Genomic DNA, 46590 nt, shown 5'->3' with positions numbered 1-46590 from the left:
GTCCTTCTCCGCCCCACCCGACAACGGGGGACGACCCCACCCCACCGGAGGGTCCGCCCTCCCGACACACACCCGCGTCCTGAGCAGGCTCGTCGCCAGGGCACGCCGGCGTCGGAACCGGCTCGGGACGGGGGGTGGGGAGCATGGTCGTCACGGCGCGGCGCCGCCTCCGCGAGCTACGGGCGGTCCTGCGGGTCACGCTGGCGGTGGTCGCCACCCTGCTGCTCGGCGCGCGGCCCCACCACGGATCCGACCCCGTCGCGCCCGTGACGACGGCACGCTCGCTGGTCGTCCTGGTGCACGGCTTCGGCGCCGGTCCCGATTGCTTCGACGAGCTCGCCCGCGCGCTGGCCGGCCCGGGCGTCGCCGTCGTCCGCCACCGCTACTGCTGGACCGCGGGCATCGAGGAGCTCGCCGCTCGGCTCGCCGGCGACGTCGCGGGCCTGGCGCGACGCACCGGGGCCCGCTCGGTGACGCTGGTCGGGCACAGCCTCGGCGGGGTGGTCGTCGCCGCGAGCCTCGCCGACCGGCGCCTCGCCGGCACCGTGACGGGCGTGGTCACCCTGGGCACCCCGCTCGGCGGCACCGGCTGGGCCCGCCTCTTCCCGGTCGGGGCGCTGCGTGACCTGCGCCCCGGCGCGCCGGTCCTGCGCTCGCTCACCCCGCCGACCGTGCGGTGGACGACGATCGCCTCCCGCGCCGATGCCGTCGTCGCGGTGCACCGGGCGACGCGCGACGGCGCCGAGACCGTGGTCGTCGACCGCGTCGGACACTGCGGGCTCCTCCGCGACGCCGGCGTCGTCGCCCGCGTCGCGGCCCTCTGCGGCCGACCTGCCCGACCTGCCCGACCCGCCCGCCGCCGCGGACTAGGGTCGCCGGGGTGCCCGAGACGAGCCGGTCGCTCGCCGCGCAGTACCGGCGCTTCGCGGACGCCGAGGGGACGTCACCCCTCCAGGCGCGGCTCGCCACCGCGATCAGCCGGTCCGCCGACGCCCTGCGCGCCGTCGAGACCGCACCCGCCGGGCGCCGGCAGCCCGCCCTCGTCCTCGCCGCGCTGCACGACCTCGCCCTCGCCGGGAAGGCCCCGGCCCTCGAGGACGCCGCCGTCGACACGCTCGTGCACCGTGCCGACGAGATCGCGGCGATCGCCGCGCGCCGTCGGCACCGGCCCGACGAGGCGGGACGCCACACCGTGCTCCACCCCGCCGTGGCCGAGGCGGCGCACCGGACGGGCGCGGACGCGATCGGGTTGATCGACCTCGGCCGCCCCGCCGGGCTGAACCTCGCCGTCGACCGCGTCGGCGTCCGCTACGACGACGGGGCGACGCGGGGCGATCCCGCGTCCCCGGTGCAGCGGGGAGCGACGGTCGTGGGCGACCGGCCCGTCCCGGCACGCCCGGTCCCCGACGTCGTCGCCCGCATCGCCGTCGACCGGGAGCCGCTCGACGTCACCGGCGCCGACGACGCGCGCTGGCTGCGCGCCTGCCTCGCCCCGGACCCGACGGACCGGCGCCGCGACCTCGACGCCGAGATCGCCCTGACCGCCGGCCTGCGCCCTCGCTACCGGCGCGGCGACCCCGTCGACGGGCTCCCCGAGGCCCTCGCCCACGTGCCGGGCGACGCCCTGCCCGTCGTCACCACCACCTGGGCGCTGTCACGGCTGAGCACCGCCCGCCGGCAGCGCTTCGCCGACGTCCTCGGGGCCGCGGACCGCCCCGTCGCCTGGGTGTCCGTCGAGGGCGTCGGGGTGGCGCCGGGGGTCCCGACGCTCGGCGACCGTCCGGCGTCCGGGCACAGCATCATCGGCCTGGCGCTCCCCGGCCGACCGCCGGACGCCCTCGGCCGCTGCTGGTCCCGCGGCCGTCTCCTGTCCTGGTTCGGCTGACCCGGCCTCAGACCAGCGCGCGGTCCGTCGGGCCGATCGGGCGCGGCAGCACGTCGCGGCCCGTGAGGTAGGCGTCGACCCCCGCGGCGGCGGAGCGGCCCTCGGCGATGGCCCAGACGATGAGCGACTGCCCGCGCCCGGCGTCCCCGGCGGCGAAGACACCGGTGACCGTGGACTGGTAGTCGTCGCCGCGGCGCACGTTGCCGCGGTCGTCGTACTCGACGCCCAGGCTGTCGAGCAGGCCCTCCTTCTGCGGGCCGAGGAAGCCCATCGCGAGGAAGACCAGGTCCGCGGGGATCTCCCGCTCGCTGCCCTCGACCGGCACGAACTTCCCGTCGACGCGCTCGACGTCGACGAGGCGCAGCGCCCGCAGGTTGCCGTGCTCGTCGCCGAGGAACTCGTCGGTGTTCACCGAGAACAGCCGCTCGCCGCCCTCCTCGTGGGCCGAGGAGATCCGGAAGATCATCGGGTAGGTCGGCCACGGGTTCGCGTTCGGCCGCTCGTGCGGCGGGATCGGCATGATCTCGAGCTGCGTCACCGACTTCGCACCCTGGCGATGGGCGGTGCCCACGCAGTCGGCGCCGGTGTCGCCGCCGCCGATGACGACGACGTCGCGACCCTCGGCGTCGATGAAGGAGCGCTCGTAGTCGCCCTGCTGCACCTTGTTCGACGGCGGCAGGTACTCCATCGCCTGGTGGATGCCGTGCAGCTCGCGACCCGTGATCGGCAGGTCGCGCCAGGCCGTCGCGCCGACGGAGAGCACGACGGCGTCGTGGTCCGCGCGCAGCTTCTCGACCGAGAGGTCGGTGGCCGCGGGGCCGCCGACCTCGACGCCCGCGAAGAAGCGCGTCCCCTCGGCCACCATCTGCTCGAGGCGGCGGTCGAGACGCTTCTTCTCCATCTTGAACTCGGGGATGCCGTAGCGCAGCAGCCCCCCGATGCGGTCGGCACGCTCGTAGACGGTGACGTCGTGCCCGGCGCGGGTGAGCTGCTGGGCGGCGGCCAGTCCCGCCGGCCCCGAGCCCACCACCGCCACGGACCGACCGGTCTTCGCCTCCGGGGGCTGGGGCTTCACGAAGCCCTCGTCCCACGCGCGGTCGATGATCTCGATCTCGACCTGCTTGATGGTCACCGGGTCGGAGTTGATGCCGAGCACGCACGCCGACTCGCACGGGGCCGGGCACAGCGTCCCGGTGAACTCCGGGAAGTTGTTGGTCGCGTGGAGGCGCTCGATGGCCTCGGCCCAGTCGTCACGCCAGACCAGGTCGTTCCACTCGGGGATCATGTTCCCCAGCGGGCAGCCCTGGTGGCAGAACGGGATGCCGCAGTCCATGCAGCGCCCCGCCTGCTTGCGCAGCGTGGTCGGGTTGAGCTCCTCGTAGACCTCGTGCCAGTCCTTGATGCGGATGTCGACCGGCCGCCGGCGCGGGAGCTCTCGGCCGGTGGTCATGAATCCCCGGGGGTCAGCCACGAGCCGCCTCCATGATCGCTTCGTTGACGTCGCGGCCGTCGCGCTCGGCGTCGGCCGTGGCCTCCAGGACCCGCTTGAAGTCGACCGGCATCACCTTCGTGAAGCGCGCGATCGCGGCGTCCCAGTCGGTCAGCAGGTCGTGGGCCACGGCGGAGTCGGTGGCGGCGTAGTGCTTCTCGACGAGCGACCGCAGCTCGTCGACGTCCTCGGGGCCGACGACCTCGAGCTCCACCATCTGGTGGTTGACCCGGATCTCCTGCATGTCGAGCACGTAGGCGATCCCGCCGGACATGCCCGCGGCGAAGTTGCGCCCGGTCGGGCCCAGGATCACCGCACGGCCTCCGGTCATGTACTCGCAGCCGTGGTCGCCGACGCCCTCGACGACCGCGACCGCGCCGGAGTTGCGCACGCAGAAGCGCTCGCCGACCTTGCCGCGCAGGTACGCCTCGCCGGCGGTCGCTCCGTAGAGGATGACGTTGCCGGCGACGATGTGCTGCTCGGCCACGAACGGCGCCTGGGGGTGCGGGCGCACCGAGAGCCGCCCGCCCGAGAGGCCCTTGCCGAAGTAGTCGTTGGTGTCGCCGATCAGCCGCATCGTCACGCCGCGCGGCAGGAACGCGCCGAACGACTGCCCGCCCGAGCCGGTGAACGTGATGTCGATGGTGTCGTCGGGCAGGCCCGCACCGCCCCAGCGACGGGTGACCTCCGAACCGAGCATCGTGCCGACGGTGCGGTTGACGTTGCGCACCGGCAGCTCGAGCCGCACCGGGGTGCCGTCCGCGATCGCGCCCTCGGCGAGCTGGATCAGGGTGTGGTCGAGCGCCTTCTCCAGGCCGTGGTCCTGCGGCTTGGTCTGGTGCAGGGCCTGGTCGCCGAAGTTGTCCGGGACGTCCGGGCGGTGCAGCACCGTCGAGAGGTCGAGGCCCTCGGCCTTCCAGTGCGACTCGGCGGCGCGCGTGTCGAGCACCTCGGTGTGCCCGATGGCCTCCTCGATCGACCGGAAGCCGAGCGCCGCCAGGTGCTCGCGCACCTCCTGGGCGATGAACTCCATGAACGCGACGACGTACTCGGCCTTGCCGTCGAACTTCTGCCGCAGGACCGGGTTCTGGGTCGCGACGCCGACCGGACAGGTGTCGAGGTGGCAGACGCGCATCATGATGCAGCCCGAGACCACGAGCGGCGCCGTCGCGAAGCCGAACTCCTCGGCGCCCAGCAGCGCGGCGATGATGACGTCGCGGCCGGTCTTCAGCTGCCCGTCGGTCTGCACGACGATCCGGTCGCGCAGCCCGTTGGCCAGCAGCGTCTGCTGGGTCTCGGCGAGGCCGAGCTCCCAGGGACCGCCCGCGTGCTTGATCGAGCTCAGCGGCGAGGCGCCGGTGCCGCCGTCGTGCCCGGAGATCAGGACGACGTCGGCGTGCGCCTTGGACACGCCCGCCGCGACCGTGCCGACGCCGACCTGCGAGACGAGCTTGACGTGCACGCGCGCCCGCGGGTTGGCGTTCTTGAGGTCGTGGATGAGCTGGGCGATGTCCTCGATCGAGTAGATGTCGTGGTGCGGCGGCGGCGAGATGAGGCCGACCCCGGGCGTGGAGTACCGGGTCTTCGCGATCCACGGGTAGACCTTGTGCCCGGGCAGCTGCCCGCCCTCGCCGGGCTTGGCGCCCTGCGCGATCTTGATCTGGATGTCGTCGGAGTTGACCAGGTACTCGCTGGTCACCCCGAAGCGCCCGGACGCGACCTGCTTGACCGCCGAGCGCCGCGAGTCGCCGCTCGGGTCGCGGGTGAAGCGGTCCGGGTCCTCGCCGCCCTCGCCCGTGTTGGAGCGGCCGCCGAGGCGGTTCATGGCGATGGCCAGGACCTCGTGCATCTCCTGGGAGATCGACCCGTAGGAGATGGCGCCGGTGTTGAACCGCTTGACGATCTCGGAGACCGGCTCGACCTCGTCGATCGGGACGGGGGTGCGCTCACCGTCCCGGAACCCGAAGAGCCCGCGCAGCGTCAGCAGCCGCGAGCTCTGCTCGTCGACGGCGCTCGTGTACTCCTTGAACGTGTCGTAGTTCTGCGTGCGCGTGGAGTGCTGCAGCTTGAACACGGTGTGCGGGTTGAAGACGTGCAGCTCGCCCTCGCGGCGCCACTGGTACTCGCCGCCGACCATGAGCTCGCGGTGGTCGGGCCGCACGCCGTCGGCGGGCCAGGCCTGGTGGTGACGGACCGCGACCTCCTCGGCGAGGACGTCGTAACCGACGCCGCCCAGCCGCGAGGTGGTGCCGGCGAAGCAGTCCTCGACGATCTCGGGCCCGAGGCCGATCGCCTCGAACACCTGCGCGCCCATGTAGGACGCGACGGTCGAGATGCCCATCTTGCTCATCACCTTGCGCACGCCCTTGGCCAGCGCCTCGACCACGTTGCGGGTCGCGGTGCCGGAGGTGACGCCGGTGATGACGCCGCGGTCGATGAGGTCGTCGACCGTGTCGAGCGCGAGGTACGGGTTCACCGCGCTGGCGCCGTAGCCCAGCAGCAACGAGACATGGTGGGTCTCGCGGACGTCGCCGGCCTCGACGACGAGGTCGACGCGGGTGCGCGTCTTCTCCCGCACGAGGTGGTGGTGCACCGCGCCGGTGAGCAGCAGCGACGGGATCGGCGCGTGCTCGGCGTCGGAGTGCCGGTCGCTCAGGATGATCACGCGGGCGCCGTCCGCGACGGCGCGGGAGACCTCCTCGCGGATCTCGGTCAGCCGGGCGCGCAGCGCGTCCCCGCCGCCGGCGACGTCGTAGAGCCCGGAGACGAGGTACGGCGCGAAGCCCGGCATGTCGCCGTCGTCGTTGATCCCGGCGATCTGGGCGAGCTCGTCGTCGTCGATCACGGGCAGGGGCAGCACGACGCGACGGCACGACGCCGGCGAGGCGTCGAGCAGGTTGGTCTCCGACCCGAGCTGCACCTGGAGCGAGGTGACGAGCTCCTCGCGGTACGCGTCCAGCGGCGGGTTGGTCACCTGGGCGAACAGCTGGACGAAGTAGTCGAACAGCACCCGGCTGCGCGACGAGAACGGCGCGAGCGGCGCGTCGTTGCCCATCGAGCCGGTCGCCTCGGCCCCGCTCTGGGCCATGGGGCGCAGGAGCAGCGAGACCTCCTCGCCCGTGTAGCCGAAGGTCTGCTGGCGGCGCACCAGCACCTGGCGGTCGAACTTGTCGCGCTCGCGCGAGGGCAGGTCCGCGAGCTCGACCATCCCGGCGTGCAGCCACTCGTCGTACGGGTGCTCGGCGGCGAGCTCACCCTTGATCTCGTCGTCGTCCACGATGCGGCGCCCGACGGTGTCGACGAGGAACATGCGGCCGGGCTCGAGACGGCCCTTGCGCACCACCGTCGCGGGGTCGATGTCCAGCACGCCGACCTCGGAGCCGAGCACGACCAGGCCGTCCTCGGTGACCCAGTAGCGCGCCGGGCGCAGGCCGTTGCGGTCGAGCACCGCGCCGATCACCGAGCCGTCGGTGAAGGCGGCGAGCGCCGGACCGTCCCAGGCCTCCATCAGCGTCGAGTGGTAGCGGTAGAACGCGCGCCGGGACTCGTCCATCTCGGCGTGGTTCTCCCACGCCTCGGGGATCATCATCAGCACCGCGTGCGGCAGCGTGCGCCCGCCGAGGTGCAGCAGCTCGAGCACCTCGTCGAACGTCGCCGAGTCGCTGGCGTCGGGCGTGACGATCGGGAAGAGGCGGTCGAGCTCGGCCTCGCCGAACGCGCCGGTCGCGAGCATCGACTCGCGGGCGGCCATCCAGTTGCGGTTGCCCCGCAGCGTGTTGATCTCGCCGTTGTGGGCGAGGTAGCGGTACGGGTGCGCCAGGCTCCACGCCGGGAACGTGTTCGTGGAGAAGCGGCTGTGCACCAGCGCGATCGAGCTGGTGGTGCGCTCGTCGGCGAGGTCGGCGAAGAACGGCTCGACCTGCTCCTCGGCGAGCATGCCCTTGTAGACGACGGTGCGCCCGGACAGGCTCGGGAAGTAGGTCTCGAGCCCCGCCGCGCGGGTCTCGTGCTCGACGCGCTTGCGCAGCGCGAACGCCCGCCGCTCCAGGGTCATGACGATGCCCGCGTCGTCGTCGCCCGCGTTCGGGGTGTCGACGACGTGGTCGACCTCGGGCGGCAGGCCGACGAAGAGCTGGCGGAACCGGGGCATGGCCGCGCGAGCGGCGTTGCCGATGCCGGCGCCGTCGGGGTCGACGGGCAGCTCGCGCCACGCGAGGACGTGCAGGCCCTCCTCCGACGCGATGCGGGCGACGATCTCCTCGACATCGGTCGCGTCGGCGTCGGTGGGCAGGAAGGCGTTGCCCACGGCGTAGCGCCCCGGCTCGGGCAGCTCGACGCCGGCCTCGGCCAGCACGGGACGGTAGAGGCCGTCGGGGACCTGGATGAGGATGCCGGCGCCGTCGCCGGTGTCGGGCTCGGCCCCGCGCGCGCCGCGGTGCTCGAGGTTCAGCAGGGCGGTCAGACCGCGGCTGACGGTGCGGTGGTCACGGCGTCCGGCGATGTCGGCGACGAACGAGACGCCGCAGGCATCGTGCTCGTACGCCGGGTCGTAGAGGCCCTCGCGCTGACGATGGTTGCCCACGTGCGCCCTCCGATCTCTCGCGTCCGTGCAGGTGGTGGTCCGCCGGGGTCCGGCGTGGTCCGGCGGGGGTGGTCGTGGGGTCCGGGGAGCGTGCTCACCCGGGAGACGGCCCTGGGCACACCGGTCGTGGTGTCCGTGGTGGACGACCGGAGGGGCAATCTGACGTTAACCTCCCCGGCCGGGCGAGCGCACCGTGTCGACCAGGTCCGAAAGAGTGCTGATCGCCACGTGGCGGCAACCGATCGGGTCACCGTCCGCAGTCGGCCACCGCGCCCGGAGCAGGGGGAGGTCGGCGCCTCAGCGCCGCGACCGTCTGTTCGCGGCGCTGTAGGGATCGCGTCCCGGCCACCCGCCGAGAAAGCGACGCGCGCCGCGCTCCCCCGCGGCGTGGCCCCCCGACAGGCGTGACGCCCACATGACCGATCCCGACACGCCGACCAGTCTGGCCGACGACACATCGTGGGCCAAGAGTTCCCTACCGCGTAGTACGGCCGCGGACGGTCCCGATCGGTCGCCCGGCGGTGGTCTAGTGGTGGAACGAGGGTGTCTGCCCGTCCGCGGGCATGGGCGCCGAGAGCTTGTCGAGGTAGGCCGTCTCGGCGGTGATGTCGGCCAGGAGCCGGTCGGCCAGATCCCCGCTCAGCCCGTTGCGGACCACGATCCGCTGCACCGTGCGGTCGGCCAGGGCGTCGGGCAGCGGGTACGCCGGCACCAGCCACCCCTTCATCCGGAGCCGGTCGGACAGGTCGTGCAGCGTCCAGTTCTCCGTGTGGCCCTCGCGCAGCCGCCAGGCGAAGACCGGGATGTCGGAGCCGTCGTTCCAGAGGTCGAAGGCCCCGAGACGGCCGATGCCGTCCGCGAGGTAGCGGGCGACGTCGCGGCAGTTGCGCTGCACCGCGGTGTACCCGGCGCGCCCGAGGCGCAGGAGGACGTAGTACTGCAGCAGCACCTGGGCGCCGGGACGCGAGAAGTTCAGGGCGAACGTCGGCATGCTGCCGCCGAGGTAGCTGACCTCGAAGACGAGGTCCTCGGGCAGCCACTGCCGCTCCCGCCACACCACCCAGCCGACGCCCGGGTAGACGAGGCCGTACTTGTGACCCGACGTGCTGATCGAGTGCACGCGCCCGAGACGGAAGTCCCAGGCGAGGTCGGGCTGCAGGAACGGGGCCACCATCGCCCCGGACGCCCCGTCGACGTGCACCGGCACGTCGAGCCCGGTGTCGGCCTGGATGCGGTCGAGGGCGGCGACGATCTGCTCGACCGGCTCGTACATGCCGGTGTAGGTGACGCCCATGATCGCGACCACACCGATGGTGTTCTCGTCGACCCACGCGGCGAGGTCGTGGCCGTCGAGGACGGGGTGCTCGTCGGAGATCGGGACGCAGCGCGGCTCGACGTCGAAGTAGTTGCAGAACTTCTCCCAGCAGACCTGCACCGCGGAGCTCATGACGAGGTTGGGCTTCTCGGTGCTCTTCCCCGCCGCGCGGCGGGCGTGCTGCCAGCGCCGCTTGAACGCGAGGCCACCGAGCATGCAGGCCTCCGACGAGCCGGTGGTGGAGGTCCCGATCGCGGCGTCCGGGTCGGGCGCGTGCCACAGGTCGGCGAGGATCTTCCAGCACCGGTCCTCGATCGCCGCGGTGCTCGGGTACTCGTCCTTGTCGATCATGTTCTTGTCGGCGGCCTCGGCGTACAGGCGGTCGGCGTGGCCGTCCATCCACGTGCCCACGAAGGTGGCCAGGTTCAGCCGGGCGTTGCCGTCGAGCATCATCTCGTCGTGGACGATCTGGTACGCCGTCGCGGGCAGGATGGCGTCGTCCGCGAGGCGGTCACGGCGCTGCCCGGCGAGCTCCGCCCCGCGGGCGAAGACGGGGAGCAGCTCGTCGCGGTCGGCCGGGCTCGTCATGGTGATCGAACCTAGCGCGGCCCGGAGGTGTCCCCGGGCCGACACGGGGTAACCCGCCGCCGGATCGAACGGATGTTCGACGTGACCGACACCGAGGAGCGAGTCCCGTGACCGAGCAGGCCCCCGACCCCCACGCCGTCAAGACCCCGGGGGACGACTCCCCCGCCGCGAAGGACAACGACGCCTGGGTCACCGGCGACGAGCCGATGACCGGCCCCCAGGCGAGCTACCTCGAGACCCTCGCCCACCAGGCGGGCGAGGAGCCGCCCACCGGGCTGACGAAGGCCCAGGCGTCCGACGAGATCGAGCGGCTGCAGGGGTCGGTGACCCCGGCGGGCTCCGGGGAGGCCGACGGGTCGGAGGGCAACGCCCCCGACCTGTCCCGCCAGGAGCGCCCGACCGACGAGTGGGTCACCGGCGACGAGCCGATGACCGGCCCGCAGGCGAGCTACCTCGAGACCCTGGCCCAGCAGGCGGGCGAGGAGCCCCCCACCGGGCTGAACAAGTCGCAGGCCTCGCGGGCGATCGAGGAGCTGAGGCAGAAGGCAGGCCGGTGAGGCTGGTCTGGCCGGCCGACGGCGCGGAGCTCGACCGTGACGCCCTCGCCGAGCTCTACGCCCACCCCACGTCGTGGGTGCGCGTCAACTTCGTCGCCAGCGCCGACGGCGCGGTGGCCGTCGAGGGTGTCTCCGGCGGCCTGCAGGCGCCCGGCGACAAGGAGATCTTCGGGCTGCTGCGCGAGCTCGCCGACGTGGTGCTGGTCGGCTCGGGGACGGCGCGCGCCGAGGGCTACCGGGGCGCCCGCACCACCCCGGAGCGCGCGGAGCGCCGGCGCGCCCGCGGGCAGGCGCCGGTGCCGCCGATCGCGGTGGTGAGCACCCGCGGCACCCTCGACGCCGGGGCCGCCCTCTTCACCGACACGACCGTCCCGCCGCTGGTGCTGACCGCGGCGGTGGCCGCCGACGACGCGCGCCGCGAGCTCGCCGGCACCGGCGCGGAGGTCGTCGCCGTGAGCGCGGACGACCCCGGGGCCACCGATCCCGGCGCGATCGTCGCCGCGCTCGCCGAGCGCGGGCTGGGCCGGGTGCTCTGCGAGGGCGGGCCGGCGCTGTTCGGCTCCCTGCTGGCCGCCGACCGGGTCGACGAGCTGTGCCTGAGCCTCGCGCCCCAGCTGGTCGGCGGCGGCGCCGACCGCATCGTCGCGGGCCCCTCGCTCCCCGTCCCCCGCACGCTCGCCCTGTGCTCGGTCGTGGGTCACGAGGACGGCCTGATGCTGCGGTACCGGCGCGCACCCGGCTGAGCGTGTCCGGGCTCACTCCTTCTTTCGGGTGAGAGTCCATGACGTTCCGGCGCGAGGTGTGTCCCACGGGTACGAGGTCGGCAACCGCGGACGGTCACCGGCCCGGACATGACGAGACATCGACCCGATGCGCACAGGGAGCGCCCACCATGACGCAGAGCCCCAGCACCGCCACCGGCTCCGAGGCCGCAGCCGTGTCGAGCGGACGGACCGGGGGTGCCACCCCGGCCCGCCTCGCCGACGACACGGGGCAGGGCAAGACCACGATCGCCTCGGGCGTGGTCCAGAAGATCTCCGGTATCGCCGCCCGCGACGTCTCGGGCGTCTACTCCATGGGCGGCGGCGTCTCGCGCGCCTTCGGCGCCATCCGCGAGCGCATCCCCGGCGGCAGCGGCACCTCGCAGGCCGCCGGCGTCCAGGTCGAGGTCGGCGAGAAGCAGGCCGCGATCGACCTCGACATCGTCGTGGAGTACGGCGCCGGCATCGTCGAGCTGGCGCGCGCCGTGCGCCGCAACGTCATCGCCGCCGTCGAGCAGATGACCGGTCTCGAGGTCATCGAGGTCAACATCGCCGTCAACGACATCCACATGCCCGGCGACGACAACGACGAGGGCGGCGAGCCGTCGGGGCAGCAGCAGCCCACGACGCGCGTCGAGTGAGCACGCCTCACTCCTCCGGCGGGGCGCCGTCCGTGGTCAGCCCGGCCTCGCCGGAGGCCCCGGGCCTCGGGCCGCTGCCCGAACGGATCGCCGAGGCGGTGCTCGCCCACCCCGCGGTGGCCGCGCTGTCCGGCGGCCCGTTCGGCGCGATCGCGAGCTACCTGCCCGGACGGCGCCTGCCCGGCATCGTGCTGGGCGAGAGCGGCGAGCCCGACCGGATCGCCGTGGTGCTGCACTACGGCGCCCCGGTCGCGGCGACGTCCGCCGAGCTGCGACGCATCGTCGCCGCGCAGTCCGGCGCCCGCCGGGTCGACGTCACCGTCGTCGACCTGGAGATGCCGGAATGAGCGCGCCGGGTGCCGCCGACGCCCGGGCGGCGCGGCGCGCCTTCGTCCGGGCGCACCACCCCGACGTCGGCGGTGACCCGGACGCCTTCCGGGCGGGGCTGGAGGCCCACCGGGCGGCCACCCGTCCGGGCCCGGCCCCCGACGATCCGCGCCTCGACGCGCCGATCGTCGCCGTGTCGGGCCGCCGGATCGCCCGGCTCGGCCGCTTCGGCCGTCGCCTGGCGCGCCGGTACGACCCCCGTCGCGGGTCCGCCCGCGTGCAGTAGGAGAACTTCTCGGCCCGCGCAGGGGCGCGGGACGAGCCCACAACGTGGAGGTAGTGGTCATGAGCGCCACCCGTGCCGGCATGTTCGTCGGCCTCATCCTGGGTGTGGCGGCCGCCGCCGGCGGCCTGCAGGGCTTCTTCATCGCCCTCGTCCTGGGGGTCCTGGGCTTCGTCGTGGGCCGTGTGCTCGACGGCGAGCTCGACGTCAACCAGTTCGTCGGGCGCGGCCGCGACCGATGAGCACCCCGACCGACGCCCCGAGCCCGGACGGCGACGACGCCCGGCCCGCGGGCGGCGCCTCGCCGACGGCGGTGACGGCCCCGGTGACCGTCCCGTCCGCCCCGGACGTCTCCGGCGGGCCGGGCGTGCCGGACGTCCCGGGTGACGACGAGGCCGCCGAGCGCGGGCGCCTCGACGTCGCGCTCTCGGTCGTCCGCAAGATCGCGGAGTACGCCGCCGACCACACCGCGGGCACCGTGCGCACGCAGCGCCGCCTGGCCGGTCTGGACCTCGGCGAGTCCGGGGCGAGCGCCCGGGTCTCGGGCTACGGCGAGCAGGTGGACCTGCGTCTGGAGGTCCCGCTGGCCTACCCGGCGCGGATCACCGACAGCGCCGCGGCTGTCCGTGACCACGTGCGTGACCGCGTCCAGTCCCTCACGCCCTACCGGGTCCGCTCGCTCGACATCGGCGTCTCCGCCCTCACCGATCCGTCGATCCGGGCCGCGGCGTCGTCGAGCCGGACCCCCACCTCCCGGACGGAGTGAGAAGTGCGCCTGCTCCTGCGCGTGCTCGCCCCCCTGCTCGGCCTCCTGCTGGCCGTCGTCGGCCTGGCCGTCGTGGTCGAGACCGTGACGGCCTGGGTCGCGCCGGCCTCGAGCCCGCTCGTCGTCCCGTGGACGTCCTGGCGGACCACGATCGAGGGCCTGACGTGGCAGTCCGGTGCCGTGCGCACCGTCGCGATCGTCGTCGGCGTCGTCGCGCTGTTCGTACTGCTGCTCGGGCTCACCGCCCGCCGCCACGACGTCTTCCTCGCCGACCCGGTCCCCGAGGTCACCGTCACCACCTCGCCCCGCTCGCTGGCCCGCGCCGTCGGGCACGAGGTCCGCTCGCACGACGAGGTCGTCTCGGCCTCGGTGGTGGCCTCGGCCAAGCGGGTCACGGTCAAAGCCGCCACGCTCGACCCGGCCGGCGAGGTCCGCACGGCGGTCAAGGACCGGGTCGAGGAGATGCTCGCCCGCCTGCCGCTCGCGCGGCGCCCGCGCGTCGCGGTGTCGGTCACCACCACCAAGGGGGTCAAGTGAGCCGCCGCTCGCGTGCCGCCGTCGCCCGTTCCGCGGGCGGCGACCGCACGCTCACCACCCTGGTCGGGCTCGTGCTGCTCGCCGCCGCGGTGCTCGTCCTGCTGGTCAGCTACGGGGTGTTCGGCACCTACCGTGCCCAGCGCCCGCTGATCGACCCGATCGCCGTGGCCTGGGTCTCGACGCACGTCGATCTCACCCGCTGGATCGCCATCGCGGCCGGCGTGGTGCTCTTCGTCGTCGGCATCTGGTGGACGGTCCGGTCGCTGCGCCCGGAGCCGCGCCCCGACGTCTCGCTCTCGGAGCTGCCCGGCGAGCGCCTGACCGTCGAGCACTCCGCGATCTGCGACGCCGTGCGGCACGACGCGGAGGCGATCGACGGCGTGAGCCGGGCCCGGGTCCGCCTCGTCGGCTCGCCCCAGCGCCCGGCCCTGCGGATCGCGTTGACCCTCGTCGAGGGCACCGACGTCCGCGACGTGTGGGCCGACCTCGACGGCCGGGTGCTCGCCCGGGCGCGCGAGGCGTTCTCGGTGTCCGCGCTGCCGACGGCGGTGCGCCTGGAGCTGGACGCCACCTCGGCGCCCACGCCGGCACGGGTGGAGTGAGGTCCGTTCTCACTGCCCGGCGACGGCGGACCGAACGGCGTCGGATCCAGGCCTCGCTCGTGCCACACGGAGCCGGTCGGTCAGGACCCGGTGGAAGCCATCGCCGCGCTCCAGCTGTCCCGAACGGTCGAAGGCCCAGACACGGACCCCGCACGCGAGTTGTCGGCTGACGGCTGCGGCGGCCGGGAACTCGTGACCCCGGAGCGCCACGAACAGACAGTCGTCGAGACGCCGTGAGGCGCGGAGCAGGTCGAGCTCCCACGCGAGGTTCCCGGTCATCTCGGTGACGTCGACGACGACCACGTCGCACCGGGCCACCATCCGCACGACGGCCTCCTGCCAGATGTCGTCCGAGCAGCGGACGGGGAAGACCTTGCTCCGCGAGACCACCCAGTTCGTGTTCCGCCGCGTCGAGGAACCGAGCGAGGACAGGAGCTTGTCGAGCCGACGCGGTTCCGAGATCACGCCCCGCCGGAAGGACAGCACGCCGAGCTGGCCGACCAGCACGGGGAACCGGATGTACCAGCGGACCCGGATCGCGACGTCGGCCAGGGTGTACGTGTGTCCGTACCCGGACACGTGGCGGCGGACCAGCTCGCGCAGCGGCCGCGATGACTCTGGGCGGTGGAAGGGGCGGAGCACGAGGAGACGTGCAGGATCGCGCCAGCGAACGATGAGCGGCGTTCCCAGCAAGGCCGCGACCACTCCTGGCACGACGAAGAAGATGCCGTACAGAGCCACGAACAGGAGCGCCAAGCCGGTCGTCGTCGCGGTTCCCCGTGCTCCCGGGGCGAAGACCAGGAGATCGGCGACCACGACGGTGAAGAACGTGCAGACACCGGCAGCGATGATCGCCAGGACGCGAACCAGTCGACTGTAGTGAATTCGGGCCCTCGCGGATCGCCACGCCGTCGTCCCCGCAGGAGTGGAGCCGGGTGGAGGGAGCGGAGGCGGCCATGGGGTTCGGTGACGGATCGACCCCGTGAGTGCCGGCGGGTCCGGGCTGTCGAAGGTCGGAGGTGCGAGGAAGTACGAAGCACCGACGGTGCTGAACACGAGAGTCACGGAGAGCAGCCCGAAGACCAGGCCGCCCCAGAGGTCGCCCGCGACCGACAACAGCAACTGGTAGGCGATGACCGTGACGGCGACGACGAACACGGCGTCGAGCACGATCCTCTTCTTGCGCTCGCCGGAGATCCTCCGCGTGGCGAGCAAGGAGATCCAGGTCGCGACCGGCAGGAAGACCAGCGACCACGCCACGCTCCGGCGCTCCCACCACGTCGGCCTGCCGACCGGGCGCCGCAGCGGTGGCCCCGGCCGCGGCCTGCGGTAATACAGGTGCCCGAGACCCAGCAGGACGAGGCACGCACCGAACCCGAGGGCGAGCCCGCGCCCGCTCGTGACGACCCCGAAGTACGGCCACACCCCGGCCGCTTTCAGGAGTTGCTCGTCGCTGACCGCTCGGCCCTGATCGTCGAGGACCACGACCTGGGTCCCGGCCCCACCGACCTGGTAGCAGGCGTGGAACCACCGCCCCTCGACCTCGCCCCGGACAACGCGATACTCGAACCCGATGACCCGGCGGGGGTAGCAGATGTCCAGCGCCTGCTCCGCGCTGACCGCTCCCGCGGGCGCGCGCGACGCCGTCGGCCCGGCGGGGGCGAGCGGCCCGGAATCAGGGAAATCCTTGGCGAGGAACAATCCGCTCGCGACGAGGAGATAGACCGTGAGAATCGCGGCGGCGAGGCCCCAGTAGCGCTGCACGGCCCGCGGCGGCATCCACGTCGCGACCATGGCGTCTCCGTCGGTGCGCGGAATCGCCGATGCTGCGAAAGCGGTCCCGGGAGTCCGATTCTTCCGGAGACGATCGCGTCGGCAACCGCCGAAAGGGGCGCTACCTCGCCGTCAGCACTTCCGCGAGGTCGAACAGCACCGGGCGCTCCAGCTGTTCGAACGTGCACGACGCCGGGTCGCGGTCGGGACGCCACCGCTTGAACTGCGCGGTGTGCCGGAAGCGCACGCCCTCCATGTGGTCGTACTTGACCTCCACGACGCGCTCGGGGCGCAGCGGGACGAACGACAGGTCCTTCTGGGCGTTCCACCGGCTGTGCTCGGCCTCGCGGGGCGTGCGGGTGCCCTCCTCCTGCGCGGCCCAGGCCCACGGGTGGCCCTCGAAGGAGGTCACCAGCGGCTGCAGCTCGGTGAAGAGCTCCTGGCGCTTCTTCATCGGGAAGGCGCCGATGACGCCGACGCTCTGCAGCGACCCGTCCTCGGTGTGCAGGCCCAGCAGGAGCGAGCCGACCGCGTCCGGCCCCGACTTGTGGACGCGGTAGCCGGCGACGACGCAGTCGGCCGTGCGCTCGTGCTTGATCTTGCTCATGACCCGCTTGTCGGGCTGGTAGGTCAGGTCCGCCTTCTTGGCGATCAGCCCGTCGAGCCCCGCGCCCTCGAAGCGCTCGAACCAGTCGCGGGCGGTGTCGACGTCCTCGGTCATCGGGGTGAGGTGGACGTCGGGGCGCTCGAGCCCCCCGACGACCTCCGCGAGCCGCTCGCGGCGCTCGGTGAAGGGGCATCCGGTGAGGTCGTCGTCGCCGAGGGCGAGCAGGTCGAACGCGACGAAGTGCGCCGGGGTCTCGACCGCGAGCTTGCGCACCCGGGACTCCGCGGGGTGCACCCGCTGGAGCAGCGCCTCGAAGTCCAGGCCGGTGCCCGCGGCGTCGACGACGACGATCTCGCCGTCGATGACGCACCGCGGCGGGAGCGCGGCGGTGAACGCCTCGACCAGCTCGGGGAAGTAGCGGGTCATCGGCCGCTCGTTGCGGCTGCCGATCTCGACCTCGTCGCCGTCGCGGAAGATCACCGAGCGGAACCCGTCCCACTTGGGCTCGTAGCGCTGCCCGGTGGGGATCTCGGACACGGCCTTGGCGAGCATGGGGGCGACGGGTGGCATGACGGGCAGATCCACGAGGGCATCATGCCCCCTCACGGTGATGCCACCACGGACCGTCAGACTCGCCCGCAAGCCGGACCCCACCCAGCCGATGAGGAGCGCTGTGCCGCGAGCGAACGTGCGTGCCCTCGCTGTGGTGCCTGTCGTGGTCCTCGGCGCGGTGCTGCTGCTCGGGGTCGCGGCGTGCGCGGTCGGGCCGTCGCAGCGCCCGCCGGTGGCCACCCGCGTCGACGGTCCCCTGACGCCCGGCCCGCCGCCGGACACGGCGACGCCCGGCCCGGCGCCGTCGCTGCTGCCCCCGTTCGTGCCCGCCCCGGGGGCGCCGGCCGGGTTCACCGACTGCACCTCGCAGTTGCGCAGCACCTACGGCCCGGCGGCGCTGGGAGGCCGCGACCTGAGGTTCGGGTGCCAGAGCGTGCCGGTCGGCGGCGGCGACTCCTCGCGGACCGAGGTGGCCGTCCTGCAGGTGACGGTCGGGCCGGTGCCCCCCGGCGGGCCGGTGCCGATCGCGGTGGTCGGCGAGGCCGGCGGGCCGACGGGCGCCGACCGCGCGGTGCGGCTCGCCGCGACGGCCCCGGACGCGCTGCTCGCCGGCACGGCGCTCTACGGCGTGGACCTGCGCGGCACCGGCAACTCGGAGTCCGTCGACTGCATCACGCCGTCCACCCGCCAGGACATCGTCGACGCCGACCCCCTCGCCGCCGACCCGGTGTCGCTCGGCCCCCTGCGCGACGCCGCCGCGACCGCCGCCCGCACCTGCACCCAGGTGCTGGAGAACGCGCTCACCGACTACCGCACCGGGATCGACGCGGAGGACCTCGAGGAGGTCCGCGCGACGCTCGGGGTCGACAGGCTGCACGTGCTGGGTGTGGGCGAGGGCGCCGGGGTCGCGGCGGCGTGGATGCGGCGCTACCCGACCTCGGTGGGGCGCACGGTGCTCGACGGGCTCGCCGACCCCACCACCTCGTTCTCCCAGCGCGCCCGCGAGCGTGCCGTCGGGGCCCGGGAGGCGCTCACCGGCTTCGCCGCCGACTGCAGCGCCCGGCCCGACTGCGCGCTCGGCCCCGACCCGGCCGGCGCGGTCACCGGCATCCTCACCAACCTGCACGCCGCGCCGCTGACCGGACCGGACGGCCGGCGGATCAGCGACGGCACCGTCACCCAGGCGCTTGTCACCGGGCTCGGCGAGCCGGCGCGGTGGCCCGAGCTCGCCGGGGCGGTCGCGGCCGCCGGCCAGGGCGACCCGGGCCCCGTGCTCACGCTGCTGGCTGAGGAGGAGGCCGACGGCGGCGGGTTCGACACCGGCGTGCTGCTCGCCTGCAACGACACCACGGAGCGCCCGACGCTCGACCAGGTCGCCGCGGACGCGGCGCGGGCCCGGGCGGCCGACCCGGTGTTCGGGGCCTGGTTCGCCCACGAGGCGCTGCTCTGCAGCTCGTGGCCGGTGCCCACGGAGACGCCCGCGCCGGGCGCGTTCACCGGCCCGCCGCCGCTGGTCCTCGGCACCCGCGGGGACCCGGTGACGCCCCTGCCCGGCAGCGAGCGCGCGGCGGCCCAGCTGGCGTCGGCGAGCCTCGTCACCTGGCTCGGGGCGGGCCACGGCGCCTTCCCCGCCACGCCGTGCGTCCGCGACGCCGTCGGGGCTTATCTGCGCCAGGGCGACCTGCCGGCGGCGGGCACGGTCTGCCCGCCCTGAGAGGTTCGTCCCGTGTGGGTGCCGTGAGACGTCTGCGGTGCCGGCGGGCCGGTGGGCGCCCGGCTTTGTAGCCTGCGCACCGTGCACCTGCCCCGCGTCGTCGACGCCGTCCTCGACCGTCTGGTCGTCCCCGGCTACTCCCGTGTGGGGTACGCGGTACGCCGTGCGAGCTGGCGGTCGGTGCCGGACGGGTGCCTCGAGGGGCGCACGATCATCGTGACCGGCGCCGGCGGTGGCCTCGGCGCCGCCGCCGTGCGCGGGCTCGTAGCGCTCGGCGCGCGGGTCGAGATGGTGGTGCGCGACCGGTCGCGGGGCGAGGAGACCGCCGCCGCGGTGCGGGCGGACCAGCCGGGGGCCGAGGTCGACGTCGCCGTCTGCGACGTGTCCTCCCTCGACGACGTGCGCCGCTACGCCGCCGAGGTCCGCGACCGCGAAGCAGCGGTCCACGGTGTGGTGCACAACGCCGGCGTCATGCCCCCGGAGCGCACCGAGACCGGCGAGGGCCACGAGCTGACCCTCGCGACCCACGTGCTCGGGCCGTTCCTCCTCACCCGCGAGCTCCGCCCGGTGCTGCGCGCCGGCGCGTCCCCGACCGCCCCCTCCCGCGTCGTGTTCGTCTCCTCGGGCGGCATGTACACCGCCTCGCTGCACGCGGACGACCCGGAGTTCCGCGAAGGGTCCTACTCCGGAGGCGCCGCCTACGCACGCACCAAGCGGGCGCAGGTCGTGCTGTCCGAGCTGCTCGCCGACGACCTCGCCGCCGACGGCATCGTCGTCCACAGCATGCACCCGGGCTGGGCCGACACCCCCGGCGTCGCGAGCTCCATGCCCGGCTTCCACCGGGTCACCGGCCCCCTGCTGCGCACCGAGGAGCAGGGCGCGGACACCGTCGTCTGGCTCCTGTCCGCGGCCGAGCCCGGGCACAGCACCGGGGTCTTCTGGCACGACCGGGCGCCGCGGCCCACCCACTACCTGCCCCGCGGGGGCGAGACACCGCAGTCCCGCGCGGCGCTGTGGACCCTCTGCGTGGACGCGACGGCCGCATGAGCGGGCCCCGGGCGACCTGGAAGCGCCGCGGCCTCGACGAGGTCCGCACCGAGGCGCCCACGGCCGCGGCCCTGCTCACCCCGGCACGGCGGGAGCTGCAGGACACCGCACGGGCGTTCGCGATGGAGGAGGTCCTCCCGGTCGCCGACGAGCTCGACCCGCGCCGCGAGGACATCCCGGCGTCGCTGCTCGCGCGCATGGCCGAGCTCGGGTACTTCGGGATCCTCGTCGACGCCGAGCACGGCGGGCAGGGCCTCGGGGTGGTCGAGTACTGCCTCGTCTCCGAGGAGCTGGCCCGCGCCTGGATGAGCGTCGGCAGCATCATCGCCCGCGGCAACGGCACCGGGTGCGCGTCGCCGGACCCGGCGCGGCGGGCCGAGCTGCTGCGCGCGAGCGCCGCGGGGCGCTGGGTCGGGGCGATCGCGTTCTCCGAGCCGCACGCGGGGTCCGACCTCGCGGGCGTCGAGTGCACGGCTCGTCGCGTCGACGACGGCTGGGTGATCGACGGGACCAAGCGCTGGGTGGGGCACGCGCTCTCCGCCGACTTCCTGCACCTGCTCGCTCGCACCCGCCCGCCCCGTGAGGGCGAGAGCCGCTCCGACGGCCTCGAGCTCTTCCTCGTCCCGAAGGAGCGCGAGAGCTTCCCCGACTGCGTCACCGGCACGGCGATCGACAAGATCGGCTACTTCGGGCTGACCACGTGGGAGCTGCAGCTCGACGGCGTGCGCCTGCCCGCCGAGGCGTTGCAGGACACCGGGCAGGACGAGGGCCAGGGCTTCAAGGACAGCCTGCGCTGGCTCGGCACCGCCCGCGTGCAGACCGCGGCGCGGGCCGTCGGGCTGGCCCGGGGCGCCCTCGAGGACGCGGTGGCCTACAGCCGTCGCCGCGAGCAGTTCGGGCACCCGATCGCCGACCAGCAGGCGCTGCGGCACAAGCTCGCCGACATGTCCGCCGCCGTCGACGCCGCGCGCACGCTATGGTGGCACGCGGCGTGGCTGCTCGACGAGGGCGCGCCGGGAGGCGACGTCGCCGCGTCCGCGGCCAAGCTCTTCGCCTCCGAGACGGCCGAACGGGTGACGAGCGACGCGCTGCAGATCTTCGGCGGCAACGGCTACACCACGGAGCACTCGGTGGAGCGCTACTGGCGCGACGCCAGGCTCACGACCATCTTCGAAGGCACGTCGGAGATCCAACGCAAGATCCTGTCGGACGATCTGCTGGCCTGACGAGCCCGTCCGGGGGTGATCTCATCACCCGGATGCCACGCGTGTGCTTCACCCGGTCGGACCTCCGGCGTCGCTGGTCGCGAACCGTTCACCCGCCGGTCGCGCCGAGCGGACCGCTCGTGTCGTTGATGGTCGACCGCTCGGGTGTCGAACGCGCACGGTGGGCATGCGGTGCCCGGGAGTGATCGGGCGTGGTCTCCGGGCTCGGGCCATCGATGGCCCGGGCCGACGAGCCGGGGCGGGGGACGGACATGACGGACGCGGTGGAGTTCGCGCGCGCGGTGCATCCCGCGCGACCCGACGAGTCGCAGCGGATGCGCCACGAGGCACGGGACTGGCTCGCGGGGCTCGACATCGGGCAGGAGGCGCGCGAACGCGTGCTCGTGGCGGTCTCCGAGGCCGTCGAGAACGCCTGTGAGCACGCCTATCCGGCGGACCACGAGGGCACCGTCGAGCTGACCCTGTGGGCCGAGGCCGACGCGGTGAACGTGCGGGTCACCGACCATGGCCGGTGGCACGAGGGCTCGACGCCGGCCGCGCCGGGCTCGCACGCCCCGCGCGGGCGGGGTCTGGTGCTCATGCAGCGCAGCGTCGACAGCGTGGCCATCCGGCACACCGCCGCCGGGACGACGGTGGCGCTGCGGCAGCACCGGGAACCCGCACCCTAGGGAGCTGTCGTCATCCCGGTGATGACCTGGTCGAAGAAGCCCAGCAGCTCGGCGCGCAGGGCCGGGTGCTGCTCCGGCGGCGCCTGACCCAGGAGCTGGCCGGCGCTCGAGAGCATCCCGAGCACGAGCGTCGGGTACGACGCCCCGGGCGGGCGGGCCAGGTGTCCCTCGCGGGCCAGCCCGTCGAGCACGCGGGCGATGAAGGCGTAGGCGTAGTCGACCTCGCACTCCCGCCAGCGCTCCCACCCCAGGGCGAGGGGACCGTCGCGGAAGACGATCCGCCCGTAGGTGGGCTCCGTGCAGGCCTCGAGGAACGTCGTCAGGGCCGCGCGGGCCCCCGCGAGGTGGTCGGGCGCGTGGTCGAGGGCCGCGCGCAGCCGCTCGTGGACGTCAGCCTCCCGGGCCGAGAACACGGCCTCGAACAGCGCCGCCTTGCCCGCGAAGTGGTGGTAGACCGCGCCCTTGGTCATCCCGGCGACGGCGGCGACGTCGTCGATCGAGGTCTCGGCGAAGCCCCGCTCCGCGAAGAGGGTCGTGGCCGCCTCGACGAGCCCCGCGCGGGTCGCGGCCGTGGCCTCGGCACGGGGGGACGTCACGCGGGGCACCCGAGCAGGGTACGGAACGGCCTACGGTGGCGGGGTGTCCGACGACGGTCCCGTTCTCCGCATCCTCGGCCGGGTGTCCTCACCGCTGCAGGAGCGTGGCCAGGCGCCGCTGCAGGGCGACGAGGGCGGCCCGGAGGCCACGGTGGCGTTCGAGCCCGATCTCGCCCGCGCGCTGGCCGAGCTCGAGCTCGGCCAGGAGATCCTGCTCGTGACGTGGCTCGACCGTGCCGACCGGTCCGTGCTCGCGGTGCACCCCCGCGGCGACACGACCCGCCCGGAGACCGGCGTCTTCGCCACCCGCTCGCCCGACCGCCCCAACCCCCTCGGGCTGCACCAGGTCCGGGTGGTCGGGATCGACGGCACGACGCTGCGCGTCGCCGATCTCGAGGCGCTCGACGGCACCCCGGTCGTCGACGTCAAGCCCGTCCTCGGCCCCATCGGGACGCGGTGCCACAACATCGGGGATGGGCCGCTCCCGAGCGGGTAGCCCCGAGTATCAGGAGTCTGATTCTCGGGGGGATCGTGTCGTCGTCACGAGTCGGTCGTCGGACCCGGCGCGTCCTGGTCTTCGTGCACGTGGTCGTCTCCCTGGGCTGGATGGGCGCCGGGGCGACCAACGTCGTCCTCGCCGTGACGGCGCTGACGGTGCCGCGGGAGGTCGCCCGGGTCTGCTACCAGCTGATCGACCGCATCGACATGGTGCTCGTCATCCCGGCGGCGTTCGGCGCGCTGGTCACGAGCGTCGTCCTCGGGCTCCTGACGCCGTGGGGCCTGGCACGCCACTGGTGGGTACTGGTCAAGCTCGAGCTGACGGTCGCCGTGATCGTCTTCAGCACGCTCGGCGTCGGGGTGTGGGTGCTCGAGAGCATCGAGCGGCCCGGCCCCGCGGCCTGGCCGCTGGTGTGGGGCGGCGCGGCCAACCTCGTCGCGTTCCTGCTGATGACCTGGGCGTCGATCGGCAAGCCGTGGGGGACGACGCCGTGGACGCGACGCGCGACGCCGCGTCGCTCCCCGGCGGACCGGTCGACGCTCGCACCCTCTGCCTCGGCCGGTCCGTGATCGTCCGAGGTTGTCGGGGGTCGGGTCTAACGTCGGGTTCGTGGATCTCGACCGGGGCGCTGAAGGCGGCACCGAAGCGGTGTCGTCCCTGCTCGGGGGCCCGGTGCATGATCCTCTAGGGGTGTCGGGGGTCGGGTCTAGCGTCCCGGGTGTGAGCATCGACCAGGCCGGCACCCCCAGCGCGGGGGGTGGCGCGGGGACGCCGTCGTGGCTGCCGGTCGAGGGGCTCGAGGGAGTCGACCCGGCCGGGCTGGTCGGGGTCGAGGTGATCGACTACGTGCGGGAATGTCACCGGGCCCGCAACCGCGACACCGCCCGGTTCCTGACCGCGCTGCACGAGGCCGGGCGCACCGAGGCCGGCCGCCGCCAACGCCGCGCGGTGCTCGACGAGTTCTCCGGCGACGAGGCCGCCGCCGCGCTGGGCTGGTCCCGGGCCATGGCCAGCCGCTGGCTCGACCTCGCCGACGACCTGCTCGGCCGGCTCGGCGAGGTCCACACCGCCATGCGCGGCGGGGACCTCGACGAGTCCAAGGCCCGCGTGTTCTCCGACTGGACCCGGGATCTGGCCGACGACCACGCCCACCAGGTGTGCCACACCCTGCTGCCCGAAGCGCCCACCCTGCCGGTCGGGGCGCTGATCGAACGCATCCAGGACGTCGCGCACGCCCTCGACGCCGACTGGGCCGCCCGCCGCGAGACCAACGCGCTCAAGAAGGCGCGGCTGCTGGCCTCGCGGAACCCGTCGGGGACCGCGAACCTCTCGGGCTGTGACCTGCCGGTCGACCGGACCGCGATCTCGATGGCCCGCGCCGAGGCGCTGGCCGCCGAACTGCGCCGCCGCGGAATCCGTGTCAAGATCGAGCAGTTGCGGGCCGAGGTGTACCTGGCCCAGCTCGACGGCACCGCCGCCGGCCTCGACGACGACACCCTGCTCGACCTGCTCGAACACACCCTGCGCCCACCCGACCCCGACAACGGGCCCGACAACCCCGACGGCGGCCCCGACAACGACGGCCCCAACAGCGGCCCCGACAGCGGCCCGGACACCGACGGTGGTCCCGACGACGATGGAAGCGGGCCGGACGACGGGCCTCGCGGCGACGGACCGGAGGACGGGCCGGTCGACGGTCACGACGGCTCCGGCGGCGGGTCAGATGACGAGCCCGGCGACGAGCCGGTGTCCGGACCGGGGAACGAGCCCGACGACACCGCCGACGACTCCGCCGACACCGACCCCGCGGACACCGACCCCGCGGACACCCACCCCGCGAACGACGGAACGCCCGACGGTCAGCCCGCGAACGGTGAGCCCGCCAACGCCGACCACGGCGACGACTATGGCGACGACGGAGCCGACCAGCCCGGCGACGACACCGGCCACGGGGACGGCGACGACACCGGCGACGGGGGCGGGGGCGGGGAGTTGCCGCGCACCAGCGGGGTGCGCACCGGCCTCGTGGAAATCCGGCTCCAGCTCAGCACCGCCCTCGGGCTCGACGACCACCCCGCCCAGCTCCCCGGCTGGGGCACCCTGCTGCCCGCCACCGCCCGCGCCATGCTCGAGCGCTACCACCACGGCGAATGGCGCATCGTGCTCACCGACCACACCGGCCGCCTCCAGCACGTCCTGCTCACCCGCCACCGACCCCGCACCCCCGACCCGCCCCCGGGATCATCGGGTCGATCATCGGGCCCCCGCCGCGACCACCGCCGGCGGCGGGGGCGCCGCGGGCGGCACGGCCCCGCCATCGTCGAGCTCCAGGTCCCGACGACACTGCTGGCCGCCCTCGACCCCGCCGACCACCCCCACTGGGCCCGGCTGCTCACCGACCTCCGCACCCGCCTCGCCGGACTCACCGGCCCCGGCGCGCCACCGCCGGGCGCCCCCGACCAGCACCTCACCCCCGAGCAGGCCCGCCACCGCCGACCCAGCGCCGAGGTCCTGCGCTGGCTGCAGGTCCGCGACCGCTGCTGCGTGGCCCCGTCCTGCCGGCGCACCGCCCACGCCACCGACATCGACCACACCCTCGACCACGCCCTGGGCGGACCCACCCTCTCCCACGCCCTGGGCTGCTGGTGCCGACACCACCACCGCGCCAAACACCACGGCGGCTGGCAGGTCACCCAACCCGAACCCGGCCGCTTCCTGATCACCACCCGCGCCGGAGCGACCTACGAAACCCACCCACCCCGGATCATCCGACCCCTCCCCCCGCCCCTGCCCACCCCGGCGCCCCGACCCCTGCCCGACCGCGAACTCGACCACCACACCCACGACGCCGACGACAGCGACGACCCGCCCGACAGCGAGCACGACAGAGCCGGCGACGAGCGCCGCCTCGAGGTCCGCGACCTCACCGGTCCCCGCCGACGCCGCAGCACCACCGGGCCGACCGTCCCGGCACCCCGCGGCCCCGGCACCCGCGACCTCCTACGCCGCGCGGCCACCACCGCGCCGCTCGTCCCCGGCCTCGACGACCCACCGCCCTTCTGACCGGACCGAGCGAGACCCGCAGGAACTCGTCCATGCAACGCGGCGGCGCGAGACACCGCGAGCCGGGGCGACTCGGGGCGCGCGAGGTGGTCGACGGCGCCGGCGGGCCGCAGCGTCGCGGTCACCCGACCGCCTCGGCCCAACCGACCGACCCGACCCGACCGACGCGTTCCGACCCGGCCCGGCTGGACCCGGTCCGGCGCGACGATCAATCCCGGGCGCCCGCCCCGTCCGCGCCTTCCGAGTCGCCCGATCCCCCGCGCCCGTCGAACCCCTCGGATCCGTCGAGCGCCCGCCGGACACGCCTCAGCAGCGCCGCGAGAGTCGCCGCTTCCTCGGAGCTCAAGCCGATCGCCGCCGGGGCGTTGTACTCGTGCACCCGCGGCAGCGCCTCGTCGAGCGCCGCCCGGCCGGCGTCGGTGAGCCGCAGCCCCGTGGCCCGCCCGCGCCCACCCGGCCCGTCGCGTTCCACCAGCCCGCGATCCACCAGGGACGCCACGAGCTCCCCCATGCTCTGCGGTCGCAGGAGCACCTGGCGGGCGAGCTCGGCCTGGGTGGACGCGTGGCCCGACCCCTCCTCGTCACCCAGCACGGCGAGCACGCCGAACTGGTTCGGCGTCAGCCCGACGGCCCCGAACAGGGCGTGGAACCCGCGCGCGACGGGATGGTAGGTCTGCACGATCTCCCAGAGAGGCAGGTCGGGCTCGCTCACCCCCGACACGCCCTACAGCAGCACGTCGTCGACGTGCACGAGCACGGCGACCGGTTCCAGCCCCGTCGACGCCCGCACCCCGTCGGCGACGGCGGTCCGGATGCGGGTGCCGAGGTCGAGCAGGTCCTCCCCGTAGTCGGCGGCCAGGGTGATCGCGACGACCGTCGACCCGCCGGCCACCCCGGCGACGACGTCGGGGCCGGGGTCGCCGATCAGGCTCGTCTCGGGGCCCGCGCCGGCGGCGACGAGGCGGGTCAGCGCCACCCGCACGCCGGGCACACGGGAGGCCAAGTGGCGGGCGAGCGCCTCGACCACCCGCGCGCTGATCCGCGTGCGCCCGCGGGCGTCGCTGATGCTGCCGAACTCGGGGTCGGAGGCCACACCGCGGATGCTGCGCAGCGCCTCGTCGAGCAGCCCGTCGGGCGCCTGCGGCCGGTGGGCGGACACGGCGCGGACCGGTGCCCAGAGCCGGTCGAACTCGGCGAGCGCCGCCTGGCAGTAGGGGCAGTCGCGCTGGTGGTCGTCGAGGCGCTCGGCGCGCCCCTCGGCCACCTGCGCGACGAGAGCGTCCGCGTCACGGCCGCACGCGAGTCGACCCTCGGTCGGGGCCGCAGGAGAGGTCATGTCCAGTCCTTCATCTCGGACATCAGCGTGGCGCGGGCGCGGGCGAGGCGCCCGCGGACCGTGGCCTCCGTGGTCTTCGTCACCGCCGCCGCCTCGCGGTACGACAGCCCTTCGAGCTGCACCAGCACCAGCGGCACCCGCTGCTCCTCCGGCAGCCCGCTGATCGCCGCCAGCCCGGCCTGCAGCTCCTCGCCCGCCAGCACCCGCCGCTCGGGTCCGGCGACCCGCGGGTGGTCGGCGTCGGAGAGCTCCTGGTGGGTCCGCTGGCTGCGGCGGTGGTTCAGGCAGCGGTTGACGACGACGCGGTAGAGCCAGGTGGTGAACGACGACGTCCCGGCGAACCCGGACATCGCCGTCCAGAGCTGGATGACGACCTCCTGGGCGACGTCGTCGGCGTCGGCCGCGCTGCCGAGCATGCGCAGCGCGATCCGGTAGATGCGGTCGCGGTGCCGGCGCACCAGCTCCTCGTACGCGCTGCGGTCGCCCGTGCGGGCACGGCCCACGAGCCAGCGATCGGCCTCGTCGTCGACCACGAGCTGTCGGTCGTCGGGGGCGGATCGGCGCCCCGGTGCGCTCACGGGCGGATCCTTCCCACGATCGGCCGTGCACAACCGGTTCCCGTTGCCGCGTGTCGCAGCACACGCCAGCATGCCGCCCGTGACCAGTCCCCCGGCCCCGACGCGCGGGCTCGCCGTCGTCACCGGCGCGAACCGGGGCCTCGGCCTCGGCGTCGTCCGCCGCCTCGCCGCCCGCGGGCATCCCGTCGTCCTCGGCGCCCGGGACGCCACCAGGGGCCGACACGCGGCCGCGGACATCCCGGGCGACGTCACCGTGCGCGCGCTCGACGTCGCCGACCAGGGCTCCGTCGACGCGCTGGCCGCCTGGGTCCGGGCCGAGCACGGGGCGCTGGAGATCCTCGTCAACAATGCGGGCGTCCACTACGACACCGGACAGACCGCGATCGGCGCCGACCTCGCGATCGCGGAGGAGGCGCTGGCCGTCAACGCACTGGGCGCCTGGCGGACGGTCGTCGCGTGCGCCGATCTCCTCCCGCGCGGCGCCCGGGTGGTCATGGTGTCCAGCGGCGCGGGGTCCTTCGGCGAGACGCGGGGCGGGGGCGGCGTGCCCGCGTACTCGGTGAGCAAGGCGGCCCTCGACATGGTCACCGTCAAGCTCGCCGCCGACCTGCGTCCGCGCGGCGTGCTCGTCAACGCGGTGTGCCCCGGCTGGGTGGCCACCGACATGGGCGGCGCCGGCGGGCGCCCGGTCGACGCGGGCGTCGACAGCATCCTGTGGGCGGTCGACCTCCCGCCCGACGGCCCGACGGGGACGTTCACCCGCGACGGGCGGACGGTGCCGTGGTGACCGCCCTGCGATGACGGGCGCGCGCGCCTAGCGTCGAAGATCGTGCAGACCCGCGTCCTCGCCACGGTCACCGGTTCGCCCTCCCACGCCCGCGCCGTCCTCCCCTTCGCCCGTGCCCTGGCCGCCGCCGGGCACGAGGTGCTCGTGGCCTGCCCCGAAGAGCTCGCCGGGGTCTTCGACGGCCTGCGGGTCGAGACGGTGATGCCCCCGATGAGCGCCGCGGTGGCCGCGCTCGGTCCCCGGCTCGCCGAGCTCGAGGGCCCGCCCGAGATGGCCGTCGTCATCCCGATGCTGTTCGCGGGCCCGCACGTCACCGACGCGGTGCGGCTCCTGCGCCCGGTGGCCGAGCGGTTCCGCCCCGACCTGGTCCTGCGCGACGGCACCGAGCTCGCCGGGCTCCTCCTCGCCGAGGAGCGCGGCATCCCCCACGTCGCCGCGCCGTCGGGCGGCGGCCAGCAGCTGCGCCCCGACGCCGTCGACGGCGCCCTGAGCGAGCGCAGCCGCGAGCTCGGCCTCGCGGTGACGGGCGCCGCGCTCCACCGTCACGGGCGTCTCGACTGCCTCCCGCCCGCCTGGTCGTTCGCCGCCGAGGGCGTAGCGCCGGCGTGGTCGTACCGCCAGGACGACGAGGTCGCCCGCGGCGACGTCCTCCCGGCGTGGATCGGGGAGCTGCCCGCCGGGCGCCCGCTGGTCCTCGCGGCCATCGGCACGGCGCTGCCGATGATGGCGTCCCGCGACACCGGTGACGGACCGCGCCCCGGCCCGCCGGTGGACCCGCCGCGGGCGCTGCGCACGATCGTCGACGGGCTGGCCGCGCTCGACTGCGAGGCCGTCGTCGCGACGGGCGGGCTCACGATCGCCGAGGGCGCCCCGGTACCCCCGCACGTCCACGTCCTGGACTGGGTGCCGCAGCCGCTGCTGCTGTCCTGCGCGGACCTGCTGCTGACCCACGGCGGCTACAACAGCATCCGCGAGGCCGTCCGCCACGGGACGCCGATGGTGGTCCTGCCGCAGTTCGGCGACCAGGAGGGCAACGCCGACCGGATTGCCGCGCTCGGCCTCGGACGCCGGTGCGCCCCGGAAGCCGGCGACGTCACCGCGGCCTGCGCGGCCGTCCTCCACGACGCCGACGTGCACGCCGAGCTCCGGCGGGCCCAGCGCGCGATGCTCGCCCTGCCCCCGGTCGCGGTCGCCGCCGACGACCTGGCCGCCCTCGCGCAGGCCCACGGCCGCGCCGCGTGAGCCAGGATCGGCCCCGTGGACCCCGATGCCTGGGCCGCGTGGATCGACGACGCCCACCGCGCGGGACGCCTGCTCGACGCCCCCGACGACGACCTCGACGTCGGCCTCGACCTCCCGGCCGCCTACGCGGTGCAGGAGCGCCTGACGACGCGCCGCGAGGGTCGCGGCGCCCGGCGGATCGGCTGGAAGCTCGGCTACACGTCGGCGGTGATGCGCGAACAGATGGGCGTCGACACCCCGAACCTCGGCCCGCTGCTCGACACCATGATCGTCGAGCCCGGCGGCGCGGTGCCTCCGACGCTCGTGCAGCCCCGTGTCGAGCCGGAGATCGGTCTCGTCGTGGGCGCCGACGGCGGCCCCGCCGAGGCGCGGGCGGTGCTCGAGATCGTCGACTCCGTCTGGCGCGACTACCGCTTCACGCTGGCGACCAACACCGCCGACGGCTCGTCCGCGGCCGGCGTGGTCGTCGGCCCGGTCCTGCACGGCGACCTCGCCGCGCTCACCGTGGAACTCTGGCGGGGTGACGACCTCGAGGCGACCGGCCGCGGCGACGCCGCGATGGGCCACCCGCGGAATGCCCTCGACTGGCTGCGTGGCGCGATCGGCGACGCCCTGCAGGAGGGGGATCTCGTGATCACCGGCGGACTGACCCGGGCCGTGCCGCTGCCGCCGGGCGACGTCGTCGAGGCCCGGTTCCCCGGGGCCACCGTCGCCGTGCGGGGCGCGCGGTGAGCGGCCACCCGGGCCCCGCCGTCCCCGTCGGTCACGTCGAGCCCTGCCCCCGGCGGGTGCGGGCGCGGCTCGGCGGCCGGATCGTCGTCGACACCCTCGACGCGTCCTATCTCTGGGAGCACCCCTGGTACCCGCGCTGGGTGCTCCCGGCGGACGATGTCGACCCGGTGCTGCAGGCCGCCGTCGAGCACCCCGCGGGGGCCCCGGCGGGCACCGTGGGCCTGCCGTGGTCGGCGGCCGACGCCTGGTTCGAGGAGGACGAGCAGGTCCACGTCCACCCCCGCAGCCCGTACGTGCGGGTCGACGCGCTGCGCTCCCGGCGTCACGTGCGCGTCGAGCTCGACGGGGTGGTCCTCGCCGAGTCCGACGCCCCGGTGCTGCTCTTCGAGACCGGCCTGCCGACCCGCGCCTACCTCGACCCCACGGCCGTCGACACGACGCGCCTCGAGCCCTCGGAGACGTGGACCGCGTGCCCGTACAAGGGCGTGACCAGCCGCTACTGGTCGGTGCGCACGCCCGCGGGGCGGTACGACGACCTCGCCTGGTGCTACGACCACCCGGCTCCGGCCGTCGCCCGCATCGCCGGGCTCGTCGCGTTCTACGACGAGCGTGGACGTGGTCGTGGACGGCGTCACCGGTCCCCGGCCGACGACGCACCTGGCCTGAACGCCACGGCCTGCGCCAGCAGCCACGCCGCGATCTCCTCCCCCGCCCGCAGGCCGGTCCCGGTCGTCACGGCGACGTGGTCGGCGTGCCACCCGGCAGCGTGCAGCCGGCCGTCCACGGGCTGGATGCCGGCGTCGGCGGCGAGGAGCAGGTCGGCGTCGAGGGGCGAGTCGCCCGCGGCCAGCACCCGCGACGCCGCGACCCGCCGCCCGACCTCCGCGACCGCGGCGCTCTTCTCCAGCCCCGCGGGCAGGACGTGCACCTTCTCGTCGTGCGCGGACACCCGCCAGCCGCGGTCGGCCAGGAGCGCGTCGAGCTCGGCGACCCAGCCGTCCGGGACGTCCGGGGTCCGCACGACGAGCAGGGCGCCGTCGGCCGAGCGCACCTTGCCGTGCGGCAGGGCGCCGAGATGACCGGTGAGCAGGCGGGCCACCTCGCGCCGCGGCGCGGCCCGGGCGATCAGCGCCCGCATGCGCGCCCCCCAGGCCGCGTCGGGCACGCCGTCGACGAGCAGCACGGCGCCGTTGGCGCACACCGCGTACCGCGGGGCCACGCCGAGGGCGGACGCGAGGTCGAGGCGGCGGTACCCGTCGACCGACCGCGTGGTCGCCGGGACCCAGGTGGCCACGCGCTCCAGGGCGACGAGCGACGCGGCGGTGCGCCGGGTCAGGGACGCGGTCGTCACACCCCGCCGACGTTCGAGACGGATCACCTCGTGGGCCACGACGGGTCCGGCCGTCTGGTCCGAGTGCACGAGGGTGCGGTCGAGGTCGGTCGCCGCGAGCACCGTCACCGGACGCGCAGCACGCCGACGCACCGGTACGGCGTCGCGATCCCGTCGAGGCACCCGGGGAGCCCGCGCACCGCCACGCCCCGCTCGCGGCACAGGTGGCGGACGGGGTCGAGGTCCTCGTCGGCGTCGGGAGCGATCAGGACCGCCTCGGGGTCGCGGCGCAGCAGTGCCCGCGTCGTCTCCCCGATCCCCGGCCGCAGGCGCCGCCCGTCACCGAGCTCCCGGGCGAGGGCGGCCAGATAGCGGGGGCCGCGGCCGTCGGGCGGCGACGACGCGGCCGGGATCACGGACGCGAAGCCGGCGCTCACCGCGTCCAGGAACCGCGCCGTGCGGTCGAGTCCCCCGGCGTAGAACTTCGCGCCGTGGTACGCGCCGGGCGCGAGCAGGTCGGCCCGGGCCACGGTGCGCGACACGAGGCCCGAGACCGTCGCGTTCAGGCAGGCCTGCGGCACGAGGAGATCGTCCCGGGTGCCGTGGACCGCGGCCCGGTGGGCGGGGTCGGCGAGGACGGCGACGGTCGGGTCGACCACGACGCCAGTATCCTCGGCGTACCGCGCGAGGTCGGCGGCCACCTCGTCGACGATCCCACCCGTGCCCGTCCAGCCGTCGACGAACACCAGGGCGGCCGGATCGTGCGCGGCGACGAGGGCGTCGAGCGCGGCGCGGTCCAGCCCGCGCCCCCGCAGCACGCTCATCGCGTAGTGCGGCAGCGCCACCCCGCGCTCGCGGACGGCCCACCGGCGCACCAGCACCCCGACCGGCGTCCCGGCCCGCGCCAGCGACACCAGCACCGCGCCGGGGCCGTGCAGCGCGAGCACCCGCTCGGCCAGCACCCCGACGGCCGCCGCCACCGACCCCGACGACCGGTCCAGCGCCGCGGCGACGACGCGCTCGTAGGCCGGCGACGGCGCGCTCTCCTCCGGCAGCGTCTCCGCGTAGTGCACCCCGGCGTCGACGGCAGCCTCGCGCCGGGCCCGCGGCGTCTCGAGGGCCGCGCCGGACACGTCGCTGAGCAGCCAGCCGACCTCGTCGGGCGCGAACGTCCCGAACGCCGGTCCCCGCCGCGCCGCCGCGGAGCGGAACACCCGCCCCGACGGTCGCCGGCACGGCACGACAGCCTCGACGACCCGCCCGGCCACGGTCGCGAGCCGCGACAGGAGCCCGTCCGGTCGCCGCAGCGCGGGGGTGCGGGCCGCGGCGTCGACGACCACGACGACGGTGTCGTACCGGCCCCACCCCGGTGTCCCGAGCCCGTAGGCGTAGCGCTCCGGCCCGTGCCCCAGCGCGACGTCGTGCGCGGCGAACGCGAGCGCCGAGCGCACGGGGTAGCCGGGCACGTCGCGGGCCACGAGCGGCGAGCGGCTGGTTGCCGCGACGTCGACGTCGGTGCCGTGCGCCGCGAGCACCTCGGCGAGACGCAGCGGCAGGTAGTGCAGCTCCTCGCAGCCCAGGACCAGCACCCGGCCCGGGCGGGGCCCGAGCGCCCCGGCGACCGCGGCGCCCGCGGACGGCACCGCCCGGTCCAGCGCGGCACGCCCGGCCCGGTCGAGCCCGTGGCGGGCGCCCTCGGCCGCCCCGTCGAGCGGGACGTGGACGGTGGTCACGACGCCCGCGCCGCCGACCGGGCGCGCCAGGGCGTCGGGCCACGTCGCGAGCAGGCGGGCCGCGCGGTCGAGGACGTCGACGGGAGCCGTCAGCGTCGCGCGGGCCGGGGCGACGACGTCGACCCGGACGCCGAGCGCGGCGGCGGCCCGCTCGATCGCGTCGTCGCCGCGGCGACGCAGGTCGGCGAGCGCGGCGACGACGTAGCGCCGGCGCGGGAGGCGCCGGTGGAGCTGGTGCAGGGTCGTCGCGACGGTCCGCCCCGTGGTCAGCTCGTCGTCGACGAGCACCACCGGGCGGTCGGGTGTCCAGGATCCGGGGTCGTCGGGAAGCAGGACGTGGCGCGGGGCGTGGCTGTGGGCCTCGACGACCGAGAACAGGACCGGCGCGCCCGCCACCACCCGCCGCGTCGTGTGCACGACCTGCTCGGCGTCCAGCGCGTCCGCGACGAGGTGCGCGAGCGCCGTCGCGTTCTCCGCGTAGCCGAGCACCACGGGTGCTCCGCCCGGGCCGCTCAGGCTCGGCCGGACCCGCGCGGCCAGCGCGGCGGCCGCGGCCCGGACCCGGTCGGGGCGCGTCGGCAGGTGCTTGCCGAGCACCCGCGAGACGGGCAGGTGGGCGCGGCGCGGGTTGCGGCGCAGGGCGAGCCCGACGAGCGCGTGGGCCGGCTCGACGCCCTCGTCCGCGCCGAACGCGAGACCCAGGGCGTCGTGGACGACCGCACCGGGCCAGGTGGGAACCGACACGGGTCACCTCGTCACCTGGGCTCCATGACCACCCCACAGGACCACACCCCGTGACGGTTCGGAACGGGACGATGACCGGGTGCACACGTCCGACCCGGCGGACCCCGTCCGCCACTGGCCGCTCGCCGGGCTCGTCGTGCGGACGCCGCGGCTCGAGCTGCGCCCCGACGACGACGTGGGCCTCGCCGCGCTCGCCGACCGCGCCCTCGACGGCGTCCACCCGGCCGACGAGATGCCCTTCCTCGAGCCGTGGACCGACGGGGCGGGCGACCCCGGCTTCGCCCGCGGGGTGATGCAGTACGCGTGGCGCTGCCGGGCGGACCTGCGCGCGCACCGCTGGTCGGTGAACTTCCTCGTGCGGTCCGCGGGACGCGTGCTCGGGATGCAGACCCTCGCCGGCACCGACTTCGGCGTCCTCGGCGAGGTCCGGACCGGTTCGTGGCTGACCCGCTCGGCCCAGGGCCAGGGGCTCGGCACCGAGATGCGGCACGCGGTCGTCGCGCTCGCGTTCGACCACCTGGGCGCCCGGGTCGCCGGCACGAGCGCCTTCGCCGACAACGTCGCCTCCCGCCGGGTCTCCGAGCGCCTGGGCTACGCGCCCGACGGCGTCGAGCAGCACGTGCGCCGCGGCCGGGCGGCGGTGCTCCTGCGCAGCCGGCTCACGCCGGAGTCGTGGCGTCGTCCGGAGTGGACACCGGAGGTCGACGGGCTGGGCCCGTGCCGCGAGCTGCTGGGCGCGGCCGAGGGCTAGCAAGCGCGACACGCCCGCGTCCGCGACTCCATCGGGGTGATCTTCGGACGTGATCGTCGCGATGGTGGGATACGCGGGGTAGACAATCCGGGCCGACGACACGGGGGGATCGATGCAGTACGTCGCACCGACGACACGAGTGCTCACGCACTGTCGATCGGTGCTGCGCGGCATCGGCTGGGTCCTGTCCACCGGCCTCGTCGTCGGCGTGCTGCTCGTGCTCTTCGAGGCCGCGGTCTCCGAGCCCCTCGCCCAACGCCCGGTGATGGGTGCCCCCGGGGCGACGACGATCGGGCCCGCGGTGCCCTACGGCGGCCAGCTCGAGGCCCCCGACGCCGACGGGCTCGAGCCGGGCGCGTTCATGGGACTGGGGCTGCTGGTCCTCGGACTGGCCAACGGCCTCGTGTTCGCCGGCGCCGCCGCGCTCGACGCGATCATCTCGCCGTCGGCGGCCGAGACACGGCGCCGCCTGCGCCAGCGCTCGGCGGCCGGCTCGGTCCCCGGCGGGTGGCGCGAGGTGGAGCGCACGGTGGCGGCCGCCACCGCCGCCCCGGCGGCGTCCGCGACCCCCGCCCTCGACGACGTGCCCGCCCGCCGCAGCGTCCCGGGCCGTCCCGCGCTCGGGACGACCTACGCGGTCGCCCCGGTGCCCGACGCCGTGATCCCGGCGCCCCGGCGGGCCGACCCCCACGCCGATCTGCGGCCCGCGGAGGCCGCGGTCAGCGCCGTTCCCGACGAGATCCCCGAACCCACCCCGGAGGCCACGGCCGTGCCCGAGCCCACTGGAGACCCTGCCGCGGCCCCCGCCCGCCGGCGCCCCTCGCCCGTCCCGCGCGACGGCGGCGACGGCACGTCCCGCGCGACGCGGCGCGGCTCCGGCCCGTGGGGCTGGCGCCCGGCGCGTCCGGACCCGGTGCCGTGGCGCAACCCGGTGCCCGCGATGGCCGGCTGATCAGCGACCCAACGCCTCCTCGACCGTGCCGGTGAAGGCCTCGAACACCGGTCCGGTGGGCGGCAGGACCTGGGTGACGAGCACGGCCGCGAGGTCGTGGTCGGGCCACGAATACCAGAGGGTGCCCAGCCCGCCGGCCCAGCCGTAGCGGCGCCCGACGGGCGTCTCGACCACGCCGACGCCGTGGCCCCAGCCGCCGCCGTCGAGGAAGGCGGCGGCCGCGGGCGCGGCGCGCTGGTCGTCGGTCAGGTGGTCGGTCGTCATCGCCGCCACCGCGTCGGCGTCCAGGACCCCGGCCCCGGCGTCGAGCAGCATCCCCGCGAAGCGCAGGAGGTCCCCGGCCGTGCCCACGAGCCCGCCCTGGGCGTCGGGGAAGGCCGGCGGGGCCAGCCAGCGGCTCTCCGCGACACCGTCGAACGGCGCGGGCTGCCCGTCGTCCCCGCGGACGAAGGCGGGGACGAGACGGTCGCGCGCCGCCACGAACCCGGTGTCGACCATGCCGAGCGGGGCGAGCAGCCGGTCGGCCAGCAGCTCACCGAGCGGGCGCCCGGCCGCGCGGGCCAGCAGCACGCCGAGCACCCCGAACGAGAGCTCGTAGCGCCAGGCCCGGCCGGGCTGGTCGAGGAACGGCAGCTCCGCGAGGCGGGCGATCCACGCGTCGGGCGGCGGTGGCCCGAGGGGGTCGGGCGGACCGAAGCCGAGCCCGAGCGCCATCGCGCGCTCGAGCGTGGGGCACGGACCCTCGTCGACGGTCCAGCCGAACCCCATGCGCATCGTCAGCAGGTCCTCGAGCGTGATCGACCGGTCGGCCGGGACGGTGTCGGTGCCGTCGAGGCGGTCCAGGACGCGGTGCCCCGCGAGCTCGGGCAGGAGGCGGTCGACGGGCTCGTCGAGGGCGAGCGCGCCGTCGGCGACGAGCACGTGGGCGAGGGCCGCCATCAGCGGCTTGGTGTTGGAGCTCAGGCGGACGACGGCGTCGGGACGCAGCGCGTCGTCGCCGTCGGGGGTCGTGGTACCGGCGGCGGCGACGCTGACGGCACTCCGGTGGCTCACCCCGACGATCGCGCCCGGCACGCCGTGGGGGGCGAGGGTCCCGCGGACCCCGTCGAGCACCTGGTCGGCGTCCACGGCGGCCTCCGGGGAACTCGCTCGGCTCAGGCCCGGACGGGTGTCTGCCGGGTCTCGCGGGCGGGCTCGCCGCCCAACGGATCGGCACCGTAGCCCAGGAGCTCCGGGTCGGCGGCGAGGCGCTCGACGTGCACCACGATCTCGCGCGCCCGGGCGTCGAGGGCCGTCACCGAGCCGGGGCGTCCCGCCGACCGCAGCGTGCGGAGGTAGTGGAAGTCCTCGGGCCGGAGGAACACCCCGACCGGGCGACGCCCCGGATAACTCAGAGCTACGTGGTACACGATCGAATCGTCGACCAGCCGTCCGCCGGGCACAACATCGGACACGTCACGCCCCCGCCGGATCACCGTCCGGCGGGGGCGTGCCGTCGATCCGGCTCAGTTCGTGCCGCCGCCCGCGGGGCCGACCGGGCTGGGCTCGGGGCGGACGCCGCCGCCTCCGCCGCCGCCCTCGGGGCCGTCGTCGGGATCGGGGCCGGTGGGCGTGCGCGCGGCGCCGCCCGCGATCCAGATGCCGACCTCGTTGCCCCGCTCGAGCTGCTCGCCCGCGGCGGGCTCCTGGTCGGCCACGTGCCCGCGGCCGGCACCGGTGTGGACGGCGTTGCGTCCCACCGCGAGGACTCCGGCGTCCAGCGCCCGGTCGTGGGCCTCACTCGCCGGCAGCCCGACGAGCTCGGGCACCACGGCGGTGTCGCCGCCCTGGTCGCCGCTCGTGGGCGTGTCGTCGGTGTGCATCGTCGCTCCCTCCGGACCGGTCATGACGGATCCGTACCCATCCTGCCCGCCCCCTGATGCCGCGGCGGCCATCACCCCGTACCGGACGCGTTCGACTGGACACGGTGCGTGAGAGCGTGGGTCGGGTCCGGCGACCGTCGCGGCGTCCCGCACCGCCCCGTGAGCGGCGGATTCGGCGGGCCGACCGGCTCGGGCCCCAGGTTGACGGCGCCGGGCCGGGCCGCTCACATGGCCGGGGTGACGGATCTCTCGATGTCGCCGCCGCTGCGGCTCGGGCTCGCGGCGCGGCTGGCCGCCGACACCGCGGCCGACCTCCGGGCCCGCGCGGCGGCCACGCCCGGCATCGAGCTCGTCGACGTGCGCGACCCGATCGACCCCGCCGCCGGGCACCTCGTCGTCGACGGCCGTGCCGGCGACGCCGTCGACGCCTGCCTGGACGGTCCCGCGGCCGTCGAGGCGTTCTGGACCCGGCGGCTGGTGCCGTTCGCCCACCTCCTCGCCCGCGGGCAGCGGGCGCCCCGGGCGCGCACGGTGACCGTCGCGGACCACGACCCGGGGTGGCCGGCCGCGGCCGCCCGGTGGGGCGCCCGGGTGCGGTCGGCGCTCGGCGCCCGGGCGCTGCGCATCGAGCACGTCGGGTCGACGTCGGTCCCGGGCATGGCGGGCAAGGACCTCGTCGACCTCCTCGTGGTCGTCGAGGACCTCGACGCGGTCGACGCCCTGGGCCGCGCGGCGTGGCACCGCGCCGGCGTCGTGCCGGTCGCCGGGGACTTCTACGGGATCGACCGCCACGACCGGGAGCACCCGCAGCGCGTCGCGGTCGACGCCGATCCCGGGCGGCCCCTCAACGTCCACCTCCACCCGCGCGCCTCGCCGGTGTGGCGCGAGCTGCTGGCGTTCCGCGATCGGCTGCGCGCCGACGAGGAGCACCGCGCCGCGTACGTCGCCCTCAAGCACCGCCTCGCCCGCGAGGCCGGCGGCGATGTCGACGTCTACAGCCGGGGCAAGCGGGCCTGGATCAACGAGGCCGTCGCGCGGGCGCTGGGGTGATCACCCCGCCCGCTCCTCCAGCCATCGGCGCACCGCGTCACAGGCGTCGTCGACGGTCCCCGCGACGCCGACGGGCCGGGCCGGCGCGCCGAGGTCGTCCGCGGCGGTCAGGCGCACGCGCAGCGCGCCCTCCTCCCGCCACGCCGCCAGGACCATGACCCCGGTCTCCCCCGTGCTAACGAGAACACCGAGACGACGAGGACCACGTTGACCGCGACGACCGCCGCGGCGAGCACGCCGGCCACCGCGGTGAGGGCGGGGCGGGTCGCGAGGGAGAGCGCCCATCGGAGGGTGATCGAGGTCCACCTCTCCGAGGGCAACGGCGCGGAGGCACTCCACCAGTACGAGAGCTTCCGGATCCTCCTGCGCGACGAGCTCGGCCTCGCGCCGTCGGACGCGATCCGCGCCCTCGTCCGGCCGCTGCTCGGCCGTCCCGCCGACTGATCGTCAGCGGTCCGGCCGCGGCGTCCCCATCCCCCCGGCGAGCAGCAGGTCGACGAACCAGCGCTCCCGGTCCTCGGGGGCGCCGGACACCAGCGCCTCCCCGAGCGCCGCGACGCGCGGGTGCTGCGTCGCGGAGGCGGCGCGCAGGGTCGCGGCCAGGTCGGCGTCGGCGGCGCCCTCGGTGCCCTCCTCGCCGCGGGTGCCGTGCTCCGCGGCCGACGCGGTGGCCACGAGCAGGAGCAGGTCGACGAGCCACGCCGCTCGGTCGTCGGGCATGCCGCCCTCGGCGAGCAGGGCCAGCAGCGTCTCGACCAGCGCGAGGTAGTGGGGACCGCTCGGGCGGGTGACGACGGCGACGCGGGCGAGGCTGGGGTGCTCGCGCAGCACGGCGGTGTAGGAGCCGACGACCCGTCGCAGCCGGTCGTCCCAGGGTCCCCGCTCCCCCGCCGGCGTGAGGTCGACCGCGGCCAGGAACTCGCCGAGCACCGCCGTCTGCAGCTCGGCGGTGTCGCGGACGTAGACGTAGAGGGAGGCCGGCCCGGTGTCGAGCCGCTGGGCGAGCCGGCGCATGGTCAGCCGCGCGGCGCCCTCGTCGCGCACCAGCGCGGCCGCGGTCGCGACGACGCCCGCGCGCGTGAGCGCGGGCTTCGACGGGCGCTCCCGCCGGCTCACCGGTTCGGCCACGGACAGGACGCTAGGCCCGGTGCGCGAGGAAGACGTCGCGCAGCGCCGTCGCACCGTCCGGGCCGAAGCAGAGCTCGAGGTTCGCGGCCGACTCGGCGGCGGCCCGCGCCGCGCGGGGCACCATGGCCGCCTCGTGCGCGGCGAGCGCGCGGTCGCGTCCGGCGGCGGTGGCCACGCCGTGCTCGAGCAGGGCGGCGGCCAGCTCGGCGCCGTCCTGCATCGCGAGGTTCGCGCCCTCGCCGGCGAACGGCGACATGAGGTGCGCGGCATCGCCGACCAGGGTCACCCCCGCGCGGTGCTCCCACGCGTGGCCGACGGGCAGGGCGTAGATGGGCCGCACCGCGAACGGCTCGTCGGCCTCGGCGACCAGCGCCCGGAGATCGGGCGCCCAGCCGTCGAAGGCGTCGAGCAGCGTGCCGTCGGCGAGAGCCCGCTCCAGCGCGGCGGGCTCGTCGGTGCGCACCGCGGCGTAGACCTCGATCGTCGCCGCGGGCTCGCGGTGGGCGATGAATCCCCGCCGGTCGCCGAGGGCGAACACCAGCCCCCCGCCCACGACCTTCGCCGGTCCCGGGTGGCGGGCGTCGACGTCGTGCAGACGGGCCGCGGCGAAGGTGACCCCGCTGTAGACCGGGACCGCGTCCGAGACCAGCGGCCGCACCCGCGACCAGGCCCCGTCGGCGCCGACGAGCAGGTCGGCCACGAGCGTCTCCCCGCCGTCGAGCTCCAGGGTGTGCCGCTCGTCCCCCAGCGATTCGACGGCCACCACCCGTGTCCCCCACCGGACGGTGCCGGGGGCGAGGGCGCCCAGGAGGAGGTCCCGCAGCGTCTCGCGCTGGATCTCCGGGCGGCCGCCCTCCCCGTCGTCGTCCTCCTCGTGCAGGACCCGGCCTTCGCGGTCCAGGACGCGAAGGGCCTCACCGCCGGGGAGCACCGCGGCCCGGAAGCCGACCTCCAGGCCCGCCGCGCGCAGCGCCGCCTGGCCCGACTCCTCGTGCAGGTCGAGCATCCCGCCCTGGGCGCGGACGGACGGCCCGGCGTCCCGGTCGAGCACGGTGACCCCGACGCCGTGCCGCTGCAGCACCGCTGCCAGCGTCAGGCCCCCGAGGCCCGCGCCGACGACGACGATCGCGGGAGCGGGAGCGGTGGGCATGTCTCCTCCTGTGACGAACACGTTCGTGACGAACATGTTCGTCCCTCCGCCGCGATCCGTTGACGTGATCTGAGCCACACCTCTAGCGTCGACCAACGCCAGCTCCCCTGATTCGACGACGAACTGGAGCATGTGCCATGGCCGACTACGACCCTCGGACCTCCACCGGCATCCCGACGGAGCCCGTGGGCTCCATGCCGAGACCCCAGAAGCTCCAGGACGCCTACGCGGCCTACGACGAGGGGAAGATCGACAAGGCGGCGCTGGAGGTCGAGCAGGAGGCCGCGGTCCAGGACACGATCGACCGCTACGAGGCCACCGGCGCGCCGATCATCTCCGACGGCGAGCAGCGCTGGTCGTCCTTCGCGACGTACCCGATCACCGACACCCTCGCCGGCACCGGCCTCGCCCCCTCGCTCGGCCCGGGCGGGCAGTTCTTCGCGATCTTCGCCGACGGCCACGGGCGCCAGCTGCCGAAGCTCGTGAAGGGTCCTTTCGAGTACTCGAACTACGCGGCGGACTCGCTGAAGAAGTCCATCGGCAAGGCGCACAAGCCCATGAAGCAGGCCGTGATCGCTCCGTCGATGCTCGCGCTGCTCTATCCCCTGAAGGACCCGGTGGAGGGCTACAGTCGCGAGGACTTCGAGGCCAAGCTGATCGACGAGTGCGAGAAGGACATCCGGGCGGCCTTCGACGCCGGGGCGGCCCGCGTGTCGGTGGACTTCACGGAGGGCCGGCTGGCCACCCGCGAGGACCCGCGCAACCCGTGGACCGGCGCCGGGCTGCTCCCGCACTTCATCGAGCTGAACAACCGCGTCATGGCGCGGTTCTCCGCGGACGAGCGCACGAAGATCGGCATCCACACCTGCCCCGGCGGCGACCGCGACTCGGTGCACTCCGCCGACGTCCCGTACAACAACCTGCTGCCCGAGATGTTCAAGATCAACGCGGGCTACTTCCTCATCCAGCTCGCGAGCGAGCGCGACAAGGACCCGGTCTACGAGTCCATCGGGAAGAACCTGCGCACCGACGCCGACGGCGTGACGCAGATGGCCTACATCGGCGTGATCAACCCGGGCAACCCGCGCGTGGAGAGCGCCGACGAGGTCGCCGGCCGGCTGGTCCGTGCCGCCGACTTCATCCCCAAGGAGCAGCTGGGCTCCACCGACGACTGCGGCTTCTCACCGTTCTCGATCGACGAGAAGCCCAACCACGGGTCGCCGGACTACGCGCGGGACGTCGCCTTCCAGAAGATCACCAACCGCGTCGAGGGCACGCGGATGGCGGCGGAGAAGCTGGGCGTCTCCTAGCGGCCGATGGCGGTCGAGTTCCGGTCCGAGCGCTCCGACCACTCACCGGGCCGGGAGCTGCTCGCGGCGCTCAACACCCTCCTGGACGCGCAGTACCCCGGGCGCGCGGTGCGCCCGGGGTCGGTGACGACCCCCGAGGAGATGGCCCCGCCGCGTGGCCGGTTCCTCGTCGGGTACGACGAGGGGCAGCCCGTCGCGATCGGCGGGCTGCGCCCCCTCGACGACGACGTCTGCGAGATCAAGCGGATGTACGTCGTCCCCCACGCGCGCTCCCGGGGCGTGGGGCGCGCGCTGCTCGCCGCGCTCGAGGAGGCCGCGCGCGAGCTCGGCTACACGCGGGCGCGCCTCGACGCGGGCGGCGAGCAGCGGCACAGCCGCAAGCTCTTCGCCGCGACCGGGTACCGGTCGATCCCGCCCTACAACGAGAACCACATCGCGGTGTTCTTCGGCGAGAAGATCCTCTGATTCGATCAGCTATGGCGTGGATCACCCGGGAGGTGCCAGGCTCTCCCCCGGCGACCCACACCACCACGGGGGCGGCGAATGGCGGAGACCGGCGGCGATCCCGGCGCGGGCCGGCAGGTCTGGCACCAGCGCGCCCTCGCGGAGATCACCCGATGGCCGTGGCTGCGACGCCTCAACGACCAGGCCGCGGAGGCCGTCGACCCGGTCTACGACCGCTTCCGCGCCAACCCGGTCGTCGAGCTGATGCACGGCGGTCGCTGGCTCGGGCACTCGCTGCACCCGGCGCTCTCCGACCTGCCGATCGGGTTCTGGTCGGCCGTCCTGCTGCTGGACATGGCCGGCCAGGACGTCCCGCCGCAGGGCTCGCGCCTCGATCCGGCGTCGACGCTCAACGCGGCCGGGATCGCGGCCGCGGCCGCCACCGCGGCCACCGGCGTCGCCGACTGGACGGTCAGCGACGCCGAGGACCGCCGCGTCGGGCTGTTCCACGGCCTCCTCAACGGCGCGGGCACCACCCTGCAGGGGATCTCCCTCGCCGCCCGGCTCGCGGGGCACCGCCGGACCGGCCAGGTGCTCGGCGCGGCCGGCCTCTCCGTCACCGTGGTCGCCGCCTACGTCGGCGGGCACCTCGTGCAGGGCCGGGCGCTCATGGTCAACCGGGTCGCGACGCACACCGGCCCCCAACGCTGGGTGAAGGCGGTCGCGGAGGAGGACCTGCCCGAGGGCACGGTCACCGGCGTCGAGGTCGAGGGCCGGCGGGTGATGCTGCACCGCAGCGACGGCGAGGTGCACGCGATCGACGACGTCTGCAGCCACGCCGGCGCGCTGCTGCACCGCGGCGAGGTCGACGACTGCACCGTCGCGTGCCCGCTGCACTTCTCGGTGTTCGACCTGCGCGACGGGCACATCGTGCGCGGGCCCGCCCACCATCCCCAGCCCGTGCTCCCGGCACGCGTGCGCAACGGCTGGATCGAGGTCCGGGGCTCCGCACCGGCCCCGCGGTCCCGGCGATCGTCGAACTCCTGAGAGGAACCACCACCATGGCCTGGGAAGCGGTCGCGGACGTCGACCAGCTCGAGGAAGGCGACATGATGCTCTGCCACATGGGTGGCGAGCCGATCTGTGTCGTCCGGCTCTACGAGGACGAGGCGGTGGCCGTGCACAACACGTGCACCCACCAGCAGCAGCCGCTCAACGAGGGCTATCTCCAGGAGGACGACTCCCTGATCTGCCCGGCCCACAACTCCCGCTTCGACCTGCACACCGGCGTGCCCACCGGCGTCCCGGCCGTCGACCCGATCCCGACCTACGCCTGCAAGATCGAGGACGGCGCGATCTGGGTCGACTTCGAGCAGCAGACCAACGACGCCGCCATCCCGCACAAGCCGTACCACTGAAGGCGTTCGGCGGGGCGCCGCGGCCGCAGATCCGAGCCCCGATCAGCCGTGCCGGGCAGGCTCGTCCCGTGCCCCCTCGACCGCCCGTCGGCGAGCGACCTCACGGTGCTCGCCACCGAACCGCGGGCCCGCGCCCCTGCACCTCAGCGCGGTCGTCGTGGTGGACGACCGCGCCGACCTCAACGTCGACACTGTCCGAGGGCTCCTCGCGCGACGGCTGCCGGCGGTCCCCCGCCTCCGGCAGCGCCTGGCGCGCACCCCGCCCTGGTGCGGGTGCTGCTCTACCTCGCGGGCGCGACCGTATGCCGACCGGGCTGCCGCGGGACCGGCCTCGTTTCGGCGTGCCGGGTAACGGGCCTGCCCGCAGGCTGGGCGGCCTGTGTTCGCGCTGCGCCACGCCGTCGACGCTCGGCGGGCCCTGGCGCACCGTCGCCCGGGTCCGTGGGGCCGGGGTCGGGCTGTGGGAGCCCAGCATGGACACCCGACGTGGCCCGCCTCCTCAACGCGGTACAACCGCCCGACTGGCGCGCACCGCCAGCTAACGATGTCGGGCCTCGCGCTGGCGCTTCGAGGCGCGGCGCATCGGTGCGGCACCACTCGATCGCTGCTGTCGTCCCGCCGCGATCCGGGGCGCGCTTGCAACGACGTCGATAGCGGCGCGAACGCCCGAAATCGTCGTCTCGGTCGCGGTGTTGGACCGTTCCATTTGGCGTCCGGTGGCGAGCAACCAGGTCAGGTCCTTTCGCTCCGGCTCCTGGCGACGGCCAACCCGGGCGTGCATCTTCACGAGACCGCCGCGATTTTGCGGACTTCCGATGGGGGCCGCGCTAGCGCTGCCGCAACACCTATCGGGATGGCGTTCCGGCACTCGCCTGCGCGGCCTCGTCCGCGCATTCGTCGAGCTCCAGCGGCTCGCGGAAAGCCGGACCCCGGAGCATTGGCCGCGGACCGCCGCAGTCGAAAACGACCGCAAGGAGTTCATGCGACTCCCCAAGCGGCTGACTGTAAAGAATCCCGGCGTCGCGCGCACCGCAGGAACGAACTTTCGTTGCCGTCGCGAGCCGGAGGCCGACATCTGAACGCGCCCCGAATACTGATCTGAACGTCTGGGGTCGCGACGTCCGCTGAATGCTCGACAACCGGATCGTGCAGTCGCGAAGATGCAGTGAGCTCGACAGAGAGGCCGTCACGACCCACGGAATGCCACATTCGCGCTCGGCCGTGCCGTCCTAGATTCGTCAATCTACTACTCGAACTCGTGCGTCCACGTACGCACATTACTAGGGAACAAGAGCTTCAATGCTTGCGGTCACCACTTGATCCGAAGCACCTCGGGAGACCCCCACCCCTTGAGAGCTCAACCGCACACGTAGGCCGTATTGACGGAGATCACCGAAGTTGTGCCGCCGAAACTCTCAGTTTTGTAACCTCCTCGATAGAAGTTCACCTCCCAAGTTGACGCGCCAGAGTAGTAGGTCCCCGAGTACCGCGTACCGCACTCGTTCGGGGTCACGATTACGTTGGTCATGCCCTCGGGCGCTGAGGGCGTCGGCGCCGCAGACAGCCGATAGTAGCTCACCCCTGAATCGCATATTACTGCCGCAACGTACTGTGCCGATGAGGGAGTGCTATCTCTACACCCGTAGCTTGAGGTGGCATGCGGGAAGGCGCTGGAAAGCGAGGTAGGGCTACCCGGAGATGCAGGCGAGGTTGTGGTGGGAAAGGTTCGCTGGCTGGAGTCAGAGTTTTGAGTGACTGCCGCAACGACCGCAATCAGAGTAAGGCCAGCGACTAGGGCCGCCGCCATCATAAGCCCGCCATTCCTATATTGCCGCTCGCGACGTACTTGTTCCGCAGCGATCGCCGATCCGACACCATCTCGAGCCTTCTTGCTCTTAGGGGCCTTGTCCTGCTCGGCGCGCTCACGCTCCGCCTTGTCCTGCTCGGCGCGCTCACGCTCCGCCT

General features: G+C 74.9%; 45 protein-coding genes and 3 pseudogenes. 31 read left to right on the top strand and 17 right to left on the bottom strand.

The window, feature by feature from the left end; translation table 11 throughout:
• Window positions 1-143: 143 nt before the first annotated feature.
• Both ACR9E3_RS31690 and ACR9E3_RS31685 read left to right on the top strand, forming a co-directional pair.
• Window positions 144-581 (top strand): annotated as a pseudogene (locus ACR9E3_RS31690) (esterase/lipase family protein); the annotation flags it as partial.
• A gap of 299 nt (window positions 582-880) precedes the next feature.
• The gene (locus ACR9E3_RS31685; RefSeq protein WP_460385005.1) at window positions 881-1885 is read left to right on the top strand and encodes a DUF2332 domain-containing protein; all 1005 of its coding nucleotides are present in this window, start codon (window positions 881-883) and stop codon (window positions 1883-1885) included.
• A gap of 7 nt (window positions 1886-1892) precedes the next feature.
• Here the strand turns inward: ACR9E3_RS31685 and ACR9E3_RS31680 are convergent, their stop codons facing one another.
• The 3 genes from ACR9E3_RS31680 to ACR9E3_RS31670 all read right to left on the bottom strand — a co-directional run bounded on the left by ACR9E3_RS31680 (window position 1893) and on the right by ACR9E3_RS31670 (window position 9859).
• The gene (locus tag ACR9E3_RS31680; protein ID WP_460385004.1) at window positions 1893-3356 is read right to left on the bottom strand and encodes a glutamate synthase subunit beta; all 1464 of its coding nucleotides are present in this window, start codon (window positions 3354-3356) and stop codon (window positions 1893-1895) included.
• Window positions 3349-7956: a glutamate synthase large subunit gene (gene gltB / locus ACR9E3_RS31675; protein ID WP_460385003.1), complete on the bottom strand. Its 4608-nt coding sequence runs from the start codon at window positions 7954-7956 to the stop codon at window positions 3349-3351. The genes ACR9E3_RS31680 and gltB overlap by 8 nt, the downstream gene beginning before the upstream one ends.
• Before the next feature lie 526 nt (window positions 7957-8482).
• A complete protein-coding gene (locus tag ACR9E3_RS31670; RefSeq protein WP_460385002.1) occupies window positions 8483-9859 on the bottom strand; it encodes a glutamate decarboxylase in 1377 nt (458 codons plus the stop codon).
• Between the two features lie 107 nt (window positions 9860-9966).
• Between ACR9E3_RS31670 and ACR9E3_RS31665 the strand changes: the two are divergent.
• From ACR9E3_RS31665 to ACR9E3_RS31620, 10 genes and pseudogenes are all read left to right on the top strand, one after another.
• Window positions 9967-10176: pseudogene (locus ACR9E3_RS31665) on the top strand (DUF3072 domain-containing protein); the annotation flags it as partial.
• A 111-nt stretch (window positions 10177-10287) separates the two neighbouring features.
• Window positions 10288-10416, top strand: a complete 129-nt coding sequence (locus ACR9E3_RS31660; RefSeq protein WP_460385006.1) for a DUF3072 domain-containing protein — start codon at window positions 10288-10290, stop codon at window positions 10414-10416.
• Window positions 10413-11159 (top strand): pyrimidine reductase family protein, encoded by a 747-nt coding sequence (locus tag ACR9E3_RS31655; RefSeq protein ID WP_460385001.1) that lies wholly within the window; start codon window positions 10413-10415, stop codon window positions 11157-11159. The genes ACR9E3_RS31660 and ACR9E3_RS31655 overlap by 4 nt, the downstream gene beginning before the upstream one ends.
• Window positions 11160-11308: 149 nt before the next feature.
• The gene (locus ACR9E3_RS31650; RefSeq protein ID WP_285659349.1) at window positions 11309-11818 is read left to right on the top strand and encodes an Asp23/Gls24 family envelope stress response protein; all 510 of its coding nucleotides are present in this window, start codon (window positions 11309-11311) and stop codon (window positions 11816-11818) included.
• Entirely contained in the window at window positions 11815-12165 is a 351-nt protein-coding gene (locus tag ACR9E3_RS31645) for an Asp23/Gls24 family envelope stress response protein (protein ID WP_460385000.1), read from the top strand. The genes ACR9E3_RS31650 and ACR9E3_RS31645 overlap by 4 nt, the downstream gene beginning before the upstream one ends.
• Window positions 12162-12431, top strand: a complete 270-nt coding sequence (locus ACR9E3_RS31640) for a hypothetical protein (RefSeq protein WP_460384999.1) — start codon at window positions 12162-12164, stop codon at window positions 12429-12431. Before ACR9E3_RS31645 ends, ACR9E3_RS31640 begins: the two co-directional genes overlap by 4 nt.
• 59 nt (window positions 12432-12490) lie before the next feature.
• Window positions 12491-12670 (top strand): hypothetical protein, encoded by a 180-nt coding sequence (locus ACR9E3_RS31635; RefSeq protein WP_274197018.1) that lies wholly within the window; start codon window positions 12491-12493, stop codon window positions 12668-12670.
• Entirely contained in the window at window positions 12667-13194 is a 528-nt protein-coding gene (locus tag ACR9E3_RS31630; RefSeq protein WP_460384998.1) for an Asp23/Gls24 family envelope stress response protein, read from the top strand. The genes ACR9E3_RS31635 and ACR9E3_RS31630 overlap by 4 nt, the downstream gene beginning before the upstream one ends.
• Before the next feature lie 3 nt (window positions 13195-13197).
• On the top strand, window positions 13198-13731 hold the full coding sequence (locus tag ACR9E3_RS31625; RefSeq protein ID WP_460384996.1) for a DUF6286 domain-containing protein: 534 nt from the start codon (window positions 13198-13200) through the stop codon (window positions 13729-13731).
• Window positions 13728-14333 (top strand): Asp23/Gls24 family envelope stress response protein, encoded by a 606-nt coding sequence (locus ACR9E3_RS31620; protein WP_460384994.1) that lies wholly within the window; start codon window positions 13728-13730, stop codon window positions 14331-14333. Before ACR9E3_RS31625 ends, ACR9E3_RS31620 begins: the two co-directional genes overlap by 4 nt.
• Before the next feature lie 9 nt (window positions 14334-14342).
• Here ACR9E3_RS31620 and ACR9E3_RS31615 read toward each other — a convergent pair whose 3' ends face one another.
• Both ACR9E3_RS31615 and ACR9E3_RS31610 read right to left on the bottom strand, forming a co-directional pair.
• Window positions 14343-16127, bottom strand: a complete 1785-nt coding sequence (locus tag ACR9E3_RS31615) for a hypothetical protein (RefSeq protein WP_460384993.1) — start codon at window positions 16125-16127, stop codon at window positions 14343-14345.
• Window positions 16128-16227: 100 nt separating this feature from the next.
• Window positions 16228-17298, bottom strand: coding sequence for an ATP-dependent DNA ligase (locus ACR9E3_RS31610; RefSeq protein WP_460384992.1), 1071 nt, complete (start codon window positions 17296-17298; stop codon window positions 16228-16230).
• A gap of 121 nt (window positions 17299-17419) precedes the next feature.
• Between ACR9E3_RS31610 and ACR9E3_RS31605 the strand changes: the two genes are divergently transcribed.
• The 4 genes from ACR9E3_RS31605 to ACR9E3_RS31590 all read left to right on the top strand — a co-directional run bounded on the left by ACR9E3_RS31605 (window position 17420) and on the right by ACR9E3_RS31590 (window position 21920).
• Window positions 17420-18979 carry an alpha/beta hydrolase gene (locus tag ACR9E3_RS31605; protein WP_460384991.1) on the top strand — a complete coding sequence of 520 codons (1560 nt, stop codon included), beginning with the start codon at window positions 17420-17422 and terminating at the stop codon, window positions 18977-18979.
• 81 nt (window positions 18980-19060) lie between these two features.
• On the top strand, window positions 19061-20026 hold the full coding sequence (locus ACR9E3_RS31600) for an SDR family NAD(P)-dependent oxidoreductase (protein ID WP_460384990.1): 966 nt from the start codon (window positions 19061-19063) through the stop codon (window positions 20024-20026).
• Complete coding sequence (locus ACR9E3_RS31595) at window positions 20023-21252, top strand: acyl-CoA dehydrogenase family protein (protein ID WP_460384988.1); 1230 nt, start codon at window positions 20023-20025, stop codon at window positions 21250-21252. The genes ACR9E3_RS31600 and ACR9E3_RS31595 overlap by 4 nt, the downstream gene beginning before the upstream one ends.
• Window positions 21253-21503: 251 nt before the next feature.
• Window positions 21504-21920, top strand: a complete 417-nt coding sequence (locus tag ACR9E3_RS31590; protein ID WP_460384986.1) for an ATP-binding protein — start codon at window positions 21504-21506, stop codon at window positions 21918-21920.
• Here ACR9E3_RS31590 and ACR9E3_RS31585 read toward each other — a convergent pair.
• Window positions 21917-22516, bottom strand: a complete 600-nt coding sequence (locus ACR9E3_RS31585; RefSeq protein WP_460384985.1) for a TetR/AcrR family transcriptional regulator — start codon at window positions 22514-22516, stop codon at window positions 21917-21919. The two genes, ACR9E3_RS31590 and ACR9E3_RS31585, sit on opposite strands and share 4 nt — an antisense overlap.
• Before the next feature lie 43 nt (window positions 22517-22559).
• On the opposite strand from ACR9E3_RS31585, the gene tsaA reads away from it, so the two are divergent.
• The 3 genes from tsaA (at window position 22560) to ACR9E3_RS31570 (ending at window position 26078) form a co-directional block, all read left to right on the top strand.
• Entirely contained in the window at window positions 22560-23012 is a 453-nt protein-coding gene (gene tsaA / locus ACR9E3_RS31580; protein WP_460384984.1) for a tRNA (N6-threonylcarbamoyladenosine(37)-N6)-methyltransferase TrmO, read from the top strand.
• Window positions 23013-23095: 83 nt separating this feature from the next.
• Window positions 23096-23584 carry a hypothetical protein gene (locus tag ACR9E3_RS31575; protein ID WP_460384982.1) on the top strand — a complete coding sequence of 163 codons (489 nt, stop codon included), beginning with the start codon at window positions 23096-23098 and terminating at the stop codon, window positions 23582-23584.
• A gap of 151 nt (window positions 23585-23735) precedes the next feature.
• Window positions 23736-26078, top strand: a complete 2343-nt coding sequence (locus ACR9E3_RS31570) for an HNH endonuclease signature motif containing protein (RefSeq protein ID WP_460384981.1) — start codon at window positions 23736-23738, stop codon at window positions 26076-26078.
• Between the two features lie 208 nt (window positions 26079-26286).
• Here ACR9E3_RS31570 and ACR9E3_RS31565 read toward each other — a convergent pair whose 3' ends face one another.
• The 3 genes from ACR9E3_RS31565 to ACR9E3_RS31555 are packed head-to-tail and all read right to left on the bottom strand — an operon-like array spanning window position 26287 to window position 27992.
• Window positions 26287-26790, bottom strand: a complete 504-nt coding sequence (locus tag ACR9E3_RS31565; RefSeq protein WP_460384980.1) for a MarR family winged helix-turn-helix transcriptional regulator — start codon at window positions 26788-26790, stop codon at window positions 26287-26289.
• 12 nt (window positions 26791-26802) lie between these two features.
• Window positions 26803-27414 (bottom strand): Asp23/Gls24 family envelope stress response protein, encoded by a 612-nt coding sequence (locus ACR9E3_RS31560; protein ID WP_460384979.1) that lies wholly within the window; start codon window positions 27412-27414, stop codon window positions 26803-26805.
• The gene (locus ACR9E3_RS31555) at window positions 27411-27992 is read right to left on the bottom strand and encodes an RNA polymerase sigma factor (RefSeq protein WP_460384978.1); all 582 of its coding nucleotides are present in this window, start codon (window positions 27990-27992) and stop codon (window positions 27411-27413) included. Before ACR9E3_RS31555 ends, ACR9E3_RS31560 begins: the two co-directional genes overlap by 4 nt.
• A 79-nt stretch (window positions 27993-28071) precedes the next feature.
• Here ACR9E3_RS31555 and ACR9E3_RS31550 point away from each other — a divergent pair, with 79 nt between their 5' ends.
• The 4 genes and pseudogenes from ACR9E3_RS31550 to ACR9E3_RS31535 form a co-directional block, all read left to right on the top strand.
• Entirely contained in the window at window positions 28072-28779 is a 708-nt protein-coding gene (locus tag ACR9E3_RS31550; protein WP_460384976.1) for an SDR family NAD(P)-dependent oxidoreductase, read from the top strand.
• Between the two features lie 42 nt (window positions 28780-28821).
• The gene (locus ACR9E3_RS31545) at window positions 28822-30021 is read left to right on the top strand and encodes a glycosyltransferase (protein WP_460384975.1); all 1200 of its coding nucleotides are present in this window, start codon (window positions 28822-28824) and stop codon (window positions 30019-30021) included.
• Between the two features lie 15 nt (window positions 30022-30036).
• Complete coding sequence (locus ACR9E3_RS31540) at window positions 30037-30753, top strand: 2-keto-4-pentenoate hydratase (protein ID WP_460384973.1); 717 nt, start codon at window positions 30037-30039, stop codon at window positions 30751-30753.
• A pseudogene (locus tag ACR9E3_RS31535) lies at window positions 30750-31301 on the top strand (DUF427 domain-containing protein); the annotation flags it as partial. The gene ACR9E3_RS31540 and the pseudogene ACR9E3_RS31535, both read left to right, overlap by 4 nt.
• Before the next feature lie 83 nt (window positions 31302-31384).
• Here the strand turns inward: ACR9E3_RS31535 and ACR9E3_RS31530 are convergent.
• Entirely contained in the window at window positions 31385-32212 is an 828-nt protein-coding gene (locus ACR9E3_RS31530; RefSeq protein ID WP_460385008.1) for an HAD family hydrolase, read from the bottom strand.
• Window positions 32209-34560 (bottom strand): phosphoribosyltransferase domain-containing protein, encoded by a 2352-nt coding sequence (locus tag ACR9E3_RS31525; RefSeq protein ID WP_460384972.1) that lies wholly within the window; start codon window positions 34558-34560, stop codon window positions 32209-32211. Before ACR9E3_RS31525 ends, ACR9E3_RS31530 begins: the two co-directional genes overlap by 4 nt.
• 79 nt (window positions 34561-34639) lie before the next feature.
• Here ACR9E3_RS31525 and ACR9E3_RS31520 point away from each other — a divergent pair, with 79 nt between their 5' ends.
• Both ACR9E3_RS31520 and ACR9E3_RS31515 read left to right on the top strand, forming a co-directional pair.
• On the top strand, window positions 34640-35311 hold the full coding sequence (locus tag ACR9E3_RS31520) for a GNAT family N-acetyltransferase (protein ID WP_460384971.1): 672 nt from the start codon (window positions 34640-34642) through the stop codon (window positions 35309-35311).
• A gap of 160 nt (window positions 35312-35471) precedes the next feature.
• Window positions 35472-36263, top strand: a complete 792-nt coding sequence (locus ACR9E3_RS31515) for a hypothetical protein (protein ID WP_460384970.1) — start codon at window positions 35472-35474, stop codon at window positions 36261-36263.
• Here ACR9E3_RS31515 and ACR9E3_RS31510 read toward each other — a convergent pair whose 3' ends face one another.
• The 3 genes from ACR9E3_RS31510 to ACR9E3_RS31500 all read right to left on the bottom strand — a co-directional run bounded on the left by ACR9E3_RS31510 (window position 36264) and on the right by ACR9E3_RS31500 (window position 38149).
• The gene (locus tag ACR9E3_RS31510; protein WP_460384969.1) at window positions 36264-37391 is read right to left on the bottom strand and encodes a serine hydrolase domain-containing protein; all 1128 of its coding nucleotides are present in this window, start codon (window positions 37389-37391) and stop codon (window positions 36264-36266) included.
• Window positions 37392-37417: 26 nt separating this feature from the next.
• Complete coding sequence (locus ACR9E3_RS31505) at window positions 37418-37672, bottom strand: hypothetical protein (RefSeq protein ID WP_460384968.1); 255 nt, start codon at window positions 37670-37672, stop codon at window positions 37418-37420.
• Between the two features lie 96 nt (window positions 37673-37768).
• The gene (locus tag ACR9E3_RS31500; RefSeq protein ID WP_460384967.1) at window positions 37769-38149 is read right to left on the bottom strand and encodes a PASTA domain-containing protein; all 381 of its coding nucleotides are present in this window, start codon (window positions 38147-38149) and stop codon (window positions 37769-37771) included.
• 213 nt (window positions 38150-38362) lie between these two features.
• On the opposite strand from ACR9E3_RS31500, the gene ACR9E3_RS31495 reads away from it, so the two are divergent.
• Window positions 38363-39175: a GrpB family protein gene (locus ACR9E3_RS31495; RefSeq protein WP_460384966.1), complete on the top strand. Its 813-nt coding sequence runs from the start codon at window positions 38363-38365 to the stop codon at window positions 39173-39175.
• Here the strand turns inward: ACR9E3_RS31495 and ACR9E3_RS31490 are convergent, their stop codons facing one another.
• Window positions 39176-39331, bottom strand: a complete 156-nt coding sequence (locus ACR9E3_RS31490) for a hypothetical protein (RefSeq protein WP_460384965.1) — start codon at window positions 39329-39331, stop codon at window positions 39176-39178.
• 51 nt (window positions 39332-39382) lie between these two features.
• Between ACR9E3_RS31490 and ACR9E3_RS31485 the strand changes: the two genes are divergently transcribed.
• Window positions 39383-39619 (top strand): BTAD domain-containing putative transcriptional regulator, encoded by a 237-nt coding sequence (locus ACR9E3_RS31485; RefSeq protein WP_460384963.1) that lies wholly within the window; start codon window positions 39383-39385, stop codon window positions 39617-39619.
• A 3-nt stretch (window positions 39620-39622) separates the two neighbouring features.
• On the opposite strand, the gene ACR9E3_RS31480 is transcribed toward ACR9E3_RS31485, so the two are convergent.
• Both ACR9E3_RS31480 and ACR9E3_RS31475 read right to left on the bottom strand, forming a co-directional pair.
• Entirely contained in the window at window positions 39623-40303 is a 681-nt protein-coding gene (locus ACR9E3_RS31480; protein WP_460384962.1) for a TetR/AcrR family transcriptional regulator, read from the bottom strand.
• Between the two features lie 10 nt (window positions 40304-40313).
• Window positions 40314-41453 carry an FAD-dependent oxidoreductase gene (locus ACR9E3_RS31475; protein WP_460384960.1) on the bottom strand — a complete coding sequence of 380 codons (1140 nt, stop codon included), beginning with the start codon at window positions 41451-41453 and terminating at the stop codon, window positions 40314-40316.
• A 194-nt stretch (window positions 41454-41647) separates the two neighbouring features.
• On the opposite strand from ACR9E3_RS31475, the gene ACR9E3_RS31470 reads away from it, so the two are divergent.
• The 4 genes from ACR9E3_RS31470 to ACR9E3_RS31455 all read left to right on the top strand — a co-directional run bounded on the left by ACR9E3_RS31470 (window position 41648) and on the right by ACR9E3_RS31455 (window position 44625).
• Window positions 41648-42763, top strand: a complete 1116-nt coding sequence (locus ACR9E3_RS31470) for a uroporphyrinogen decarboxylase/cobalamine-independent methonine synthase family protein (protein ID WP_460384959.1) — start codon at window positions 41648-41650, stop codon at window positions 42761-42763.
• A gap of 6 nt (window positions 42764-42769) precedes the next feature.
• The gene (locus ACR9E3_RS31465; protein WP_460384958.1) at window positions 42770-43228 is read left to right on the top strand and encodes a GNAT family N-acetyltransferase; all 459 of its coding nucleotides are present in this window, start codon (window positions 42770-42772) and stop codon (window positions 43226-43228) included.
• A 78-nt stretch (window positions 43229-43306) separates the two neighbouring features.
• Window positions 43307-44254, top strand: a complete 948-nt coding sequence (locus tag ACR9E3_RS31460; protein ID WP_460384957.1) for a Rieske (2Fe-2S) protein — start codon at window positions 43307-43309, stop codon at window positions 44252-44254.
• A 14-nt stretch (window positions 44255-44268) separates the two neighbouring features.
• Entirely contained in the window at window positions 44269-44625 is a 357-nt protein-coding gene (locus ACR9E3_RS31455) for a Rieske (2Fe-2S) protein (protein ID WP_274278993.1), read from the top strand.
• Window positions 44626-46590 lie beyond the last annotated feature (1965 nt).

Source organism: Actinomycetospora sp. C-140, from assembly GCF_054796175.1.
The sequence above is the reverse complement of the archived record's forward strand: the minus strand, read 5'-3'. Positions and strand labels throughout refer to the sequence as shown.

Bases quoted from the DNA above. Each gene is read 5' to 3' on its own strand.
- ACR9E3_RS31670 (WP_460385002.1), bottom strand. From the start codon at position 9,859: ATGACGAGCCCGGCCGACCGCGACGAGCTGCTCCCCGTCTTCGCCCGC.
- ACR9E3_RS31660 (WP_460385006.1), top strand. From the start codon at position 10,288: ATGACCGGCCCGCAGGCGAGCTACCTCGAGACCCTGGCCCAGCAGGCG.
- ACR9E3_RS31650 (WP_285659349.1), top strand. From the start codon at position 11,309: ATGACGCAGAGCCCCAGCACCGCCACCGGCTCCGAGGCCGCAGCCGTG.
- ACR9E3_RS31640 (WP_460384999.1), top strand. From the start codon at position 12,162: ATGAGCGCGCCGGGTGCCGCCGACGCCCGGGCGGCGCGGCGCGCCTTC.
- ACR9E3_RS31635 (WP_274197018.1), top strand. From the start codon at position 12,491: ATGAGCGCCACCCGTGCCGGCATGTTCGTCGGCCTCATCCTGGGTGTG.
- ACR9E3_RS31630 (WP_460384998.1), top strand. From the start codon at position 12,667: ATGAGCACCCCGACCGACGCCCCGAGCCCGGACGGCGACGACGCCCGG.
- ACR9E3_RS31615 (WP_460384993.1), bottom strand. From the start codon at position 16,127: ATGGTCGCGACGTGGATGCCGCCGCGGGCCGTGCAGCGCTACTGGGGC.
- ACR9E3_RS31595 (WP_460384988.1), top strand. From the start codon at position 20,023: ATGAGCGGGCCCCGGGCGACCTGGAAGCGCCGCGGCCTCGACGAGGTC.
- ACR9E3_RS31590 (WP_460384986.1), top strand. From the start codon at position 21,504: ATGACGGACGCGGTGGAGTTCGCGCGCGCGGTGCATCCCGCGCGACCC.
- ACR9E3_RS31560 (WP_460384979.1), bottom strand. From the start codon at position 27,414: ATGACCTCTCCTGCGGCCCCGACCGAGGGTCGACTCGCGTGCGGCCGT.
- ACR9E3_RS31500 (WP_460384967.1), bottom strand. From the start codon at position 38,149: ATGACCGGTCCGGAGGGAGCGACGATGCACACCGACGACACGCCCACG.
- ACR9E3_RS31490 (WP_460384965.1), bottom strand. From the start codon at position 39,331: ATGGTCCTGGCGGCGTGGCGGGAGGAGGGCGCGCTGCGCGTGCGCCTG.
- ACR9E3_RS31475 (WP_460384960.1), bottom strand. From the start codon at position 41,453: ATGCCCACCGCTCCCGCTCCCGCGATCGTCGTCGTCGGCGCGGGCCTC.
- ACR9E3_RS31470 (WP_460384959.1), top strand. From the start codon at position 41,648: ATGCCGAGACCCCAGAAGCTCCAGGACGCCTACGCGGCCTACGACGAG.
- ACR9E3_RS31465 (WP_460384958.1), top strand. From the start codon at position 42,770: ATGGCGGTCGAGTTCCGGTCCGAGCGCTCCGACCACTCACCGGGCCGG.
- ACR9E3_RS31460 (WP_460384957.1), top strand. From the start codon at position 43,307: ATGGCGGAGACCGGCGGCGATCCCGGCGCGGGCCGGCAGGTCTGGCAC.
- ACR9E3_RS31455 (WP_274278993.1), top strand. From the start codon at position 44,269: ATGGCCTGGGAAGCGGTCGCGGACGTCGACCAGCTCGAGGAAGGCGAC.